Annotated in this window: 53 protein-coding genes (2 of these 53 only partly in view); 14 read left to right on the top strand and 39 right to left on the bottom strand. The window is 68.7% G+C overall.

Annotation, left to right across the window (positions count from 1 at the left end):
• A protein-coding gene (locus SK571_RS26655) for an MFS transporter (protein ID WP_319986816.1) crosses the window boundary here: on the top strand, positions 1 to 528 show its end. The gene continues 738 nt to the left of window position 1, outside the view; only the last 528 of its 1266 coding nucleotides appear in the window; its start codon lies beyond the left edge, outside the window; the stop codon is at positions 526 to 528.
• On the opposite strand, the gene SK571_RS26650 is transcribed toward SK571_RS26655, so the two are convergent.
• The 7 genes from SK571_RS26650 to SK571_RS26620 form a co-directional block, all read right to left on the bottom strand.
• On the bottom strand, positions 491 to 889 hold the full coding sequence (locus tag SK571_RS26650) for a VOC family protein (protein WP_266037680.1): 399 nt from the start codon (positions 887 to 889) through the stop codon (positions 491 to 493). The genes SK571_RS26655 and SK571_RS26650 overlap by 38 nt on opposite strands.
• A 10-nt stretch (positions 890 to 899) precedes the next feature.
• Positions 900 to 2027 (bottom strand): glutamate 5-kinase, encoded by a 1128-nt coding sequence (proB, locus tag SK571_RS26645; RefSeq protein WP_319986815.1) that lies wholly within the window; start codon positions 2025 to 2027, stop codon positions 900 to 902.
• A gap of 4 nt (positions 2028 to 2031) precedes the next feature.
• Positions 2032 to 3483, bottom strand: coding sequence for a GTPase ObgE (gene obgE / locus SK571_RS26640; RefSeq protein WP_266037682.1), 1452 nt, complete (start codon positions 3481 to 3483; stop codon positions 2032 to 2034).
• Between the two features lie 101 nt (positions 3484 to 3584).
• Positions 3585 to 3842 carry a 50S ribosomal protein L27 gene (gene rpmA, locus SK571_RS26635; RefSeq protein WP_266037684.1) on the bottom strand — a complete coding sequence of 86 codons (258 nt, stop codon included), beginning with the start codon at positions 3840 to 3842 and terminating at the stop codon, positions 3585 to 3587.
• A gap of 14 nt (positions 3843 to 3856) precedes the next feature.
• Complete coding sequence (rplU, locus tag SK571_RS26630) at positions 3857 to 4168, bottom strand: 50S ribosomal protein L21 (protein WP_030479431.1); 312 nt, start codon at positions 4166 to 4168, stop codon at positions 3857 to 3859.
• 265 nt (positions 4169 to 4433) lie between these two features.
• Positions 4434 to 7514, bottom strand: coding sequence for a translation initiation factor IF-2 N-terminal domain-containing protein (locus SK571_RS26625; RefSeq protein ID WP_319986814.1), 3081 nt, complete (start codon positions 7512 to 7514; stop codon positions 4434 to 4436).
• Between the two features lie 229 nt (positions 7515 to 7743).
• On the bottom strand, positions 7744 to 8469 hold the full coding sequence (locus SK571_RS26620; RefSeq protein WP_319986813.1) for a TIGR03936 family radical SAM-associated protein: 726 nt from the start codon (positions 8467 to 8469) through the stop codon (positions 7744 to 7746).
• Between the two features lie 205 nt (positions 8470 to 8674).
• On the opposite strand from SK571_RS26620, the gene SK571_RS26615 reads away from it, so the two are divergent.
• The gene (locus SK571_RS26615; protein ID WP_319986812.1) at positions 8675 to 10105 is read left to right on the top strand and encodes a S8 family peptidase; all 1431 of its coding nucleotides are present in this window, start codon (positions 8675 to 8677) and stop codon (positions 10103 to 10105) included.
• 86 nt (positions 10106 to 10191) lie between these two features.
• On the opposite strand, the gene SK571_RS26610 is transcribed toward SK571_RS26615, so the two are convergent.
• Genes SK571_RS26610 through SK571_RS26590 form a run of 5 tightly spaced genes read right to left on the bottom strand, consistent with a single transcriptional unit; the run spans position 10192 to position 15164 of the window.
• Entirely contained in the window at positions 10192 to 10635 is a 444-nt protein-coding gene (locus SK571_RS26610) for a hypothetical protein (protein WP_319986811.1), read from the bottom strand.
• Entirely contained in the window at positions 10632 to 12593 is a 1962-nt protein-coding gene (locus SK571_RS26605) for a TIGR03960 family B12-binding radical SAM protein (protein WP_319986810.1), read from the bottom strand. The genes SK571_RS26610 and SK571_RS26605 overlap by 4 nt, the downstream gene beginning before the upstream one ends.
• 44 nt (positions 12594 to 12637) lie before the next feature.
• A complete protein-coding gene (locus SK571_RS26600; RefSeq protein ID WP_319986809.1) occupies positions 12638 to 13480 on the bottom strand; it encodes an ABC transporter permease in 843 nt (280 codons plus the stop codon).
• A complete protein-coding gene (locus SK571_RS26595; RefSeq protein ID WP_319986808.1) occupies positions 13477 to 14250 on the bottom strand; it encodes an ABC transporter permease in 774 nt (257 codons plus the stop codon). Before SK571_RS26595 ends, SK571_RS26600 begins: the two co-directional genes overlap by 4 nt.
• Positions 14250 to 15164, bottom strand: coding sequence for an ABC transporter ATP-binding protein (locus SK571_RS26590; protein WP_319986807.1), 915 nt, complete (start codon positions 15162 to 15164; stop codon positions 14250 to 14252). Before SK571_RS26590 ends, SK571_RS26595 begins: the two co-directional genes overlap by 1 nt.
• Positions 15165 to 15220: 56 nt before the next feature.
• Here SK571_RS26590 and SK571_RS26585 point away from each other — a divergent pair, with 56 nt between their 5' ends.
• Positions 15221 to 15808, top strand: a complete 588-nt coding sequence (locus SK571_RS26585; RefSeq protein WP_319986806.1) for a GNAT family N-acetyltransferase — start codon at positions 15221 to 15223, stop codon at positions 15806 to 15808.
• A 336-nt stretch (positions 15809 to 16144) separates the two neighbouring features.
• On the opposite strand, the gene ndk is transcribed toward SK571_RS26585, so the two are convergent.
• Entirely contained in the window at positions 16145 to 16555 is a 411-nt protein-coding gene (ndk, locus tag SK571_RS26580; RefSeq protein WP_319986805.1) for a nucleoside-diphosphate kinase, read from the bottom strand.
• 97 nt (positions 16556 to 16652) lie between these two features.
• On the opposite strand from ndk, the gene SK571_RS26575 reads away from it, so the two are divergent.
• Positions 16653 to 17270 (top strand): hypothetical protein, encoded by a 618-nt coding sequence (locus tag SK571_RS26575; protein WP_319986804.1) that lies wholly within the window; start codon positions 16653 to 16655, stop codon positions 17268 to 17270.
• Between the two features lie 127 nt (positions 17271 to 17397).
• Positions 17398 to 17799, top strand: a complete 402-nt coding sequence (locus SK571_RS26570) for a hypothetical protein (RefSeq protein ID WP_319986803.1) — start codon at positions 17398 to 17400, stop codon at positions 17797 to 17799.
• Between the two features lie 48 nt (positions 17800 to 17847).
• Here the strand turns inward: SK571_RS26570 and SK571_RS26565 are convergent, their stop codons facing one another.
• The 13 genes from SK571_RS26565 to SK571_RS26505 all read right to left on the bottom strand — a co-directional run bounded on the left by SK571_RS26565 (position 17848) and on the right by SK571_RS26505 (position 36142).
• Positions 17848 to 19290 (bottom strand): DHA2 family efflux MFS transporter permease subunit, encoded by a 1443-nt coding sequence (locus SK571_RS26565; protein WP_319986802.1) that lies wholly within the window; start codon positions 19288 to 19290, stop codon positions 17848 to 17850.
• A 40-nt stretch (positions 19291 to 19330) separates the two neighbouring features.
• Positions 19331 to 19813, bottom strand: a complete 483-nt coding sequence (locus tag SK571_RS26560) for a MarR family winged helix-turn-helix transcriptional regulator (RefSeq protein WP_319986801.1) — start codon at positions 19811 to 19813, stop codon at positions 19331 to 19333.
• 50 nt (positions 19814 to 19863) lie between these two features.
• Positions 19864 to 25263, bottom strand: coding sequence for a pullulanase-type alpha-1,6-glucosidase (gene pulA, locus SK571_RS26555; protein WP_319986800.1), 5400 nt, complete (start codon positions 25261 to 25263; stop codon positions 19864 to 19866).
• Between the two features lie 94 nt (positions 25264 to 25357).
• Positions 25358 to 26602, bottom strand: a complete 1245-nt coding sequence (locus SK571_RS26550) for a hypothetical protein (protein WP_319986799.1) — start codon at positions 26600 to 26602, stop codon at positions 25358 to 25360.
• Between the two features lie 21 nt (positions 26603 to 26623).
• A complete protein-coding gene (locus SK571_RS26545) occupies positions 26624 to 28132 on the bottom strand; it encodes an alkaline phosphatase D family protein (RefSeq protein ID WP_319986798.1) in 1509 nt (502 codons plus the stop codon).
• Positions 28133 to 28183: 51 nt separating this feature from the next.
• Positions 28184 to 28606, bottom strand: a complete 423-nt coding sequence (locus SK571_RS26540; protein WP_319986797.1) for a hypothetical protein — start codon at positions 28604 to 28606, stop codon at positions 28184 to 28186.
• A gap of 43 nt (positions 28607 to 28649) precedes the next feature.
• A complete protein-coding gene (locus tag SK571_RS26535; RefSeq protein WP_319986796.1) occupies positions 28650 to 29348 on the bottom strand; it encodes an ESX secretion-associated protein EspG in 699 nt (232 codons plus the stop codon).
• A 1-nt stretch (position 29349) separates the two neighbouring features.
• Positions 29350 to 30669 carry a PPE domain-containing protein gene (locus SK571_RS26530; RefSeq protein ID WP_319986795.1) on the bottom strand — a complete coding sequence of 440 codons (1320 nt, stop codon included), beginning with the start codon at positions 30667 to 30669 and terminating at the stop codon, positions 29350 to 29352.
• Positions 30666 to 31271: a DUF3558 domain-containing protein gene (locus SK571_RS26525; protein ID WP_319986794.1), complete on the bottom strand. Its 606-nt coding sequence runs from the start codon at positions 31269 to 31271 to the stop codon at positions 30666 to 30668. Before SK571_RS26525 ends, SK571_RS26530 begins: the two co-directional genes overlap by 4 nt.
• Positions 31272 to 31284: 13 nt before the next feature.
• A complete protein-coding gene (locus SK571_RS26520) occupies positions 31285 to 31581 on the bottom strand; it encodes a PE domain-containing protein (protein WP_319986793.1) in 297 nt (98 codons plus the stop codon).
• A 186-nt stretch (positions 31582 to 31767) separates the two neighbouring features.
• The gene (locus SK571_RS26515; RefSeq protein ID WP_319986792.1) at positions 31768 to 32175 is read right to left on the bottom strand and encodes a DUF4233 domain-containing protein; all 408 of its coding nucleotides are present in this window, start codon (positions 32173 to 32175) and stop codon (positions 31768 to 31770) included.
• Complete coding sequence (folC, locus tag SK571_RS26510) at positions 32172 to 33509, bottom strand: bifunctional tetrahydrofolate synthase/dihydrofolate synthase (RefSeq protein ID WP_319986791.1); 1338 nt, start codon at positions 33507 to 33509, stop codon at positions 32172 to 32174. The genes SK571_RS26515 and folC overlap by 4 nt, the downstream gene beginning before the upstream one ends.
• A 5-nt stretch (positions 33510 to 33514) precedes the next feature.
• The gene (locus SK571_RS26505; protein WP_319986790.1) at positions 33515 to 36142 is read right to left on the bottom strand and encodes a valine--tRNA ligase; all 2628 of its coding nucleotides are present in this window, start codon (positions 36140 to 36142) and stop codon (positions 33515 to 33517) included.
• A 135-nt stretch (positions 36143 to 36277) separates the two neighbouring features.
• On the opposite strand from SK571_RS26505, the gene SK571_RS26500 reads away from it, so the two are divergent.
• Both SK571_RS26500 and SK571_RS26495 read left to right on the top strand, forming a co-directional pair.
• A complete protein-coding gene (locus SK571_RS26500) occupies positions 36278 to 37150 on the top strand; it encodes a hypothetical protein (protein WP_319986789.1) in 873 nt (290 codons plus the stop codon).
• Positions 37151 to 37299: 149 nt separating this feature from the next.
• Positions 37300 to 39588 (top strand): FdhF/YdeP family oxidoreductase, encoded by a 2289-nt coding sequence (locus tag SK571_RS26495; protein ID WP_319986788.1) that lies wholly within the window; start codon positions 37300 to 37302, stop codon positions 39586 to 39588.
• A gap of 1 nt (position 39589) precedes the next feature.
• On the opposite strand, the gene SK571_RS26490 is transcribed toward SK571_RS26495, so the two are convergent.
• From SK571_RS26490 to SK571_RS26475, 4 genes are all read right to left on the bottom strand, one after another.
• Entirely contained in the window at positions 39590 to 39748 is a 159-nt protein-coding gene (locus tag SK571_RS26490; protein ID WP_319986787.1) for a hypothetical protein, read from the bottom strand.
• A 23-nt stretch (positions 39749 to 39771) separates the two neighbouring features.
• The gene (locus SK571_RS26485; RefSeq protein WP_319986786.1) at positions 39772 to 40329 is read right to left on the bottom strand and encodes an ArsR/SmtB family transcription factor; all 558 of its coding nucleotides are present in this window, start codon (positions 40327 to 40329) and stop codon (positions 39772 to 39774) included.
• A gap of 66 nt (positions 40330 to 40395) precedes the next feature.
• Positions 40396 to 40887 carry a hypothetical protein gene (locus SK571_RS26480; protein ID WP_090071217.1) on the bottom strand — a complete coding sequence of 164 codons (492 nt, stop codon included), beginning with the start codon at positions 40885 to 40887 and terminating at the stop codon, positions 40396 to 40398.
• A gap of 46 nt (positions 40888 to 40933) precedes the next feature.
• Positions 40934 to 42448, bottom strand: coding sequence for a phytoene desaturase family protein (locus SK571_RS26475; RefSeq protein WP_319986785.1), 1515 nt, complete (start codon positions 42446 to 42448; stop codon positions 40934 to 40936).
• A 65-nt stretch (positions 42449 to 42513) separates the two neighbouring features.
• On the opposite strand from SK571_RS26475, the gene fdhD reads away from it, so the two are divergent.
• Genes fdhD through SK571_RS26460 form a run of 3 tightly spaced genes read left to right on the top strand, consistent with a single transcriptional unit; the run spans position 42514 to position 45376 of the window.
• Complete coding sequence (gene fdhD, locus SK571_RS26470) at positions 42514 to 43341, top strand: formate dehydrogenase accessory sulfurtransferase FdhD (RefSeq protein WP_319986784.1); 828 nt, start codon at positions 42514 to 42516, stop codon at positions 43339 to 43341.
• Positions 43328 to 44458: a CaiB/BaiF CoA transferase family protein gene (locus tag SK571_RS26465; protein ID WP_319986783.1), complete on the top strand. Its 1131-nt coding sequence runs from the start codon at positions 43328 to 43330 to the stop codon at positions 44456 to 44458. The genes fdhD and SK571_RS26465 overlap by 14 nt, the downstream gene beginning before the upstream one ends.
• A gap of 39 nt (positions 44459 to 44497) precedes the next feature.
• Positions 44498 to 45376 carry an alpha/beta hydrolase gene (locus SK571_RS26460; RefSeq protein WP_319986782.1) on the top strand — a complete coding sequence of 293 codons (879 nt, stop codon included), beginning with the start codon at positions 44498 to 44500 and terminating at the stop codon, positions 45374 to 45376.
• Here the strand turns inward: SK571_RS26460 and SK571_RS26455 are convergent.
• The 8 genes from SK571_RS26455 to tig all read right to left on the bottom strand — a co-directional run bounded on the left by SK571_RS26455 (position 45373) and on the right by tig (position 53284).
• On the bottom strand, positions 45373 to 46671 hold the full coding sequence (locus SK571_RS26455) for a serine hydrolase domain-containing protein (RefSeq protein ID WP_319986781.1): 1299 nt from the start codon (positions 46669 to 46671) through the stop codon (positions 45373 to 45375). The two genes, SK571_RS26460 and SK571_RS26455, sit on opposite strands and share 4 nt — an antisense overlap.
• Positions 46668 to 47942 carry a serine hydrolase domain-containing protein gene (locus SK571_RS26450; protein WP_319986780.1) on the bottom strand — a complete coding sequence of 425 codons (1275 nt, stop codon included), beginning with the start codon at positions 47940 to 47942 and terminating at the stop codon, positions 46668 to 46670. The genes SK571_RS26455 and SK571_RS26450 overlap by 4 nt, the downstream gene beginning before the upstream one ends.
• Positions 47906 to 48124, bottom strand: coding sequence for a hypothetical protein (locus SK571_RS26445; protein WP_319986779.1), 219 nt, complete (start codon positions 48122 to 48124; stop codon positions 47906 to 47908). Before SK571_RS26445 ends, SK571_RS26450 begins: the two co-directional genes overlap by 37 nt.
• Before the next feature lie 122 nt (positions 48125 to 48246).
• Complete coding sequence (locus tag SK571_RS26440) at positions 48247 to 48825, bottom strand: RBBP9/YdeN family alpha/beta hydrolase (RefSeq protein WP_319986778.1); 579 nt, start codon at positions 48823 to 48825, stop codon at positions 48247 to 48249.
• Positions 48826 to 48890: 65 nt separating this feature from the next.
• Positions 48891 to 50171: an ATP-dependent Clp protease ATP-binding subunit ClpX gene (gene clpX / locus SK571_RS26435; protein WP_266037726.1), complete on the bottom strand. Its 1281-nt coding sequence runs from the start codon at positions 50169 to 50171 to the stop codon at positions 48891 to 48893.
• Positions 50172 to 50500: 329 nt separating this feature from the next.
• Positions 50501 to 51115 (bottom strand): ATP-dependent Clp protease proteolytic subunit, encoded by a 615-nt coding sequence (locus SK571_RS26430; protein ID WP_188134676.1) that lies wholly within the window; start codon positions 51113 to 51115, stop codon positions 50501 to 50503.
• Positions 51116 to 51150: 35 nt separating this feature from the next.
• Positions 51151 to 51738, bottom strand: a complete 588-nt coding sequence (locus tag SK571_RS26425) for an ATP-dependent Clp protease proteolytic subunit (protein WP_090071481.1) — start codon at positions 51736 to 51738, stop codon at positions 51151 to 51153.
• 199 nt (positions 51739 to 51937) lie between these two features.
• Complete coding sequence (gene tig / locus SK571_RS26420; protein WP_319986777.1) at positions 51938 to 53284, bottom strand: trigger factor; 1347 nt, start codon at positions 53282 to 53284, stop codon at positions 51938 to 51940.
• A 216-nt stretch (positions 53285 to 53500) separates the two neighbouring features.
• On the opposite strand from tig, the gene SK571_RS26415 reads away from it, so the two are divergent.
• The 3 genes from SK571_RS26415 to SK571_RS26405 all read left to right on the top strand — a co-directional run bounded on the left by SK571_RS26415 (position 53501) and on the right by SK571_RS26405 (position 56328).
• Positions 53501 to 54205 (top strand): hypothetical protein, encoded by a 705-nt coding sequence (locus SK571_RS26415; RefSeq protein WP_319986776.1) that lies wholly within the window; start codon positions 53501 to 53503, stop codon positions 54203 to 54205.
• Between the two features lie 198 nt (positions 54206 to 54403).
• Complete coding sequence (locus SK571_RS26410) at positions 54404 to 55135, top strand: hypothetical protein (protein ID WP_319986775.1); 732 nt, start codon at positions 54404 to 54406, stop codon at positions 55133 to 55135.
• 293 nt (positions 55136 to 55428) lie between these two features.
• Complete coding sequence (locus SK571_RS26405; RefSeq protein WP_319986774.1) at positions 55429 to 56328, top strand: LysR family transcriptional regulator; 900 nt, start codon at positions 55429 to 55431, stop codon at positions 56326 to 56328.
• Positions 56329 to 56355: 27 nt separating this feature from the next.
• On the opposite strand, the gene SK571_RS26400 is transcribed toward SK571_RS26405, so the two are convergent.
• Entirely contained in the window at positions 56356 to 57345 is a 990-nt protein-coding gene (locus SK571_RS26400; protein ID WP_319986773.1) for a LacI family DNA-binding transcriptional regulator, read from the bottom strand.
• 112 nt (positions 57346 to 57457) lie between these two features.
• On the opposite strand from SK571_RS26400, the gene SK571_RS26395 reads away from it, so the two are divergent.
• Positions 57458 to 57671, top strand: partial view of an ABC transporter substrate-binding protein gene (locus SK571_RS26395; RefSeq protein WP_319986772.1) — the 5' end (the start) only. The gene runs 1040 nt beyond the window's last position; the window shows 214 of its 1254 coding nt (coding positions 1-214); it begins with the start codon at positions 57458 to 57460; its stop codon lies beyond the right edge, outside the window.

Genomic DNA, 57671 nt, shown 5'->3' with positions numbered 1-57671 from the left:
ACCCTGCTCTCGACGCTGAGCTTCTACACGTTCTTCAGCGCGCTGACGCCGTTCGCGGTGAAGACCAAGGGCACCAACGACATCGACGTGTTCCTGGCCCTGTCGATCGGCACCGTCGTGTTCATCGCGCTGCAGTACCCGATGGGGTGGATGGCCGACCGCTACGGCCGCAAACCGCAGATGCTCGTGTGGTCGGCGGCGATGGCGTTGCTGGTCGTGCCACTGTCGACACTGGTCAAGCCGGGGCTGGTGAACCTCGTGATCGTGTTCGCCGTGGGGCTCGGGCTGTACACGGCGATCACGTCGATCGCACCGGCGATCATGAGCGAGCTGTTCCCGACCGAACTGCGCGGGCTCGGCATCGGGGCTTGGTACAACCTGACCGTCGCGGTGTTCGGCGGTACCGCCCCGCTGGTCATCCAGGCCGTGGGCGGCACCGTCTTCTTCTGGTACGTGGCGGTCAGCGCGGTGATCACGTTCCTCGTGATCCTCACGCTTCCGGAGACAAAGGGTGTTCGGTTGAGCTGAGGCAGAACTCGTTGCCTTCGGGGTCGGCCAGCACGAACCAGACGCCGTCGCGGCTCACCACCGAGGCGCCGAGACCGACGAGCCGCGCCACCTCGGCCTCGACGTCGTCACACCACAGGTCGACGTGCACCCGGTTCTTCACCGTCTTGGGTTCGGGCACGCGGTTGAAGAAGAACCGCGGCGACCCGTCGAGCAGCACCGACGGGTCGTCCTCGGGGTCGTCGATGCCCATGGCGCTCAACCGCGTCAGCTCGGCGTCGTCGTACGGGGCGATCTCGTGGTCGTCGAGCGCCTGCGCCCAGAACCTGGCGAGAGACGCGGGATGAGCGCAGTCGATGACGACATCGTGCATCCGGGCCATGCACCCGAGACTAGCGATGCAACGGCACCAGATCATCGGCGTGCACGACCTCGCGGCGCTGTTCCTCAGGCAGGTCGTGGGTCTTGCGGCCGATCAACGACGGCAGCTCGGCCGAGTCGTAGCCGGCCACACCGCGGGCGACGACCTCGCCGGCCAGGCTGACCAGTTCCACGACGTCGCCTGCCTCGAAGTCGCCGTCCACGCCCGTGATTCCGGCGGCCAGCAACGAACGACGCCTGCCCACCACCGCGGCGACCGCGCCGTCGTCGAGGTGCAGCCGGCCGTTGGCGTCGGTGGCGTAGCCGAGCCAGAAGCGGCGGGCGGTGAGGCGCGAACCCGTCGCGGCGAAGGCGGTGCCCACGTCGGCGGCGGTCAGGGCGCGGCCCGCTTCGGTGGCGCTGGTGAGCAGCACCGGGATGCCCGCGGACGAGGCCAGGCGGGCGGCGGCGAGCTTGGAGGCCATGCCGCCGGTGCCGAGGCCGGACGCGCCGGCGGTACCCGCCTCCACACCGTCCACATCGGACGCTGACGCCACCTCGGCGATGCGGACGGCTCCCGGCTTGCGCGGATCACCCGAGTACAGGGCGTCCACGTCGGACAACAGGAACAGCGCGTCGGCACCCACGAGGTGGGCGACGAGGGCGGCGAGGCGGTCGTTGTCGCCGAAGCGGATCTCTTCGGTGGCAACGGTGTCGTTCTCGTTCACGACAGGTACGGCACCCAACGCCAGCAAACGCGAGAACGTGCGCTGGGCGTTGCGGTAGTGGGCGCGGCGCACCACGTCGTCGGCGGTCAGCAGCACCTGGCCGACCGTCAGCGAGTAGCGGCCGAACGAGTTCGCGTAGGCGTGCGCCAAGGTGAGCTGGCCGACGCTCGCCGCGGCCTGCTGGGTGGCGAGGTCGCGGGGGCGGCGGGAGAGCTTCAACGGCGCCAGGCCGGCGGCGATCGCACCCGACGACACGAGCACCACCTGGCTGCCCGCTGCGGCACGGGCGGCGAGGGCGTCGACCAGCGCGTCGAGACGCGCTGGGTCGAGGCCACCTTCCGCTGTGGTCAAAGAAGAAGAGCCGACCTTGACCACGATGCGGTTCGCCGAAGCGACCGCTTGCCGAGCTTGTGAGACCACGGGGGCCGTCACGGATTTACTCCTCGTCGAAGTCGTCGCCGTACTCACCGGGCGCGCGGCGGGCCTTCTTCAGGGCCTTGCGCTCGTGGGCGCCGATGCGGTCGTTGCGCTCGAGACGGATGTCCGTGCCACGTCCGGTCATCGTCATCGCGATGCCGGCCGGGGTGGTCGGTTCCCAGTCGAAGATCAGGTCGCCGATGGTGACCTGGCAACCGGGGACGGCGCCCATCTTCACGAGCTTTTCCTCGACGCCCAGCCTGTTGAGGCGGTCCGCGAGGTAACCGACGGCTTCGTCGTTGGAGAAGTCGGTCTGGCGGATCCAGCGCTCGGGGCGTTCGCCCTTCACGATGAAGCCACCCTCGACCGAGGGGTCCTCGGTCACGGTGAAGCCCTGGTCGTCCACGGCGGTCGGCCGCAGCACGATTCGGGTCGATTCCTTCTTCGGCTGGGCCTCGCGGTACTCGCGCACGACCTCGGCCAGCTTGAACGTCAGCTCGCGCAGGCCCTGGCGGGACACCGTCGACACCTCGAAGACCGGCAGGCCACGGGCCTCGATCTCCGGGCGGACGATGTCGGCGAGGTCCTGGGCGTCCGGGATGTCGACCTTGTTGAGGATCACCACGCGCGGACGGTCCTCGAAGTTGCCGCCGAGTGCCGGCGTGTACTCCGAGAGTTCCTTCTCCAGCGCGTCGATGTCCGCGATCGGGTCGCGGCCCGGCTCGTACGTCGCGCAGTCGACGACGTGCGCGAGCACGGCGGTGCGCTCGATGTGGCGCAGGAAGTCGAGGCCGAGGCCCTTGCCCTGCGACGCTCCGGGGATCAGGCCGGGGACGTCCGCCATCGTGAAGACGGTCTCGCCCGCGGTGATCACCCCGAGGTTCGGGACCAGGGTCGTGAACGGGTAGTCGGCGATCTTCGGCTTGGCCGCGGACAGCACCGAGATCAGCGACGACTTGCCCGCGGACGGGAAGCCGAGCAGGCCGACGTCCGCGACGGACTTGAGCTCCAGCACCAGGTCGCGCGTCTCGCCCGGCTCACCGAGCAACGCGAAACCAGGCGCCTTGCGGGCCTTGGACGCGAGCGAGGCGTTGCCCAGGCCGCCACGGCCACCGGCCGCCGCGATCAGCTGGGTGCCCTCGCCGACGAGGTCCGCGACGATCTCGCCCGACTCGGTCATCACGACCGTGCCGTCCGGGACGCGCAGGATCAGGTCCTCGCCGTTCGCGCCGTCGCGGTTCGCACCGGCACCGGCCTTGCCGCTGGTGGCGGAGGCGTGCGGGCGGAAGTGGAAGTCCAGCAGGGTGTGCACCTGGGAGTCGACGACGAGGATGACGTTGCCGCCACTGCCTCCGTTGCCGCCGTCCGGGCCGCCGAGCGGCTTGAACTTCTCGCGGTGCACTGAAGCACACCCGTTGCCCCCGTTGCCGGCGGCAGCGTGGATCACCACCCGGTCTACGAAGCGGGCCACGGAACTACTTCCCTTCAAAGGTCTGAACAAAGCAACGAGGGGCGAGCCGGATGACCGGGCCCGCCCCTCGCAGAGGTCTAACTACGTTGCGGAAACGGTCCTCAGACCGCGACCGGAACGATGTTGACGGTCTTGCGACCGCGCTTCGAACCGAACTCCACCGCACCGGGCAGCAGGGCGAACAGCGTGTCGTCCTTGCCGATGCCGACGCCGACGCCGGGGTGGAACTTGGTGCCGCGCTGGCGGATCAGGATCTCGCCGGCCTTGACGACCTGACCGCCGAACCGCTTCACACCCAGGTACTGGGGGTTGGAGTCACGGCCGTTGCGGGAACTGGATGCACCCTTTTTGTGTGCCATGAGAAGTCAGGTCCTCACTTACCGGTGATGCCGGTGACCTCGACACGGGTCAACTTCTGACGGTGACCCTGTCGCTTGTGGTAGCCGGTCTTGTTCTTGAACTTGTGGATGCGAATCTTCGGGCCCTTGGTGTGCTCGACCAGCTTGCCGGTAACCGAGAACTTCGCCAGGGCCGCCGCGTCTGCGGTGACGTCAGTGCCGTCGACCACGAGCAGCGCCTGGAGGGAGATTTCGGTGCCCGGCTCGCCCTCGAGCTTCTCGACCTCGACGATGTCGCCGACAGCGACCTTGTACTGCTTGCCGCCGGTCTTGACGATCGCGTACATCAGGACGGAAGTCTCCTGCTACTCGATGGTGACGGGCCGTGGGCCAACCAGTCTGGGACGGTGTTTCCACCATTAGGCACCAGAGGAGGCACACGACAGGACCCGTCGGATGGCGGGCCGTCCACAAGGTTACGGGAGTGGGTACTCCTGGAGCAAACCGGGGTGCCCCGAACACGTTCCCGCAGCCTGTGTGGTGCCCCACATCGTTGTCCCGCAACGCAAAACCGGGGCCGCCCGCAGGCGACCCCGGTCTCGCTTCCTCGCGTCAGTCCTCCTGGACCGGCGGTCCCGCGGGCCGCGACACGGCGCGGCGCCTGCGGGTGGTGGTGACCACCGGTGCGGGCATCTGGACCTCGGGCTGCTTGGGCACCTCGACGACGATCGGAGCGGGCACCTCGGCCGCCGGGGCACCGGCGGCGCGCTTGGCCGCGCGACGCCGCGGACGAGCCGCAGGGGGCTCCACCGCGGCCACAGGGGCCGCGGCGACGGGCTCGGGTGCGGAGACCGGCTGCGGGGCCTCGGTGGGCTCCTGCTCGGGCTCGGCGGCCGGAAGGGGCCGCTGGGCACCGATGCGGCCGGTCACCACGGGCTGCTGAGCTCCGATGCGACCCGTCGCGACGGGCTGCTCGGACTCGGCGGGCCGCTGGGCACCGATGCGCCCGGTGGCGACGGGCTGCTCGGCGACGGGCTCGACGAGCTCCTCGGCCGTCTCCTCGATCACCTCGGGCTCGGTGACCTCGGGCTCGGTGACCTCGGGCTCGGTGACCACGGGCTTGAGCTCGACGGGCGCCGGGTCCTCGGCGACCTCGTGCGGCACGTGACCGTTGAGCTCCTGCTCCTCGACCACGACCGCGTCGACCACGGCCTGCGGCTCCTTGTCTCGGCCACGCCGACGGCGGCGACGACGGCCGTGGGCCTCGTGCTCCTGGTCGGCGGCGACCACGTCCTCGGAGGTGTCCTCCGGCTCGCCGGGCTCGAAGACCTCGACGACCTCGGGCTCGGCCGGCGCCTCGACGGCTGCCTCGACGACCTCGGTCGTCTCGGCCGCCTGCTCGCCGCCGCCCTTGTTGCGGCGCGACTTGCGGCCACCGCTCTGCTGCGGCTGCTGCTGGCCGCCACCGTTGCCACCACCGTGCGAGTGCACGGGCTCGGTGGACACGACGACGCCGCGGCCGCGGCAGTGCTCACACGTCTGGCTGAACGCCTCGAGCAGGCCCGTGCCGACCCGCTTGCGGGTCATCTGGACGAGACCCAGCGAGGTGACCTCGGCGACCTGGTGACGCGTGCGGTCGCGGCCGAGGCACTCGGTCAGGCGGCGCAGGACCAGGTCGCGGTTCGACTCCAGGACCATGTCGATGAAGTCGATGACGATGATGCCGCCGATGTCGCGCAGCCGGAGCTGGCGGACGATCTCCTCCGCCGACTCCAGGTTGTTGCGCGTGACGGTCTCTTCGAGGTTGCCGCCCGACCCGGTGAACTTGCCGGTGTTGACGTCGATGACCGTCATCGCCTCGGTGCGGTCGATGATCAGGTAACCACCCGACGGCAGCCAGACCTTGCGGTCCAGCGCCTTCATCAGCTGCTCGTCGATGCGGTACTCGACGAACGCGTCGTTGTTGCCGACGTGCTTCTTCAGGCGGTCCTGCAGGTCCGGCGCCACGTGGCGGACGTAGGAGTCGATGACCTCCCACGCCTCGTCGCCCTGGACGACGAGCTGGGCGAAGTCCTCGGTGAACAGGTCGCGAACGACCTTCACCAGCAGGTCCGGCTCTTCGTAGAGCAGCGTCGGCGCCTTGGTGGAGGTGCTCTCGGACTTCTCCTTGATGACCTTCCACTGGGCCTGCAGACGCGTGACGTCGCGGCCGAGCTCCTCCTCGGAGATGCCCTCCGAGGCGGTGCGGATGATCACGCCGGCGTCCTCGGGGACGACGCGCTTGAGGATGTCCTTGAGGCGCTTGCGCTCGTTGTCCGGCAGCTTGCGGCTGATGCCCGTGGCACCGCCGCCCGGCACGTACACCAGGAAGCGGCCGGGGAGGCTGATCTGCGTGGTGAGGCGGGCGCCCTTGTGGCCGACCGGGTCCTTGGTGACCTGGACGAGCACGGAGTCGCCGCTGCTCAGCGCTTGTTCGATCTTGCGGGACTTGCCCTCGAGACCGGCGGCGTCCCAGTCGACCTCACCGGCGTAGAGCACGGCGTTGCGGCCGCGGCCGATGTCGATGAACGCGGCTTCCATGCTCGGCAGCACGTTCTGCACGCGGCCGAGGTAGACGTTGCCCACGATCGAGCCGCTGCCCGACGACGTGACGAAGTGCTCGACCAGCACGCCGTCTTCCAGCACGCCGATCTGGGTGCGGTCGCCGCGCTCGCGGACGACCATCGTGCGGGCCACAGCCTCGCGGCGGGCCAGGAACTCGGCCTCGGTCAGGACCGGGGCACGCCGGCGGCCGGCCTCGCGACCGTCGCGGCGGCGCTGGCGCTTGGCCTCCAGGCGCGTGGAGCCGCGGATGCTGCGCACCTCGCTCTGCGCGGCCTCGGAGTCGGCCTTGTCGTCGCGCGCGTCACGCGTCTCGCGGACGTGCACGACCGTGTTCGGCGGGTCGTCCTCGGACGTCACGTCGTCTTCCGCGCCGGTCTTGCGGCGACGGCGACGGCGGCGACGGCGGGTCGAGCTCTCGTCGCCCTCGTCCTCGGCCTCGGCGGCGTCGTCGCTCTCGGCGGTGTCGGAGGCGTCCTCGGCCGGAGCCTCGTCGGTCTCCTCGCCGCCCTCGGCGTCCGTGCCCTTGCCGCGGCCACGACCCCGGCGGCCACGGCGGCGGCGACGGCGGCTGTCCGCCTCGTCGTCACCGTCGACCTCGGCGTCGGTCTCCGCCTCGGCGGCCTCGGCGGCGTCGAGCTCGTCCGCGGCGATCTCGCCGACGGACTTCTCCTCGACGACCGGCTCCTCCTCGACCACGAACGGCGACGGCGGCGCCTTCGGGCGCTCGATCGGCGTCGGCGGCAGGAAGACCGCGCTCGGCGCGGCGAAGATCGGCGCGAGCGCCGGTGCCTCGAACGCCGGGATCGCGGGGGCCTCGTAGTCCTCGGTGACCTCACCGGTGACCACGTCGTCCCAGTCGACGAGTGTCTCGGCGACCTTCAGCGCGACGTCGCGGCTGACGCTCGACTGCGCGCTCTTGGGGACCTCACCGAGGTCCGCCAGCGCCGTCATCACGTCCTTGCTGCTGACGTCCAGCAGTTTCGCCAGTGCGTGAACCCGCAACTTGTCAGGCAGGTTCGCCAGTTCAGGGCGTGCGGCAACCACACCCTGCCCGCCGGTGCCACCGGCGGGCTGTTCCTTGTTCGACATGCAGCTCCTCCACCCCCGGGCGCGTCCCGTGAGGACGCGGCCGCGCAGGGGCCTCTCTTGGTCTCTCTCCGCCGCTGCTCGCGGCGGGAATCCTTGCCTCGCGCGCAGCGGCGTGGCGCCTCACTGGACGCACGCTTGCGCAGGTCCCACGACGACGCCGCTGTCAGCGCCGCTCCTCCTGTGTGCTTCGCGGGCGGGGGCCGGACCAATCAGACACCGTCTGCGCTCGTCAGGACTCTCTGTCCTGTTGGAGCGGGTCCACCAGCCTGCCCTCACCGTCGAGGCGTCCCTGCGCCATCCGGGTTGCTTTCGCAGGTACCGGCGGCACGAGATCGGCCACGACGCGAAGCGCATTCAGCACGTCGTCGGGTCGCACGGTAGGCGTTACCTGCCGTACAACCGTCATGAGTATCCCACACGGTCGTGACAAAGCGGTGTCATCGTGTCCGGCGTCGCTCGAACGTGGTTCGACCAGCGCCGACACGACGGCGGGCCGCACGTCGAGCATCTTCGTGCCGTTCTTGGTGAGCCGCTCGACCTCCACGGACTCGGCCGCGAGGAAGACGCTCACCGCCTTCGCCAGCTCATCGGGCTCGACCCCGTCGAGCTCGATCCTCCACTCGCTGGCGTCGATGCGCTCGGTGAGGTTGCCACCGCGCGCCTGGACGATGTCGACGACGTCGATGCCGGGCGGCAACGCCTCGTCGAGCGCGGCCTTGAGCGCCACCGGGTCGACCGCCTCGACCACCGAGACCTCGACGTACTCGGCCTCGCTGGCCACGCCGGTCGGCGCGGCGCCGACCCACGACACCTTCGGGTGAGGGCTGAACCCCTGGGAGTAGGCCATGGGTACGCCTGCCCTGCGCAGCGCACGTTCGAACGTGCGAGCGATGTCGCGGTGCGAAGTGAAACGCAACCTCCCCCGCTTGGTGTAGCGCAGGCGCAGTTTCTGCACCGCGGCAGCGGAGGGGTTGTTCGGCAGGTTGCGGCTCAGCGGTGCTCCCGAGTGGTGTTCCGACGGGTGAGCGGTCCCATCGGCGCAGGCTGTTCGTCCATGAGGACGGTACCGTGAACCTGATTCAGAACGTTCAGCTTGTCTAGATCGTTGCGCGTGGTTACGGTCCGGCTGACTGGACGCCCTGCCGACCTGGAGGTCCCTGGTGCCTCTGCCCCACCGCGCACGAGCGGCGGCGATGACCGCGTTGCTCGTGGCCGGGTGCTTGGCGGCGTCGTTGCCCGCGGGCGCGGAACCAGACCCGGCGCCCGCCGCGCCGTCGTGCATCCAGCCCGGTCCGCTGCTGCGCTACCTCGTGGTCTTTCCGCAGGCCACACCCGCCGAGACGGCGAATTCCGAGATCACCGAGGCGTGTGGCCTGACCACCGTCTACTACCCGCAGATCTCGGTCGCGGTGGCCACCTCACCGGACCCCCGTTTCCTCGACCGGATCGGCCCGCAGCGGGCCTACAGCGCCCAGGCCGAGGGCATCGCCAAGCGGTCGGTGAAGCGCAAGAAGGACGACACCGAGCTGTTCCGGCCCTCGGGCGTGCGCTCGGCCGAGCAGTGGGACATGAATCTCATCAACGCCCCGGCCGCGCACGAGATCACCACGGGCTCCAAGTCCGTCGTCGTGGGCGTGCTGGACTCGGGCATCGACGCCCGCCATCCCGATCTGGCCGCCGCACTGGCGCCCGAACTGTCCGCGGGGTGTCTGACCGGCAAGCCCGACACGGCACCTTCCGCGTGGACCCCGACGACCTCCCCGCACGGCACGCACGTCGCCGGCACCATCGCCGCCGCGGACGACGGCCGCGGCACCACGGGCGTCGCGCCGGGCGTGCGCATCGCGTCCGTGAAGGTCGTGGACGACGAGGGCTTCATCTACCCCGAGTACGCGGTGTGCGGCTTCATGTGGGCCGCCGCGCAGCAGATGACGATCACCAACAACAGCTACTTCATCGACCCGTACCTGTTCACGTGCCAGAGCGAGCCCGGTCAGCGCGTCGTCTACGAGGCCGTCCGCCGCGCCGTCGATTACGCGACCTCGCGCAACGTGCTGACGGTCGCCGCCGCCGGGAACGCCGCCGCCGACCTGTCCAGGCCGGGGCGCGACTCGATGTCGCCGACGAACGGCGACGCACAGACGCGGCCGGTCGACTCGACGTGCGTGGTGCTCCCGGCGCAGCTCAAGAACGTCGTGGCGGTGTCCGCGGTCGATTCGACCAAGACCAAGGCCGGGTACAGCTCGTACGGGCTGGGTGCGATCGACGTGACGGCGCCGGGTGGCGACTCGCGCACGCCGAACGGGTGCGTGCTGTCGACCGTGCCGTCCGGCTACGACTACTCGTGCGGCACGTCGATGGCGACGCCGCACGCGGCCGGGGTGGCGGCGCTGATCGCCTCGGTGCATCCCGAGACGGACGCGGTGTCGCTGGGGCGGAAGCTGAACGCGCAGGCGCAGACACTGGCCTGCCCCGCCGACTACGACCTGAACGGGACGGGTGTGCAGGACGCGTTCTGCACCGGGTACTCGGAGTACAACTCGTTCTACGGCCACGGACTCGTGGACGCGCGCGCCGCCGTCACGAAGTAGCCGACTGCCTGCGCGACGGCTCGGGTGGTGGTCCGGTCCTCGTGCTGGACGACGGGGACTTCAGCGACACCGGGTGCCGGCAGCCGTCACGCTGTGACGTCGTAGGCCCTGAGCTGGACCATCAGCGGCAACCCGTTGTCATGGACCGCGCACCCGATCTGCACCGACCGTGCCGCGGTGTGCCAGCCCGCGACGTAGCCGTACGGGTACCACTCGTCGAGTTCGGCGACGGAGATCGCGCCCGGCCGCCAGCCCTCCGCACGGTGCTCGAACAACTCGCGCAACGCGTCCATCCGCGGTCGGGCCAGCGCTTCCAGCTGCTCGTAGTCGCGGTGTTCCTCGTCGTCGAGGTCCAGCTCCCACAGCTCGAACGTGAGCTCCCGGACGATCGTGCCCTCGACCTCGTCGACGCTCGACGTGACGCCACCCAGGTCCAGGTCCTGCACGGCGCCGGCCAGGCCGGCCTTCGTCCAGTCCTCGTGGGACCGGACGAGGCCGAGCACCTGATCGACGACGTCAGCGTCGCTCAAGGCGTGAGCGTGGGGTTCTTCACCGGCGAGCCGACGCCGACCGGGGAGATCGGCAGCAGCTTGCGGCCCGTGGGACCGACCTCGATGTCCGTGCCCATCGCCGGGCAGACACCGCAGTCGAAGCACGGGGTCCAGCGGCAGTCGTCCTGCTCGCGCTCGTCGAGCGCGTCCTGCCAGTCGGCCCAGAGCCATTCCTTGTCGAGGCCCGAGTCGAGGTGGTCCCAGGGCAGGACCTCCAGCTCCTCGCGCTCGCGGGTGGTGTACCAGGCGAGGTTCACGCCGAGCGGCTCCAGCTCCCGCGCGGCCATGGTGGTCCAGCGGTCGTAGGAGAAGTGCTCGCTCCAGCCGTCGAACCGGCCACCGTCGCGCCACACGGCCTCGATGACCTTGCCGATGCGCCGGTCACCCCGGCTGAGCAGGCCTTCGATGAGACTCGGCTTGCCGTCGTGGTAGCGCATGCCGATATTGCGGCCGAGGCTGCGGTCGCTGTTGACGGCTTCGCGCAGCTTGCGCAGGCGGTCGTCGACCACGTCCGGGTCGCACTGCGGGGCCCACTGGAACGGCGTGTGCGGCTTGGGCACGAACCCGCCGATCGAGATGGTGCAGCGGACGTCGTTGCGGCCGCTCGCCTGCCGGCCGGCGCGGATGACGTTCTTCGCCATCTCCGCGATCTGCAGGACGTCCTCGTCCTCCTCGGTGGGCAGGCCGCACATGAAGTAGAGCTTCACCTGCCGCCAGCCGTTGGAGAACGCGGCCGACACCGTGCGGATGAGGTCCTCTTCGGACACCATCTTGTTGATGACGCGGCGCATCCGCTCGCTGCCGCCCTCGGGCGCGAAGGTCAGGCCCGAGCGCCTTCCGTTGCGGGACAACTCGTTCGCGAGATCGATGTTGAACGCGTCGACGCGGGTGCTCGGCAGGCTCAGACCCGTGTTCGTGCCCTCGTAGCGGTCCGCGAGGCCCTTGGTGATCTCGGCGATCTCGCTGTGGTCCGCACTGGACAGCGACAGCAGGCCGACCTCTTCGAAGCCGGTCGCCTCCAGGCCCTTCTGGACCATGGCGCCGATGCCCTCGATGGACCGCTCGCGCACAGGGCGGGTGATCATGCCCGCCTGGCAGAAGCGGCAGCCGCGCGTGCAGCCGCGGAAGATCTCGACGCTCATCCGCTCGTGGACGCTCTCGGCGAGCGGCACCAGCGGCTGCTTCGGGTACGGCCACGCGTCGAGGTCCATCGTGGTGCGCTTGAAGACGCGGTACGGGACCCGGTCGCGGTTCGGCACGACGCGCTGGATGCGGCCGTCCGGCAGGTACTCCACGTCGTAGAAGCGCGGAATGTACACGCCGCCGGTCTCGGCGAGCCTCGTCAGCACCTCGTCGCGGCCACCGGGAGAGCCTTCGGCCTTCCAGTTCTTCACGATCTCGGTGATCTCGAGGACGGCCTCTTCGCCGTCGCCCAGCACCGCCGCGTCCACGAAGTCCGCGATCGGCTCCGGGTTGAACGCCGCGTGCCCACCGGCGACCACGATCGGGTCGGCCTCGGTGCGGTCCGCCGCGTGCAGCGGGATGCCGGCGAGGTCCAGCGCCGTCAGCATGTTCGTGTAGCCCAGCTCCGTTGCGAAGCTGATGCCCATCAGGTCGAACGCCTTCAGCGGGCGGTGCCCGTCGACCGTGAACTGCGGGACGTCGTGCTCGCGCATGAGCGCCTCGAGGTCCGGCCACACGGCGTACGTGCGCTCGGCGAGCACGTCCGGCAGCTCGTTGAGGATCTCGTAGAGGATCATGACGCCCTGGTTGGGCAGGCCGACCTCGTAGGCGTCGGGATACATCAACGCCCAGCGCACGGACGCCTCGTCCCAGTCCTTGACGGTCGCGTTGAGCTCCCCGCCGACGTACTGCACCGGCTTGGAGATCCGCGGCAGCAGAGGCTCCAACCTGGGGAAAACAGACTCGACACTCACACGACCAGAGTAACGGCCCCCGCAGGCACCGGCCGAATCGCGGTTCAGTCCAGCAACAACTTCCCCAATCGCCGTGCCGCCACGACCGTTCCCACGGCCGCGAGGACCGCGAAGTACGCGACGTGGCCGAGCATGCCCCAGCCGACAACGCCCAGCGTGAGGCCCCTCATCAGCTCGATGGCGTGGTAGAGCGGCGTCCACGTCACCACCACCTGCAACCAGCCCGGGTAGACCGACAGCGGGTAGAACGTCGTCGAGAACAGGAACAGCGGCAGCACCGCGAGCTGCACGAGGTCGAAGTCCTGCCACGACCTCATGAACGTCGTCGCCGCCATGCCGACCGCCGCGAACGCGAACGCGACCAGCAGCGCCGCCGGCAAGGCGAGCAGCGCCCACGGCGAGAAGATCAGCCCCATCCCGAGCATGACCGCGAGGAACCCGGCCGAGTACAGCCCGCCTCTGATCAGCGCCCAGGCGATCTCGCCGATCGCGATGTCCATCGGCCCCATCGGCGTCGTGAGCATCGCGTCGTACAGCTTCACGTACTTGAACTTGAAGAACACGTTGAACGTCGCGTCGTACACGGCCCCGTTCATCGCGCTCGCCGCCAGCAGCGCGGGCGCCACGAACGCCGCGTAGCTGATGGGCCGTCCGTCCGGCCCGGCCACCGCCGACACCATCTGCCCGAACCCGAGCCCGAGCGACCACAGGAACAGGACGGGCTCGAACGCCCCGCCGACCAGCACGAACCACGCGCGCCGGTTCACGACCGCAGCGCGTTCGACGAGCATGCTCGCCTTGCCGCCGTACAACCCCGGCGGAATCACGCGCCACAACAGCCCCACGCTGGCGGGCACGGCCTTCTCGCGATCGAGGGTCTGCGTCATACCGCCAGCCTCCGGTGGAAGTACTTCACGCCGAGCGCGATGCCGGCGGCCGTCAGCGCCACGAGGTACGCGAAGTGCCCCAACGCCGGTAAGAGGTCGACAGTGCCGAACGCCGCGCCGCGGGTGAGCTCGATGCCGTGCCACGCGGGCGTCAGCCACACCACCGGCAACAACCAGTCCGGCAGCTGGCTGACCGGGAAGAACGCGCCGGTGAACAGCGTCATCGGCATCATCACGAACCGGAAGATGGTCGTGAACCCGTCCGGCTTGTCCAACGTCGCGCTGTACGCGACCAACGGCGCGCTGAACGCCAGCGCCGCCACCGTCGCGACCGGGATCGCCACGAGGATGCCGGGCCCCGCCGCCGCACCGAGCACGACCGCGATGCCCACGAACACAGCGGACCGCACGAACATCTGCGAGCCGATCCACAACATCTGCCCGTAGAGCACCTGCGCCGGTGTGATCGGCGTGGCCACCATCCCGACGTACGTCTTCTGCCACAGGAACGCCGACATGATCGCGTAGGTCGACTCGAACGTCGCACCCTGCAACGCCGTGACGACGACCAGCGCGGGTGCGAGGTACTGCAGGTACGGCACCCCGCCGATCAGCGCCGTCGACTGCACCTGCGACCCGAACCCGAGCCCGAGCGCCAGCAGGAACAACACGGGCGTCAGGAAGCTCGACACGACCGTGGCCCGCCAGTTGCGCCGGTACCACGTCCAGTGCTTCTCGAAGCCGAACCAGGAAGCCCTCAGCGTCTGCATCAGTCCACCAACGTCCGGCCGGTGAGCCGCAGGAACACGTCCTCCAGCGAACTGCGCCGCACCAGGCTCTGCACCGGCTGAACCCCTTGCTCGTGGACTCTCTGGAGGGTCGCCTCCCCGTCCTGCGTGTAGAGCAGCAACCGGTCCGGCAACACCTCGACCCGCTCGGCGAACCTCTCCAGGTCGGGCTTCTGCGCGCCGGGCTGGAACCGCAGCTCCAGCACCTCCCGAGTGGAGTACCGGCTGATCAGCTCACTGGGCGACCCCTCGGCCGCGATCCGCCCGCCGTCCATCACCACGAGCCGGTCGCACAGCTGCTCGGCCTCGTCCATGTAGTGGGTGGTGATGATGAGCGTGACGCCGTCCTGCTTGAGCCGGAACAGCCTGTCCCACAACAGATGCCGCGCCTGCGGGTCCAACCCGGTGGTCGGCTCGTCGAGCAGGAGCAACTCCGGGTCGTTCACCAGGGACCGGGCGATGGTGAGCCGCCGCTTCATGCCTCCGCTGAGCGGCTCGACCTCGTGGTCGGCCCGATCCACGAGCTGCGCGAACTCCAGCAGCTCCTCGGCCTTCTCCCGGCACTTCTGCCGAGACATCCCGAAGTACCGCCCGTAGGTCTGCAGGTTCTGCCGGACCGTCAGCTCGGTGTCCAGGTTGTCGAGCTGCGGCACCACCCCGAGCCGGGCCCGGATCTTGGGCCCCTCGGTCCCCGGATCCATGCCGAGAACCTTCAGCTCGCCACCGGTCCGCCCCGACACGCACGAGATCATCCGCATGGTCGACGACTTCCCGGCCCCGTTGGGCCCGAGGAACCCGAACGCCTCCCCCCGCCGCACCTCGACGTCGATGCCGCGCACGGCCTCGAACGACCCGAAGTGCTTGGTCAGAGCCTTGGCCTCAACAAGGTTGTCCACAAGACCCGACGTTAACGAACAGGTCTGACAATTCTCGACGCAATTACGATCGCCCCATGCCCACGACGAACCTGCTCTGGCTCTCGGAAGCCGACGACGACCTCCGCGCCGAGATCCACGCAGTCGTGCACGACGTGGTGGCGGCAGGCGGCGCAGTCGGCTACCACGAGCCCCCGACCTACGACCGCATCTCGACGTGGCTGGACACCGTCCTCAAACAGGTCCGCGACGGCGACGCCGCCTTCACCGCCGCCACAGTGGACGGCGTGGTGCGAGCAGTGGGCCTCTGGCGCCGCGGCTCGACCGCCGTCTTCCAGCACCGGGCCGAAGTCCAGCAGATCATGGCCCACCCCTCGGCCCGCGGCCTGGGCCTGGGCAAGCGGGTGGTGGAGGGCCTCATCACGAACGCCCGCGAACAGGGCATTGAAATCGTCATGCTCGGCGTACGAGGCAACAACCACGGCGCAATCGAGCTGTACGAGAGCCTGGGCTTCCAAGAGTGCGGCCGCATGCCGAACGCAATCGCCGTAGGCACCGAACGCTGGGACGACGTGTGGATGTACCTACCGCTCGGCTACCCGGAGGGCACCACCCTGAACGGCGACAAGCCAGGCGGCCTGGGCAGCAGCCCCAGAAGAACCTGACCCCACACACAAGCACCACCCACGCGATGCCGAAGGCGAGCCGTACTTACCAAACGGTCAGGGTGGGGTGGCTTCGTCACGAGTCGTGCCACAGCACTCGCTGCATGCAAGAAGGGGTGTCAACTCGACACGCTTTTCGTCGAGTTGACACCCCTTCTTGCATGTGGCCCGCTCTTGGTACGGCTCGTGACGAAGCCACCCCACCAACGCAAGCCAACTACGCAACGCGCCTCCGCCCAAAGCAACAGGCGTGCCATCTACCCACTCGTGGCGTAGACCCCGGCTTTGGATCAGATTGGCGGGGTCTGGGGCGGAGCCCCAGGAAGTCCCAAGCGATCAGAGGTTCGGGAACCAGATCTTGATCTCGCGCTCAGCCGACTCGACCGAGTCGGACCCGTGCACCAGGTTGAACTGGACCTCGGTCCCGAAGTCCCCGCGGATCGTGCCAGGCGTGGCCTTTTCGACGGGGTCGGTCCCACCGGCGAGCTGACGGAACGCGGGCACCGCCCGAACACCCTCAACGACGAGAGCGACCAGCGGCCCACCGGTGATGAAGTCGACGAGGTCGTTGTAGAACGACTTGCCGTCGTGCTCCGCGTAGTGCTGCTCGGCGGTGGCGCGGTCGGCGGTGCGCAGCTCCAGAGCGGCGAGCTTGAGGCCCTTGCGCTCGATGCGGGCGATCACCTCGCCAACGAGACCACGGGCAACGCCATCGGGCTTAACGAGAACCAGGGTGCGCTCGGACACGACGGTGTGACTCCTCGAAAACAGGTACGGGATGTGCGAACAGGGTAGCCGCGCACGTCGGGAGGGCTGTGACCCGGGATACGTCATAGTTCTGCGCGTGAGTTCAAAGCACACCGGATCAGCTCTGACCGGCGCCGCCGTCCTGTTCGTTCTGCTCAGGCTCCTCGCGGTGTCCCACTACGACTGGCACACCGCGTTCGCCCTGCTCCACACGCTGGAACTGGACGACGCGCCTGGTCTGTTCCTCGGCACGTTCATGGCCGACGACCGCATCAGCACGGTGCTGCTGATGATCGTCACCCCGGCGACGTTCTTCTTCTACCTCCGGACCCGCACGGATCCGGAACGCGCGAGCACGACGGCACTTCTCACGCTGATCGTGCTCATCGCGCTGATGGTGTCCCACACGCTGACGTACCACCGTTGGTGGATCTCCGCCGGTGCCGTCGCGATCGGTGCGGCCATGGTGCTGGCCATTCGCAACGCGCGCTGGCTGCTCAAGTGGTTCGCCTGGCTGCTGGCCGGTTCCGCGCTCGCGGTGGCCGCCGTCGTCAGCACACCGTGGGTGCCCAAGGAAAAGATCAACAACGTCGAGGAGGTCTACGTGTTCGAGACGAGCCCCGGCTTCCTCAAGGTGCTCAAGGCGAAGGACCGCGAGTTCACGATCCTTCGCACCGAGGACGTCCTGAAGCGTGAAGAGCTAACTGACCACTAACGACGGAACTGACAGGGAATTCCGCGCCTACTGGACAAAAACCACCGACCCGTAACAGCCGCGAACAGGCCTGCGAACTACCCCGTTGTACGCAACCGCCAGCGTCAACGAAAGTGGAGGACTGGACGTGGTCAGCGATTTCCCCGCCGGACTCGACAGGTCCGGACTCGATTACATCATGCGGCACAACAATGACGTGGTCGAGCTCGAACGCATCGAAGGTCCGGCCGCGCTTTGGAAGGTCACAGTCTCCGTCGAGGGTGGCGCGCCGGTCCAGTTGCTGGCCGACAACGGAATCAACGACATCTACTTCCAGGTCTTCGTGCAGATCGACACGGACCACCTGGCCGAGGCGTTGCGGGCGGTCCAGCCCTACGCGACGGTCGGAGTCGTGGTCATGAACGACTCCCTGTTCCTGCGCAGCTCGTTCTACATGGACTTCTCCAACGTCCACGCCGTGTCGAACACCCTGCGGGCCGTGGCTCTGGCTTGGACGGCGTACCAGCAGGTCGTCGCCGAGGCCGCGTGACAGGCCCCGGGTCGGTGGGCAACGCGTCACCCACCGACCCGCGTTTCGTCAGTGCACCAGCACGGGCTGGGCCTCGCGGTCGACGGTGACCTGCCGCAGCACGAACACCGCCAGCCCGAGAGCCACCGTCACGAGCGCCGCCGAGATCCAGAACGCCAGGTGGAAGCCCGAGGTCAGGGCTTCCAGGCGACCGACGCCCGAGGCGAGCAGCGACGACGTGTAGGTGGTCGAGGTCGTGGCCAGCACGGCCAGTCCCAGGGCGCCACCGACCTGCGCGGTCGTGTTCACGAGACCGGACGCCAGGCCCGCCTCGTCGTGCGCGGCGCCGGACATCGCCAGCGTCATCAACGCGGGGAACGACAGCCCCAGCCCGATGCCCAGCGGTGCCACGGCGGGCAGGATGTGCGCGACGTACGAGCCGTCGACCGGCACCTGCGTGAACACCACCATGCCGGCCAGCATGAACAGCAGGCCCACGATCAGCATGTTGCGTTCGCCGAAGCGGGTGTTCAGGCGTGCCGAGAGCGACACCGAGAACACCGCGATCGCGCCGGCAACGGGCATGAACGCCAGGCCGATCTGCAACGGCGTGTACTGCAGCACGAGCTGCATGTACAGCGTGCCGAGGAAGAACAGGCCGAACATGCCGGCGACCATGGAGATCTGCACCAGGTTCGCGCCGGTCACGTTGCGGGACTTGAACACCCGCAACGGCAGCAACGGCTTCGCGGCGGTCCGCTGGCGCTGCACGAATCCCGCCAGCAACGCCAGCGCGACGGCGCCCAGCCCCAGCGTGTGCGCGGAGTTGAAGCCGTAGTGCTCCGCCTTGACGATCGTGTAGACGCCGAGCATCACCGCGGCCACGATCAGCAGCGCGCCGAGGACGTCCGCGCCCTCACGCAAGCCGAGACCGACCGAGTCGGGCACCAGACGCACGGCCGCCACGGCGGCCACGATGCCGATCGGGATGTTCACGAAGAAGATCCAGTGCCACGACATGGCGTCGGTCAGCACACCGCCGAGCAGCAGGCCCAGGGACGCGCCCGCCGCCGCGACGAAGCTGAACACGCCAATGGCGCGCCTCTGCTCGTTGGGCTCGGGGAACATCGTCACGACCATGCCCAGCGTCACGGACGTGGCGAGCGCACCGCCCGCACCCTGCACGAACCTCGAAATGATCAGCATCTCGGCGCTGAACGAGAGCCCGCACAGCAGCGACGCCACCGTGAAGACGCCCAGGCCGATCAGGAACACCTTCTTGTGCCCGATCAGGTCGCCCAGACGACCCGCGAGCAGGAGCAGACCGCCGTAGGCGATCAGGTACGCGTTCACGACCCAGGCGAGTCCCGCCTGGCCGAACTTGAGGTCTTCCGCGATCGCGGGCAGCGCGACGTTCACGATCGTCTGGTCCAGCACGATCATCAACATCCCTGCGCACAGCACGATCAGCGCGAGCCAGCGCGAATCAGTTCTCGATCCCCCTGAAGTCATAAGAGGAACCGTAACAGATAGTTTTATACGGGACTATCTTCTACCCAACGGCATGACGCAGCGCACGTTTGCGCGGCGGCTTCTCACAGGCCACGGGAGTACCCAGACGGCCCTCGACCAGCCTCGTCAGGCCGTTGACCAGGCCCGCACGCTCGTCGTCGGGCAACGAGCCGAGCACGCTGCCAACAACATCCGCGTACAGGTCGTCGGCCTTCGCCACGATCTCGCGGCCTCGCTCGGTCACGACCACCACGCGGGCACGGCGGTCTGTCGGCGACGGCTTTCGCTCCGCGTAACCGGCGGATTCAAGGGCGTCCATCGTCACGACCATGGTCGTCTTGTCGATGTTGACCATGTCGGCGATCTCGGTCTGCGTGAGTCCCGCGTCCACCGCGCTGGACAGAACGCAGCGGGCTCGCGGAGTCAGTCCGATCTCCGCGAGCCTCGCCGTCAGCTCCGTCTCCAGCGCGTGGCCCGTCCGATGCAGCAGCATCATCAGGTCAGTACACCCCGTCGTGCCCATGGACACGACGGTACCAAACTAATCTGGAACGAAACTATTTCTCAGCGGGACTATCGCTCCAGCACCACGACCGAACGCGCGGCTCCCACCTTCTTCTCCCTGGTCAGCGGCTTCCAGTCGCCGGCGGGCAACGAGACGAGACGGTCCGTCTCGTAGGGGTTGATCACCACGAGCACTCCCTTGCGGGCGCCGTCCACGTCGGGGCCGGCCATGTCGTCGACGTGCATGACGATCACACCGGACTCCGCGGCGGGGAAGGACACCTTCTGCTGCACCAGGTCGGCCGACCCCAGCGAGAACAGGGGCGACGACTGGCGGATGCGCAGCAGTTCCAGGGTGGCGTCGAGCGAGGCCCTCATGTCCGCGGACGAAGGCTTGGCCATGCTCAGCAACGGCTTCGCGTACGGCCACTTCGACTCGTTGTCGGCCTTCGGAGGCAAGCCCCGGCCGAAACCGTTGTCGCGCAACGACGGGTCGTACGGGTTGAACCAGTCACCCGAGTCGTAGCTGTTGCGGTCCAAGGACTTCGAGCGCAGGAACTCGGTGCCCGCGTGCACGAACGGCCGCCCCTGCCCCAGCAACGCCGGAGCCAGCGAGACCGTCTGCATCTTCACGCGATCGGCCATCGAGGTCTCGGGCTTGAGCTTGTAGGCCAACGCGTCGAACAACGTCTCGTTGTCGTGCGCGTCGACGTATGTGATCGCCTCGAGCGGCTGCCCGGTGTACCCGGCGGGCGAACCGTTGTACTGCACGTCCCGCCCGGACACCACCGGCCCTGCCGTCGACTGGAACCGGTACGACGCCATGTTGCCGGCCATGCCCAGCTTCACCAGGTCGCTGTAGTTCTCCAGCCGCGCGGCCACGTTCCCGTTGGCGGGCGAGGAGTTCACGCCGCCTGCCAGTCCGGAGCCGATGCCCTGCACGCGCGGGTCGTCGTCGAACGGGCCGCCACCGCGCACGGCGTCGCGCAACCGGTCGCTGAACGTGCCGATGCCCGTCCCGGCCATGTTCGCCTGGGTGGCCTGCTCGAACCGGGCGTTGCCGGCGACCTCGCCGAAGTCCCAGCCCTCGCCGTAGACGCCGATCTTGCGCCCGTCCACGCCGTCACGTTCGACGGTCAGCGCGTCCAGAGCCGCCCGCACCGCGAGGATGTTCGCCTTCGGGTGGTGGCCCATCAGGTCGAACCGGAACCCGTCGACCTTGTAGTTGCGCGCCCAGCGCACCACGGAGTCCACGACGAGCTTGCCCATCATGGCGTTCTCGGTCGCCGTGTTCGCGCAGCACGTGGAGTTCGCCACCGAACCGTCGAGGTTGAGCCGCTGGTAGTAGCCGGGCACGACCTTGTCCAGCACGGACGTCGGTGCGTCGCCGAACGCGGCCGTGTGGTTGTAGACGACGTCCACCACCACGCGGTTGCCGTTGTCGTGCAACGACTTCACCATCTCGCGGTACTGCTTCGAGCGGGCCTGGCCGTTCTGCGCGTCCGCCGTGGCGTACGAGCCCTCGGGCACGTCGTAGTGGAACGGGTCGTAGCCCCAGTTGAAGCCGTCCTTCGCCGCGACGGCACCGACGCAGGCCTGCTGCTGCTCGGAGTCAGCCGGCAGCGAGGGCAGGTCGCAGGCCGGGGTGGCCTGGTCGGAGCGCTTCTCGGGAATCGTCGCGATGTCGAACGTCGGCAGCAGGTGCACGGTGTCCATGCCCGCCGCCGCCAGCGCCTTGAGGTGCTTCATGCCCGTCGAGTCACGGTGCGTGAACGCCTTGTAGGTGCCGCGGTCCGCCGCCGGGACGGACTGGTCGTTGATCGAGAAGTCCCGCACGTGCAACTCGGTGATCGCGCCGCCCATGCCCTTGGCGACGTCCTTCGACCACCCGGCAGGCATGGACCTGCTGTCCTTGAGGTCGGCGAACTGCGAGTGCGTCGAGTTCACCGACAGCGCGACGGAGTACGGGTCGGTGACGACGACCGTGCGCTGCCAGTCGGTGACCTCGAACTGGTAGTACTTGTTCTTCCAGTCGCCCGTGCCGGTCCACGAACCCGAAGCGTCGTCGCGCTTGAGCTGCACGACCTTCCTCGGTTCGCCGGAGGGCTGGTCGAACAGCCGCAGCTTCACGTTCCGGGCGGTGGGCGCCCACAACCTGACCGACGCGCGGCCGTGGTCGAACGTCGGCCCGAACGTCAGTTTCGTCGCGGCAGCGGCATAATGGTCGTCGAGCACGCCCGCGATCTGCACGCTCGTGCGGTGCCTGATCGCGCCACCCGCGTCGACGTGCACGGCGGAGAGCTTGTCCCGCAACGCCTCGTCGACGAACCCGCGGACGGCGAACACCGGCTTGCCCTTGAGGTGCGGGAACTGCGCGGGCACCTCCTCGGTCGTCGGAGACAACCGCAGCACCCGTGAGCCGTACTCCAGCCGGTAGCCGTCGGACTGCACCGACGGCACGTCCCAGACGACCTTGTCCTTCGAGATCCAGATCGCCTTGGCCTTGGTCAGGTCGTCATCGGCGGCCGGACCGGCGTTGGGCGGCAGCAGGTAGGTCTCGTTGCCCTGCAACTGCCACACCTCGTTGCCCTTCTGCCCCAGGTCGAGGAACTGGTCGGGGCCGGGATCCTTGGCGTCGCCGCGGTGGACGATGTAGCTCAGCCCCGCGGCTCCGGCGGCGAGCGGCACCGACCAGTAGACGCCGAACTGGTCACGCCCGTCCGGCACCCGCGACTGGTTCCAGCCCGGTGACGGCTCCGCGGACCCCGTCCAGTGGTACATCGTCCAGTCCGCGTAGTCGCCGTCCGGGCGGTTGTAGTGGATGACCGCCCGGTTCTCGGCCGCCGCCTTCGTGGCGTGCACCTTCCCACCGGCCACCCACGCGTGACCGCTCGCGAACTTGCCCGAAGCCTCCACGGTCGTGCCGCGCACGACCGAGAAGTCAGTGGTGGGCGGGAGTTCCGCGACACCGTTGGTGAACGGCACGTCACCCCGTCCGGAGACGCGGACCACAGCTCCGGTCGCGTCGCCGACGTAGTGCACGACCGCCTTGCCCGTGGCCGCCTGCTCGGACGCGTGCACCGCGGGGTCGCCCTGCTTCAGCCAGATTTCCGGCGTCACGCTCGGGTCGACGAACCGGTCGACCGACGTGTCCTTCTCGTCGCCCTTGTGCGCGATGAGACCGACCGACTTGGCGCCCGGCTTCAGCTTGACCCACGCGAAGCGCCCGTAGGCGTCCTCCCCCGCGAACGGCAGCGGCGCGTTCCACTCGGTCGGCGCCTCGACGTCGCCCCAGGCGTGCAGGCCCCAGCCGTCGTAGTTGTCCCGTGCGTAGTGCACGACCAGCCAGTCCGGGTTCTTCGTGCCGGGATCCGGGAGCGGCGGCGCGGCCACGAGCGACACGAACGCACCGTCCGCGCCGATCTCGCCGGACTTCGCCACCACGCGCAGCTCGACGCGCTTGCCCACGGCCGCGCCCGGAAGTGCCGACAGGTCAGCGAAAACGCGGTACGGAGCGGCGTCGTCGGTGCCGAGCACGGTCCAGTCGCGGGTGCCCTCGACCCGAGCGGCGAACGTGGCCGCCGCGTTGGGCGCGCTGATGCCGTCGGCCCTGAGCTCGACGCGCTCGTCCAGCACCGTTCCGGCCGCCGGGGTGACCAGGACGGGCGCCGGCTTCGACTTCACGACGTCGCTGGTGCCCTTGAGCACCACCGAGGACAGCGCGGGCACGGTCACCGTGACGCGGCCGTTCTGGACCTGCGCGTTCTCGAAGCCCGGCGAGGACACCGGCACGGTCACGGTGGCGGGCGAGGTGCCCGCGTTCGCGACGACGAGGTGCTCGCGGCCGAGGATGCGGCTGAACGCGAACACGTCGCCGTCGGCGTAGCGGAGCACCTGGTTGCCGTCACGCCACACGGGGTCGCGGTCGACCTGCTCGGCCAGCGCCTTGAGCTGCTGGTAGAGCGGGTGCGAGGTGGTGAAGTTGTCCTGGGCGCCGGTGCGATCGGACCCGATCAGCTTCTCCGCCACGTACTCCGGCGTCTTCGAGGCGAACATGTCCTGGCGCGCCAGCTTGTCGCCGCCCGTGCCCGCGAAGCCCTGCTCGTCGCCGTAGTAGACGACCGGGTTGCCGCGCCACAGGTACATCAGCTGGTTGCCGAGCTTGAGCCGCTCCAGCAGTTCGGCGTCCGAGATGCCGGGACGGTCGTTGCGGATCATCCACGCGATGCGGCCCATGTCGTGGTTGCCGAGGAACGTGGGCAGCGAGGACGCGTTGGAGTCGGCGTCGGTGTAGCGGTCGTCGTCGAGCAGGACCTCGCCGAGACGCTGGGAGCCCTTGCCGGACAGGAAGGTCAGCGCGCTGCTCTGGAACGGGAAGTCCAGCGTGGCCTGCATCCTGCCGTCGGTCGTGTACTTGGAGGTGTTCTCGGGCGAGGAGTCGAAGACCTCGCCGAACACGAAGAAGTCCTTCTTGCCCTTGCGGTTCGCGTACTGCTTCACGTGCGGCGCGAGGGCCTGCCAGAACTCCAGGTTGACGTGCTTGACGGTGTCGACGCGGTAGCCGTCGATGTCGAGCGTGTCGATCCAGCTGGTGAAGATGTCCTTCATGCCGTTGACCACGCGCGGGTGCTCGGTCATCAGGTCGTCGAGGCCGGAGAAGTCGCCCTGTTCGCTCGACTCGCCGGAGAACGTCGAGTCACCGCGGTTGTGGTAGAGCGTGGAGTCGTTGAGCCACAACGGGTACTTGGTCTGGCCGTCCCTGACCGGGGTGTACGGGAAGGACTTCTGGGCGTCGAGCTTCGGGAAGTCCTTGCGGCCCGCGTAGTCCGCGATGTCGAACGGCTTGCCGTCCGCGTCCAGGTACGGCTGCGCACCGGTCGAGACGTACTGGGTCTTGTTCTCCTCGTACTTGATCACGTCGGCGGTGTGGTTCGCGACGATGTCGAAGAAGACCTTGATGCCACGCCGGTGCGCGTCACGGATCAGGTCGCGCATCTCCTGCGTGGTGCCGAAGTGCGGGTCCAGCTTGGTGAAGTCGAGCGTCCAGTAGCCGTGGTAGCCGGCGGAGTCGCCCTGCACCCAGCGGTTCAGGAACATCGGCGTCATCCAGATCGCCGTGATGCCCATGCCGTCGAGGTAGTCGAGCTTCTGGTGCAGGCCCTTGAGATCGCCACCGTGGTAGAAGCCCTTGTCAGCGGGGTCGAACCCGTGCTCGGCGGCCTTCGAACGGCCCCGGTCGTTGCCCGTGTCCCCGTTCGCGAACCGGTCGGGCATCACGAAGTAGAAGCGTTCGCCCCGCAGGTCGTCCCGCTTGGGCGGCAACGCGAGTCTCGCATCCCCGTCGCGCACACCGGGCGCTATGTCCACCACCTCCCCCACGGCCAGACGTTGCGGTGGAGCGGCAACGGCCTGAACGGGTGTGAGGGGAAGCAGAACCAGTGCAGCGAGCGCGGCGACGACCCGACGCATCGCGACCTCCTTGTCGCAAACTCTTGCAGGGTTGCTGCACGAAACCACGACAAACAGCAGGAAACAATACGTCGGGCGTTGCAAATGTTTGCGATCAGCCTGCCGGACGTCGGTAGGTGATCGCCATCCGCAGCGGATGCGAGCGCCACTCGTTGACCGCGAGCCCGGCGATCACGCCGATGCCCTCGACGGACTCCGGCGTCGCGGGCGCGCTGCGGCTCGGCGAGCCCGCCAGCGGCCCCTCGGTCGGCGGCGGCGAGAACTGGGCGATGACCATCTGCTGGCCCTCGTGCGGCTGCACGGCCAGGAGGATGTGCGGATCGGCCTGCTCGCCCTGGTTCTCGATCGGTTCCAGGGACAGGAACTCACCGCGTTCCGCCGCCACCCCCGCCATCCGGCCGGCCCACTTGAAGGCGTCCATGACGTCGTCGTCGGAGAGCGCCGCGTCGGCCTCGGGCAGCGTGACCTGCTGCAGGCGCGTGCCGTGCGCAGTCATCTGGCCGTTGGTGGTGAAGCGGTCGGGAATCATCGCTTCGCCGGTCTCGACGTCGATGAGGAGCATGTCGCGGAACCGGGTCTCGGCGAGCGGCGACCGGCCCATGAGCCCGCGGCCGAGCATCTCCACGAGCTTCGGATCGGTCGTTCGCCAGTACGTCGTCCGCTCGCCGATCTGCAGGCCGACGAAGCCCTTGACCGGCAGGCTCGGCAGCGCCGTGATGAGGCTCTGACCAGGTGCTACCGGCGGTGGCGGCGCCTGCACCCGGAACGGCGGCAGCGAGGCGAATCCCGGATCCACCCGTGCCGTGCGGACGACGTGATGTGCCCACGCCCGCACACGAGTCAACGGGTGGTCGGGGAACCGTGCGTCGTGGCGGGGATCGTCGCCCGCGTGGAACGGCAGCACGCCCTCCAGTTCGGGCGCGTACGGGTGCGGCTTGACCCAGTTCTGGAAGCCGATCTCGGCCGCGAGGATCGCCTCCCGCGCGCCCGTCATGCCGCGTTCCACCGCGCCGAGCTGCAGCACGGCGCTGCTGTGCTCCTTGGGGATGGTGAAGGAGGCGACGAACGCCTGCCCGTTCGGCTGGTTCGGCAGCGGCATCTTGACGATCCGCAGCAGTGCCGGCGCCCCTCCGAGCTGGACGACGTGCGCCTCGATCAGGCAGCCGGTCTCGCCGTGGATCAGGGCGAGGTCGTGCCTGAGCCTCGGCAGGTCGTCCAGCCCGGCGGGCAGATCGGGGACCAGGCCGTAGTAGGCCAGTTCGGCCTGGTCACCGCTGGGGTGCTGCCAGGTGTTCTGGTCGAGCTGACGGAAGCCGGTGGTGTCGAACGAGATGGGCACCCACCGACCCTACGACTCCCGTCAGGCGGCCCTGAGCGTTTTGGACCAGAGGGAGGCGCCGGTCGCGTCGCGCAGCCACACCGTGAGCTCGTGCTGCGACGCCTTGACCTCGCCGAAGTGCTGGAACCCGTCCAGCGGCGTGGTGTTGGCGGCGGGCGGGGCGTGCACGAACACGGCCTGCGGTCCGAAGGTCGGGTCGAGCGTGTTCGGGCCGAACGCACCGGCGTGCAGCGGTCCGGACACGAACTCCCAGAACGGGTCGAAGTCGCCCACGGCCGCGCGGTCGGGCGAATAGTGGTGCGCGGCCGTGTAGTGGACGTCCGCCGTGAGCCACACGGTGTTCTTGACGCGACGACGCTTGAGTTCCCTGAGCACCCACGCGATCTCGTGCTCGCGGCCGTTGGGCGCGCCCGGCAGGCCGTTCGCGACGCCCTCGACGTCGGTGCCGTCCGGCACGGTCAGGCCGATCGGGAGGTCCGCCGCGATGATCTTCCACGTGGCGGTGCTGCGGCTGAGCCCGTCGACGAGCCACTTCGCCTGCTGGGCGCCGAGGATCACGCCCGGCTTGTCCTTGGGCGAGGTGTTCCTGTCCTTGTAGGTGCGCATGTCGAGCACGAAGATCTCGACGTTGCGGCCGTAGGAGAACTTCCGGTGGACGCGGCCGTCCACCGCACGCGTCCGGTCGATCGGCATCCACTCGTGGAACGCCTGGAAAGCCCGCTGTGCCAACACGTCCACGCGCTTCTCGGTGTAGAGCGGGCTGGTGAGGATCTCGCCCGGATACCAGTTGTTCGTGACCTCGTGGTCGTCCCACTGCGCGAAGACGGGGACCTGGGAGGCGAAGTGCTTCACGTTGTCGTCGAGGAAGTTGTAGGCGAACTGGCCGCGGTACTCGTCGAGGGTCTCGGCCACCTTGGACTTCTCCGGCGTGACGACGTTGCGCCAGATCCGGCCGTCCGGGAGCGTCACGCTCGCCTGCATCGGACCGTCGGAGTAGACGCTGTCGCCGCTGTGGATGAAGAAGTCCGGCCTGCGGTCGGCCATCGCCTTGAAGATCGGCATGCCACCGATGTCCGGGTTGATGCCCCAGCCCTGGCCCGCGACGTCGCCGGACCACACGAACCGCACGTCGTCGCGACCGAGCGGGGCGGTGGTGAAGCTGCCGGTGACCGGTTCGCTGCACGTGCGTCCGTCCAGGTCCTCGGCCGTCACGCGGTAGTGGGCGGTGCGGCCGGGCAGCAGGCTCGACACCCTGACCTGCCCGGTGCCCCCTGTCTCGGGTGTGAGCAACGGACCGCGGAGGCGGCGGGAGTGCCGGAACTTCGGGTCGTGGGACACCTCGACGAACATCCGCGAGGGACGGTCGGCGCGCGTCCACACGATGCCGCCGTCCCAGGTGACGTCGCCGGACTGCACGCCGTGGGTGAGGATCGGACGGTCGGACTTCGCGAGGCTGATGCCCGAGGGCACCAGCGCCGCGGCCGTCCCGAGTGCGCCTGCCTTGAACAACGTACGACGGTCGAAGGTCATGCGCGGTTTCTAGTCGCCGGTTCTGGCCGGCTCTGAAACCCGGGGTGAACTTCAGCAGCGCAGGTCGGTCCAGCCCGAGACGTAGCCGCCGCCCGGCACCGTCACGCTGGAGACCGCGCGGGTGCACTTGTCGAGCGTGGTCGCGCCGGCACCCCACAGCTCCTGCCTGGTGCCGCTGCGGATGTCGCCACCGGGGTACTCCTCTCCGCCGTCGATCACCGCGATCCAGTTCGAGACGCGGTAGGAGTGGTTCCTGGCGTAGGAGTCCCAGACCCAGGTGTAGGCGAAGTTCTTGCCGCACCCGGCGAACTGCTTGACCGACGCGATGGTCGCGCCCTGGTACTTCACGTACCCCGTGCTGCCGATCTGCTTGGCAGAGGCACAACCGGGGACGGTCTCGGCGTTGGCGGTGCCGGCACCGACGGACAGCAGCGTCGCGGCCAGTGCGGCGGCGATGGCGAATGGCTTTCTCACAGCCACGACGCTGGTGCAGTCCGGTTATGGGACGGTAAATCCGTTATGCGAGGCGCTTGAGCCAGTCGGTGATGATCTGGCGCGACGCCGGGGTGGCGTGCACCCACGTCTGCTGGTTCTGGTCGGTGTACTTGACCACGAGCCAGCGGCCGTCCTCGAAGTCGATCGTGGTGAGGAAGGTCTTGGCGCGCTGCCTGCCCTCGCCGTCGTGCTTCGCCGCGTAGAGCTTCGCCGTGCCGTTGCGGGGCTGGGCGAGCAGCTGGCGCAGCGAGATCGACGGCGACGCCTTGCCCGGCTGGTGCAGGTTGATCTCGGTCTCGTGCACGTTGATCGACGCGCCGCGGCCCGCCGGAACGTCCGGCAGCTGCATCGCGAGGACCTCCGGCGCGTTCTCCGGCCGGATCGGGTGCAGCTGCACGAACCCGTTGTCGTGCAGGGCGAGCACACCGTGCTGCGAGTTCGCCGCGACCACCACGGGCCTGGTCTCGTTCGGCGTGACCGCGATCCAGGCCGAGTAGTCGTGCTCCGCCTTGGCGATCAGGTGCAGCGTGCCCCGGACGTCCGGGTGGTCGAGCCCGACCCGGCGCAGCTCACCGATGACGTCGCGCTCGATGAGCACGCGTTCGTCCTCGGTCTCGCCGGGCGAGTCGACGGAGAGCGCGGGGTGGTACTGCCCCAGCTTCTCCTGCTTCCACAACACGTCGAAGGCGAGGTCGGACAGTTGGATCGACGACCGAAGCACGTCAGCCCCCGATCGTCGGCGGTGCGACCATCGGCATGTCGCCGATGATCTCGTTCGTGTTCTCCTCGGTGACGAGGTAGTCGGCGGACTTGTGCTCCAGGTCGTCTTCTCCCTGGCCCTTCTGCCCTTGACCACCCATGCCGCCCATGCCGGCCGCGCCGCCTCGTCCCGCCGCGCCTGCCGCTGTGCCGCGGGCCGCGTTCTGGCCGGTCTCGCCGATGCCGCCGAACACCCCGGCCTTGCCTCCGGGCTGCTGGGCCGCCGTGCCACCGGCCGTCGCGCTGCCGCCACCGACTCCGCCGAGGCCGCCGCCACCGACCTTGCCTCCGGCACCTCCGGCACCGCTGCCACCGCCGAACTTGCCGCCCGCACCGGGGCCGCCGCCGACGCCGCCGCGGCCACTGCCGCCAGGACCTCCCGGGCCGCCGGGGCCGTTCGGACCGCCGATGTTCGGGCGGACGGGCACGCCGATGGGCGGGAGGCCGGTGTTGGCCGGCCGGTCGATCACGCTGCCGACCGGGGGCTTGCCGGTGAGGTTGTCGACACCGGGCCTGCTGGTGTTGCTGGTGTTGCTGGTGTTCGTGGTGTCCGACGAGCTGGTGGTGGTCTGGTCGCCGTTGGTGGTCGGCACGGTCCAGGGGGTGCCGGTCGTGCTCTGCTGCGTGCTGGTCGAGGAACTGCTCGAGGTGCTCGACGTCCGCGTGTTCGTCGTGCTGCTCGTCGTGGTCTTCTCTTCGCCGTTGTGGCCGCCGGTTTCGGCGATCTCGACCACGAGGCTGTCGGTCGTGACGCCGGGGAACTCCTTGGGCAGCTCACCGCGGTTGGTGTTGCTGGCGCTCTGGAACTCCTTGTAGACCGCGCGGTTGTGGGCCTCTTCGGCGTTGTAGCTGTTGACCTTGTCCTCGGTGTCGGTGTCCCAGGGGGTCGCGTCGTCCCAGAAGCTCGTGTCCGGCTTGCTCGCCGGCATGTCCTTGAGCTGGTTCTTGTTGAAGTTGAACTGGTAGACCTGGTTCGAGATGGAGTGGTCGGCCTGCCGCAGGGCGTCCTGCATCTGGACCATGGCCTGGTTGATCGGGTTGGCGGCGGCCTGAGCGGCGTCCGCGCTCGAACCGGTCCACGCCTCACCCAGCGTCTCGCCGACCCGCTTCAGCCTGGCCTCGATGCCGGCGTAGCTGCGCTCCAGGTCCTTCGCGGTGGTGGCCGCGATCTGCGCCGACCCGGTGCCGGGGCCGCCGTGCATCTGGGAGTAGATCTGCGCTCCCGAAAGCCCCTCGGCTCTGGTGTTGTCCTCGGTGAAACAGCTGGGCGCGGGCCGTGTCATTTCGCACCTGCCTTGATCGTGGTGATGGCGAGATCGGCGAACTCGGTGACCGCGGCACACGGGTCCGCGAACTTGGGGCTGCCTTCTTCGCTCTGGAACGAGAAGAGGATCGCTTTCACGTCGGAAACCCCGACCAGGACGGAACAGTCCCCGCTCTTGCGGAGATCCGCGACCAGCGCCATGTAGGCCGGGTAGCCCTGGATCGCGGGCAACTGCTCGAACGCCTCGTAGGTCGTGTCCTTGTTGGGGAGGATGGTGGAGAGGTTCGTGCCGTCCGGCAGGAACGCGAGCCCGGGCGACATCTTCGCCGGGGTGTTCACCCCCACCCAGACGCATCCCCCGCCGGCCGCGGTGTTGTTCACCCTGCCGGTGACTCCGGGAAGTCCGAAGGCCTGCACCTGAGCCGGGGTGAGCGTGCCGCACGCGGCGGATTCGGCGGCCTTCACGTCGAGCGGGTTCTCGATCTTGGGAGCTCCGCCGCCGTTGCCGGTGCCGCTCGGCTGGGTGGCGGTGGTCGGCGTGCCGGTCGTGCCACCGCTGTCGCCGCAGCCGGTCAGCAGTGCGAGTGCTGCGGCTCCTGCGGCGATGGTTCGGATGCGCAACAGCTCAGTCCTTCTACTTGAGGTTGTCCCGGTTGCCCTGCTCGGTCTGCTCGTACTGGCGCAGCGTCGCCTTCAGGTTCTCGATCCGGGTGGTCAGGGTCTTCTGCAACTGGTCGTTGGACAGCTGGTGCCCCTTGCCCGCGGCATTCGCCCAGTTCGCGTAGACCTGGCTCGGGGTGTCCCGGCCGGCGCCCTTGATGGTCGTCAGGACCTCGCCGTTGAGTTGAGCGACCACGAGGTCTTCCTTGATCGACTCGTACTCCTTGATAGCCGCGCGCAGCGTCTCCAGATCGACCTTGGTCCCACTCATCCCCAGTGCCCTCCCCGCAGATTCGTGCGCCCAGCAGCATAGCGCCAGGTCGGGGGGCCAGTCCTGGTTTCGAAGCACGAACGGGTGAATACGAAGAACCCTCGCCGTCGCATTGCGACGAGCGAGGGTACGAATGTGGAATTCGTTCGAAGGCGTTGTTGTCGAATTGCGCGGAAATGCGCTCCGTCAGGACTGCTGTTCGGACTGCTGCTGTTGTTGCTGCGCCGGAAGCCGGCCCTCGGCCATGCGCTTGAGCAGGTCCTTGCGCAGCCACAGCAGGTACGCCCAGACGAGCCCGAAGATCACGCCGATCACGCCCATCGCCGGCAGCAGCAGCCAGGTGGCGATCAGCAGCACGTGCAGCCCCACGACGGCGCCGATCGCCCACGGCTTGCGGACGAAGGCGCACATCGCGATGAACACCGCGATGAAGCCGAACGCGACCCAGCCCACCAGGGACGTGACGCCGCCGTGCAGCTTGGCGATCACGGGCAGGGCCAGGGCCACGACGATGACCTCGAGGATCAGCGTGCCGGCCATGATGCCCCGGAACGCCTTCATCGGGTCTTTCTTCAGAGGGGCCGGGGTGGTCATGCCGGCTCCTTTCCGAACAGGGCGCGGGCCTCACCGGCGGTGACGACGGAACCGGTGACGATGATGCCGCCGCCGGACTGTTCGTCCTCGATGAGGTGGATGGCTTCCTCGATGGCGTCGACCAGGCGGGGACGCACCTCGAAGCGGTCCTCGCCGAAGATCGGCACGGCCAGGCCGGCCAGCACGTCCGGGTCCATGGCGCGGGGCGAGGAGTTGGTGGTGATCACCAGTTCCTGCACGACCGGCTCCAGCGCGGCGAGGATGCCCTCGGCGTCCTTGTCGGACATGACGGCCACCACGGCCACGAGCTTGCGGAAGCCGAACTCCGACTCCAGTGCGCGGGCCAGAGCGGCGGCGCCGTGCGGGTTGTGCGCGGCGTCCACGAAGACGTTGGGCGCGGAACGGACGCGCTCCAGGCGGCCCGGCGTGACGACCGAGGCGAAGCCCTCGCGGACCATCTCGATGTCGATCTTGCGCTCGGGGCCCGCGCCGAAGAACGCCTCGACGGCGGCCAGCGCCAGCGCGGCGTTCGCTGCCTGGTGCTGGCCGTGCAGCGGCAGGAAGATGTCCTCGTAGACGCCGCCCAGGCCCTGCAGCGTGATCATCTGGCCGCCGACGGCCACCGACCTCGACAGGACGCCGAACTCGCTGCCGAAACGGGCCACCATCGCGTCCACCTCGGCGACGCGTTCGAGGATCACCCTCATGACCTCGGGCGTCTGCTCGCCGACGATCGCGACGGAGCCCGGCTTGATGATGCCGGACTTCTCCACCGCGATGTCCTCGGGACGGTTGCCCAGGTACTCGGTGTGGTCGACACCGATCGGGGTGAGCACGGCGACTCGGGTGTCCACGATGGACGTCGCGTCCCACGTGCCGCCCATGCCGACCTCGACCACGGCGACGTCCGCCGGCGCTTCCGCGAAGGCCGCGTAGGCCATGCCGGTGAGCACCTCGAACTTGCTCAGCCGGATCTCGGACTGGGAGTCCACCATCGCGAGGTACGGCTCGATGTCGCGGTAGACCTCGACGTAGCGCTCAGGCGAGATCGGCTGGTTGTCGATGCTGATCCGCTCGGTCGCGAGCTGCAGGTGCGGGCTCGTGAACCGACCGGTGCGCAGGCCGATGCGCGTGAAGAGCGCATCGACCATGCGCGACGTCGACGTCTTGCCGTTCGTGCCCGTCAGCTGCACGACCGGGTAGGACGTCTGCGGGTCGCCCAGCACGTGGGCGAGTGCGGAGATGCGGTCCAGCGACGGCTCGAGCTTGGTCTCGGGCCAGCGCTGGTTGAGCTCGTTCTCGACGTCGAGGAACTCGTCGAGGTTGGTTTCCACGGTTCTTACGCCTCCGGCAGCGCGGCCAGGCGCTCGTTGATGCGGGCGATCTCGGACTCGGCGACGGCCTTGCGGTCCTCGATCTTGGCCTTGACGTCGGCGGGCGCCTTGGCGAGGAACGCCTCGTTGCCCAGCTTCTTCGTCGTGCCCTCGAGTTCCTTCTGCGCCGCGGCCAGGTCCTTGGCGAGGCGCTTGCGCTCGGCCGCGACGTCGATCGTGCCGGACAGGTCCAGCTCGACCTTCACCGCGCCCTTGGGCAGGCCGACCTCCAGCGTCGCGGAGACGGTGAACTCCTCGCCCGGCTCGGTCAGCCGCGTCATCGCGCGGACCGACGGGACCTGGTCGGTCAGGCCGACGCAGCACGCACCGCGGACCTTGCCCGCGACCTTCTGGCCGGGCTTGAGGCCCTGCTCGGAACGGAACCGGCGGATCTCGGTCGCGAGCTTCTTCAGGCCCTCGATCTCGGCCAGCGCGTCGAGGTCGCGCTCGGCGCCGGACGCCTTCGGCCAGTCGGCGACCACCAGCGACTCACCGCCGGTCAGCGACGTCCACAGCGTCTCGGTGATGAACGGGATCGCCGGGTGCAGCAGACGCAGGACGACGTCGAGGACATGACCCAGGACGGACTGCGTGGCCTCGGCGCGGCCCTCCGCGATCTGGACCTTCGCGATCTCCAGGTACCAGTCGCAGAACTCGTCCCACGTGAAGCTGTACAGCGCCTCGCAGGCACGGGAGAACTGGAACGCCTCGAAGTTGGAGTCCACAGTGGACACCAGCGCGTCGAGCTCGTCGAGGATCCAGCGGTCGGCCGCCGTCAGCTCCTCGCGGGCGGGCAGCGGACGGGCCACCGTCGCACCGTTGGCCAGCGCGAACCGCGTGGCGTTCCACAGCTTCGTGGTGAAGTTGCGGGACCCCGCCGCCCACTCCTCGGCGACGGCCATGTCCGAACCGGGGTTCGTGCCGCGCAGCAGCGTGAAGCGGGTGGCGTCGGCGCCGTAGCGCTCCATCCAGTCCAGCGGGTCGATGCCGTTGCCCTTGGACTTCGACATCTTCTTGCCGTACTGGTCGCGGATCAGACCGTGCAGGAAGACGTGGTCGAACGGCTGGACCTCGTCCATCGCGTACAGGCCGAACATCATCATCCGGACGACCCAGAAGAACAGGATGTCGTAGCCGGTCGAGAGGACCGAGGTCGGGTAGAACTTCTTGAGGTCCTCGGTGGACTCCGGCCAGCCCAGGGTCGAGAACGGCCACAGGCCCGAGGAGAACCACGTGTCGAGGACGTCCTCGTCCTGACGCCAGCCCTCACCGGTGGGCACCTCGTCGTCCGGTCCGACGCAGACGACCTCGCCGTCGGGGCCGTAGAAGACCGGGATCCGGTGGCCCCACCACAGCTGACGCGAGATGCACCAGTCGTGCAGGTTGTCGGTCCAGTCGAAGTACCGCTTGTTCAGCTCGGCCGGGTGGATCTTGGTGCGGCCGTCGCGGACGGCGGCGGACGCGGCCTCGGCGATGGTCTCGACCTTGACCCACCACTGCAGCGACAGGCGCGGCTCGACGACCGTGTTGCACCGCGAGCAGTGCCCGACGGAGTGGACGTACGGCCGCTTCTCCGCGACGATCCGGCCCTCGGCGCGCAGCGCGGCGACGATCGCCGGACGCGCCTCGAAGCGGTCGAGGCCGAGGAACGGGCCGTTCGCGGTGATCGTGGCGCGGCCGTCCATGATCGTGAGGTTCGGCAGGCCGTGGCGCTGGCCGATCTCGAAGTCGTTCGGGTCGTGGGCGGGCGTGACCTTGACGGCGCCCGTGCCGAACTTCGGGTCGACGTGCGCGTCGGCGACGATCGGGATGCGACGACCGGTCAGCGGCAGCTCGACCTCGGTGCCGATGAGGTGCTGGTAGCGCTCGTCGTCCGGGTGGACGGCGACCGCGGTGTCACCCAGCATCGTCTCGGCGCGCGTGGTCGCGACGACGATCGAGTTCTCCCCGTCGCCGTACCGGATCGAGACGAGCTCGCCCTCGTCCTCGCTGTGGTCGACCTCGATGTCCGACAGGGCGGTCTGGCAGCGCGGGCACCAGTTGATGATCCGCTCGGCCTGGTAGATCAGGCCGTCGTCGTACATCTTCTTGAAGATCGTCTGGACGGCGCGCGACAGCCCCTCGTCCATGGTGAAGCGCTCACGCGACCAGTCGATGCCGTCGCCGAGCCGCTTCATCTGGTCGAGGATCTTGCCGCCGTACTCCTCTTTCCACTCCCAGACGCGCTCGACGAACTTCTCGCGCCCGAGGTCCTGCCGCGACAGGCCCTGCTTCGCGAGGTCGCGCTCGACGGCGTTCTGCGTCGCGATGCCGGCGTGGTCCATGCCCGGCAGCCACAGCACCTCGTAGCCCTGCATGCGGCGGCGCCTCGACAGCGCGTCCATCACGCTGTGGTTCATGGCGTGGCCCATGTGCAGGCTGCCGGTGACGTTCGGCGGGGGCAGCACGATCGTGAACGGCGGCTTGTCGCTCTTGACGTCCGCCTCGAAGTACCGCCGGTCGACCCACCGCTGGTACAGCTCCGCCTCTACCTCCGCCGGAGTCCACGCGGCGGGGAGGTCAGGACGCTGGGTTGCGGTGTCGAGTTCAGTCACAGCGCAGAAGTCTACGGAGCCCGGGGTCTCGACTTGAAACGAGATACCTGATAACGGCACGGCGGCAACCGGGACCCCGTCGACGACGTGATCTCCCGTGACCGATGATGTGCGCCGATCATCCTGGGGGAACACATGAGTCACGATCTCGAAGACCATCCTGACCTGAAGGACGCGGCCTGGATCCGCGCCGCGAACAGACGGGCCAGACGGGACGTCCGCAAACAGCGCCGCCAGGCACGGATGCGCAGGCACGGCGGCAAGATCGTCTCCGCCGTCGCCCTCGTCGTCATCGGCGCGGTGCTGTTCGGGCTGTACCAGACGGGCAGGTTCGGCGACGTCCGCGACATCTCGCTGCCGGACGTGGACCTGCCCCACGTCGGCGCGAACGTGCAGATCCCGTTCGCGAACACGCCCGCCGAGCAGTGGGCCGACGGCGAGAAGGGCATCGTCGCACCGGACGCCAACCCCGTGTTCGAGCAGGTCAAGCAGGCCATCATCGCGTCACGACTGGACCCGGCCACGCTCAGCGAGCACAAGCCGGACAGGTTCGTCGCGATGCTCTCACCGCAGATGCGCGAGCACGTGGCGAAAGACGGCCTCGCGAGCTGGGTGACGAGGCTGAAGCCGGGCACGAAGCTGCTGCCCAACGGCATCAAGGTGTCCGGGAAGATGTCGCTCGGCGAGAAGGACGGCTATCCGGCCGTGATGACGGACTACGTGTTCGCGTACGCGTTCGAGCCGCCGGACCCCAAGAAGCTGTTGAGCCAGCTGGACATGGTCGCGGCCACCCGCGAGCAGGCCACGTACCTGGTGATGCCGGACGGCCTGTGGCTGTCCTCGCTGGACAACTACTACTACTCGATGGGGTGCAAGGCGGCCAAGGAGGGCTTTCTCGCTCCGCAGTTCACCGAACCCATCCCGGCCTCCTCCACGGGCGCACCCGGCGACGAGAAGAAGTACTTCTCCGTCGACACCGCGATCCCGGCCGAGATGTCCTGCGATTGATCACTCTTTCAGAGGTGCCGGGACGCAGTGACGGCGATCACAATTGACCGTCACGGACCGTTCAACCCCTTGGGGCCCGTGACGGGCGACGCCGCCGCGTTCTTCGGGGGCGCTGGCGGCGCCGACGTCGATCAGCGAACAATGGACGCATGAGCAGCAAGCCCCCGCAGCACGACGTCGACGAGTCCGCGCTCGAAGTCAGCACCCCAAAGACCTGGGCAGCGGGTATTCCCGGTGTGCTCGTGTCGCTCGACCGCGCGGTCGAGCAGATGGGTGTCGGGCGCACGGTCAAGACGTTGCGACTGCTCAACCAGCGTGAAGGTTTCGACTGTCCTGGTTGCGCGTGGCCCGAACCGCAGGGCCACCGCAAGATGGCGGAGTTCTGCGAGAACGGCGCGAAGGCCGTCGCGGAGGAAGCCACCAAGCGCCGGATCGGTCCCGAGTTCTTCGCCGAGCACTCCCTGGAGAGCCTGCGGACGAAGACGGACTACTGGCTCGGCCAGCAGGGCCGGCTCACCGAACCGATGGTCCTGCGGCCCGGTGCGACGCATTACACACCGATCGGCTGGGACGCCGCGTTCACGCTCATCGCCGACGAGCTGACAGCGTTGTCATCCCCGGACGAGGCGATCTTCTACACCTCCGGCCGCACCAGCAACGAGGCCGCGTTCCTCTACCAGCTGCTGGTCCGCTCGTTCGGCACCAACAACCTCCCGGACTGCTCGAACATGTGCCACGAGTCGTCCGGCTCCGCGCTCAACGAGACGATCGGCATCGGCAAGGGCTCGGTGTCCATCAAGGACTTCGACCTCGCCGACCTGATCGTGGTCATCGGCCAGAACCCCGGCACGAACCACCCGCGCATGCTCAGCGCCCTGGAAGACGCCAAGAAGAACGGCGCGAAGATCATCGCGATCAACCCGCTGCCGGAAGCGGGCCTGATGCGGTTCAAGAACCCGCAGAACGTCGCGGGCATCGTCGGCAGGGGCACCGCGCTGTGCGACGAGTTCGTGCAGATCAGGGTCGGCGGCGACCAGGCGCTGTTCCAGGCGATCGGTCACCTGCTGCTGCAGTGGGACAAGCTCGACAAGAAGTTCATCGAGGCGAAGACCCACGGGTTCGAGGAGTACGCAGCGAGCCTGCGCGAGCTCGACTGGGACCGCGTGATCGCCGCGACCGGCCTGACCCGCGAGCAGATCACGCGCGTGGCCGGCATGTTCGTCGACTCCCAGCGCACGATCGCTTGCTGGGCCATGGGTCTCACGCAGCACAAGCACAGCGTGCCGACGATCCGCGAGATCACGAACGTCATGTTCCTGCGCGGCATGATCGGCAAGCCGGGCGCGGGCCTGTGCCCGGTGCGCGGCCACTCGAACGTGCAGGGCGACCGCACGATGGGCATCTACGAGAAGATGCCGGAGAAGTTCCTGCAGGCCCTGGAGAGCGAGTTCAGCATCTCCGTGCCGCGCAAGCACGGGTTCGACACCGTCGACGCGATCAACGCGATGCGCCACGGCCGCGGCAAGGTGTTCATCGCGATGGGCGGCAACTTCGTCAGCGCCACCCCGGACACCCCGGTGACCGAGAAGGCGCTGGAGCAGTGCTCCCTGACGGTGCACGTCTCCACGAAGCTCAACCGCTCGCACGTGGTGCACGGGAAGACGGCGTTGATCCTGCCCGCACTGGGCCGCACCGAGAGCGACGTGCAGCACACGGGCGAGCAGTTCGTGACGGTCGAGGACTCGATGTCGGTCGTGCACCGCTCACGGGGCCGCCTCAAGCCCGCGTCGGACCAGCTCCTGTCCGAGGTGTCGATCGTCTGCCGGCTCGCGCGCAAGACGCTCGGCGCCTCGCACCCCGTGGCGTGGGAGGAGTTCGAGAAGGACTACGACGTCATCCGCGAGCACATCTCCCGCGTGGTGCCGGGCTGCACCGACTACAACACGCGCGTGCGTCAGCCCGACGGTTTCGTGCTGCCGCACCCGCCGCGTGACTCGCAGGAGTTCGCGACGGCGACCGGCAAGGCGAACTTCACGGCGAACGAGATGACGGTCATCGAGGTGCCGCAGGGCCGGCTGCTGATGCAGACCCTGCGCAGCCACGACCAGTACAACACCACGATCTACGGCCTGGACGACCGCTACCGCGGCGTGAAGGACGGCCGTCGCGTCGTGTTCGTGAACCCGGACGACATCGCCGAGCTGGGCTTCCAGGACGGTCAGATGGTCAACATCGTCTCGGAGTGGAAGGACGACCCGACGGGCGTCGTCGAACGCCGCGCCGAGTCGTTCCGGATCGTCTCCTACTCGACCGCGCGCGGGTGCGTGGCGACGTACTTCCCGGAGGCGAACCCGTTGGTGCCACTGGACTCCAAGGCGGACATCTCGGGCACGCCGACCTCCAAGTCGGTGATCGTGCGGCTCGAAGCCGCAGCCTGATCTACGCGTGCCGGACCCGGACGAAGAGCCATAACCGGCGTCGTTCGGGTTCGGTCTCGACCTTCTCGGCCTTCTTGACGAGCCGGCGCGCGGCCGCGTCGGCCTCGAACTCCTGCTGACGGTACTTCGCGATAGCAAACGCTTCGTGGTGCGGGATCATGTCAGTTCTCCTTCAGCGGGCTGTTATTCGGTGGCGACGGTGAGACTCAGGAACACCCTGACGGGCTTGGCGCCTTCCGGACGCAGCGACTCGTCGGTCCTGCGCTCGTCGTACTTGTTCAGCACCGCCTGCAGCTCCGCGAGGTATCCGGCGGTCTCCTCGGCAGTGAGGAACTTGATGCGCCCTTCCGTGCCGACGGACCTGCGCCAGTCCTCCGGCAGGTGCTCGCGCTGACGAAGGCGCTCACGCGTGCGCTCGAACTCCTGGTCCAGGTAGGCCATCGCCGCGGCCTCGGCCGCCATCGCCGCCTCGCCTTCCAGCCCTTCCGGCGAAATGGACTGGCGGCCCCGCACGATCTGCCACGGCTTCTGCCTGCCAGGACCTTCGACCTCCGTGACGAAGCCGTACTTGGCCAGCATGTTCAGGTGGTAGGAGCAGCTCGCGACGCTCTCACCCAGCTTCTCGGAGCATTGCGTGGCGGTGCGCGGCCCCTGCTCGGTGAGCAGCTGGATCAGCTTCCACCGGAACGGGTGCGACAGCGCACGGAGCGCTTTGGGGTCACTGAGCGGAGCTTCCGTCATGACCCCAAGGTACGGGTATCAGGAAGTCTTTAGCAAGGTTTCTTGATATAGAAGTCCTGATGTAGATCACCAGTCGGGCGAGTTGCGCGCTACGGCGGTCACGAGTGGCAACGACTCGATGACCGGCACCCGCAACAACTCCGCGGGCACGTCCGGGTCGCGCACGGGCTCGATGAGCTCACGCAGCAGCGCGCCGACGACGTCGTCCGCGGACTGGTCGACCTCGTGGATCAGGTCGCGCAACTGGTCCGCGGCCTCGTTGAGCACGCGCGGCCGTTGCGGATCCTCCAGCATCAACGCCGCCAGCCGCAGCACGCGGCGGCAGGTGCGCAGCCGAAGGCTCCTGCTCGCGGACTCCCGCGTGCCCGCGAGGCCCAGGCGGCCGCGCGTGCGTTCGATCCACGGCTCGACCGTCTCGCGCCGCCAGATCGGGCCGGACGCGAGTTCCGCATCCGGCTCGGGAATGCCGTGCGAGCGTCGCTTGCGCCACACAGCCACCAACTGCCGACTGAGCCCCATGGCGTCGGCGATCTCCGCGATCCCGTAGAAGTCCCCCACGCCGCAACTGTAACCAGAGATGACGCGGAGTGTCATCAAAAATGTCTCAAATGCGTTCGAGCACCGCCTGCGCCGCGTTGTGGCCGCCGATGCCGCTGACCCCGCCGCCGCGCCGGGAGCCCGCACCGCAGACGAGAACGTTGTCCACGTCGGTCTCGACGCCCCACTTGCCGACCTGGTCGTCGGTCTCGGCGAACGGCCAGTCGAGCTCGCCGTGGAAGATGTTGCCACCCGGCAGGCCGAGCTCGGACTCCAGGTCGAGCGGAGTGCGCGCCTCGATGCACGGGTCGCCGTGGGCGTCGACGGCCAGGCAGTCCTGGATCGGCTCCACGAGGTGGGCGTTGAGCTGGTCGAGGTAGCGCTGCACCAGTTCGTCGCGCAGCTCGGTGTTGCGGCCCTCGAACAACGACGCCGGCAGGTGCAGGCCGAACAACGTCAACGTCTCGTGACCCTGAAGCGACGGCCCGAGGATCGACGGGTCCGTCAGCGAGTGGCAGTACATCTCACCCGGCAGCACCGACGGCACCTGACCGGCGGCGCTCTCCAGGTACGCGATCTCCAGCTGGTCGTAGGACTCGTCGAGGTGGAACGTGCCGGCGAACGCCAGCCGCGCGTCGACACCGGACCTCAGCTCGGGCAGCTTCCGCAACAACATGTTGATCTTCAGCTGGCAGCCGGGAGCGTCGTGGACCTCCCTGCCCCGCAAGCGTCCCAGCACCGACGGCGCCACGTTCGAGAGCACGAACCTGGCCTCGACCGTCTCGTCCCCGTACGCCACCGAGGCGGTCCTGCCGTCCGACTCGACGGACGTGACCTCGGCGCCGGTGACGATCCGCGCACCGGCCTCGCGCGCGACCCGTTCCAGCTCGGCGGTGACCGCGCCCATGCCGCCGACCGGGACCTTCCACTCCCCTGTCCCGTTGCCGATCACGTGGTAGAGGAAGCACTTGTTGGCGCGCAACGAATGCAGCGACGAGTGCGTGCCGATCAACGCGTCCGTGGCGACGACGCCGCGCACCAGGTTGTCCTCGAACAGTTCCTGCAGGGTCGCGCCGATCGGCCGTTCGAAGACCTGCTCCCACAACCGGCCGCGCGCCACCGCGTCGACGTGCACGCGCAGGTGTTCGCGGGACACCAGCGGTTCCAGCAGAGTCGGCGCCAGGGCCTGCGCCAGCAGCTCCAGGTCCGCGTACCAGCGCTGCCACCGCTCCCAGTCGTCGAGCGACCCGCACACGGCCTCGAACGACTTCACGGTCGCCTCGCCCGGTGAGCGTTCGACCAGCAGCCCGCCCTTGCCGTTCGGCGTGTAGGACGAGGCCGCACGGGACTTCAACGCCAGCTTCAGCCCCAGGTCCGACACGATCTGGTCGGGCAGCAGCGAGACGAGGTACGAGAAGCGCGAGAGCCGGGCGTCGACGCCCTCCCACGGTGAGGCGCTCACCGCCGCCCCGCCTACGTGCGGCAGCTTCTCCAGCACCCTGACCGACTTCCCCGCCCTGGCGAGGTACGCGGCCGCCACCAGCCCGTTGTGGCCGCCCCCCACGATCACGACGTCGTCCATGCCCCGGAATCCCTCCCACGTAGCCTGGTCGGTGGGGAACATAGCGGTCCGAAGGAGATGTGCACATGGGCCGAGTGACGGTGCGCCGAGCGGTCGAGCGGGTGTCGCCGAGCGGGCGTCGCCGCAGAGTCGACGCGCTCGCCGCCGAGGAACCCCTGGAGCTGCGGGTCAACGGCAAGGCTCTGGCCGTCACGATGCGCACGCCGGGTCAGGACGTGGAGCTCGCGCACGGCTTCCTGCTCAGCGAGGGCGTCATCGGGTCGTCGGAGGACATCTCGATCGCCCGGTTCTGCGAGGGCACCGGGCCGGACGGCATGAACACCTACAACGTGCTGGACATCGCGCTGGCCGAGGGCGTGCCGCCGCCGGACACCGGGGTGGAGCGGAACTTCTACACCACGTCGTCGTGCGGGGTGTGCGGCAAGGGCGCGCTGGACGCGGTCAAGCTCAAGACCCGCTACACCCCCGCGCTGGACGAGGTCACGGTCACACCCGAGGCGCTGACGGGCTTCCCGGACGCGTTGCGGGAACGGCAGAAGGTCTTCGAGAGCACCGGCGGGCTGCACGCGGCCGGGCTGTTCGTGGACGGTGAGCTGCTGGTCGTACGCGAGGACGTGGGCCGGCACAACGCCGTCGACAAGGTGCTGGGCTGGGCGGTGCTGCAGAACCTCGTGCCGTTGCGCGGCGCGGTGCTGATGGTGTCCGGGCGGGCGTCGTTCGAGCTGGTGCAGAAGGCCGCGATGTCCGGGATTCCGATGCTGGCCGCGGTGTCGGCGCCGTCGTCGCTCGCGGTCGAGCTCGCCGAGGAGCAGGGCATGACGCTCATCGGCTTCCTGCGCGGCGACTCGATGAACGTCTACACCGGTGGGGAGCGCGTGGTTGAGACCGCTTGACGGCGTCGTGGTGGTGAGCCTGGAGCAGGCCGTCGCCGTGCCGTACGCGACGCGGTTGCTGGCCGATCTGGGCGCACGGGTCATCAAGATCGAGCGGCCCGGGGCAGGCGATTTCGCGCGCCACTACGACTCGTCGTGCGGCGAGGTGTCGTCGTACTTCGCGTGGACGAACGTCGGCAAGGAGTCGGTGTCGCTGGACATCACCCACCCCGACGGCCGTGAGGTGCTGGACCGGCTCGTGGCGCGGGCGGACGTGCTGCTGTGCAACCTGTCGCCGCGGGTGTGGCAGCGGCTGGCCCTGGAGCTGCCGCCGGAGTTGATCGTCGGTGAGCTGTCCGGTTACGGCTGGGACGGCCCGTACGCGGACCGCAAGGCGTTCGACGCGCTGGTGCAGTCCGAGGCCGGGCTGGTGTCGCTGACCGGCGAGGGCGACGTGATGGCCCGGGCCGGCATCTCGGTCGCGGACATCGCGGCGGGCGTCCAGTTGCACGCGGCGGTGCTGGCGGCGTTGCTGCAACGCGGCCGGACGGGTGAAGGCGCGCGGCTGCGGTTGTCGCTCTTCGAAGCGATGGCCGAGTGGATGCACCAGCCGATGCTCTACGCCGCCGGCACGGGCGCCGCGGCCCCGCGCTCGGGTGCGCACCACCCGAGCATCGCGCCGTACGGGCCGGTGGCCTGCGCGGACGGTGCCGTGCACCTGGCCGTGCAGAACGACGGGCAGTGGCAGCGCCTCTGCGAGCTGATCGGGCTCGCGCCGCAGGAGAGGTTCGCCACAGTGGCGTCCCGCGTGGAGCACCGGGCAGAGCTGCAGAAGCTGCTCGAACGGGCGTTCTCGGACGTCACCACAGCCGAGTTGCTGACCACTTTGGACGCCGCCGACGTGCCTGCCGCGCTGACCCGCCCGATCACTGACCTGCCCACCCACCCGCAGCTCGGCACGTGGGTTGACGTGCGGGTTCCCGGCGGAACGGCGCGGATGCTGCCGCCGCCGGTGGCCGGTTTCGAGTGGTCGCCGGGTGCGGTCCCGGCCCTCGGCGAGCACAATGACGCCGTGCTGAGCTGGCTGGGCTATTCGGGTGAGGAACGAACTTCCTTACGCGTGCGTTCCGTCCTCTGAGAAGGAAACGAGGAACGGTGCCCACGCGATGAGGTGAGCATGGGGGAACCGAGGTACAGCCGCCGCACCCTCCTCGCGGCTATCGGCGTGGTCATCGCGACAGCCACCGGCGTCGCGACGTACGTGTCGTCGCCCACCGCCGTCGAGCGGCATGTCGCGACGGCCGACAAGGTGCGGGCCACGTCCGCCGCGAAGCCCGCGATCCGCTTCGAGCGCGCGTACTCGGCCGCCCGGCATCGCGAGGTCACCCTCGCCTTCTACCTGCCGGCCGGCGCGAACGCCCGCGGCCTGCCGATGTCGATCCTCCTGCACGGCCTGCACGGCGACGCCAGGCACGCCGCCGTGGGCAACCTGCCCGAGGTCCTGGCCACCGCCGTCGCGAAGGGCTCGGTGCCCGCGTTCGGCTTCGTCGCGGTCGACGGCGGGGACAACTACTGGCACGAGAACGTCCCCGGCGACGACCCGATGGCCATGCTGCTCGACGAGGTGCCGCGCTGGCTCAAGGAACGCGGCTACGGCGAACCGTTCGCGGTGACGGGCGTGTCGATGGGCGGCTTCGGTTCGCTGCTCTACGCGAGGCGCAGGGCCGAACGCGGCGACCCGGTCGCGGCGGCCGCGGCCATCTCCCCCGGCCTGATCACGACGTGGCCGGAGATGGCCAGGCGGCGTGCGTTCAAGAACGAGGGCGAGTGGGCGTCGCTCGACCCGCTGCGCCACCTGAAGTCCACCGGATCGACCGCGCTGGGCGTGTGGATCGGCGACCGCGACAGGTTCATCGAGGGCACCCGCCGGTTCATCCGCGAGGCGCGGCCCGAGGTGGGCACGGTGAAGGCCGGCGGGCACGACGACGGGCTGTACCGCAAGGTGACGCCCGACGTCGTGCAGTTCCTCGCCAAGTACGCGAAGCGCGCCGTCTAGACGCGGACGGCTGCCCTGCCCCAGTGCAGCCACTTCACGCGGTTCTGCTCGTCGCGTCCGCACAGGACGACCACCGAGTGGTACCCGCCCTCCTCCTCGACGGCGATCAGCGCGTCGTCACGCAGCCCGGTGAACTCGTGCTCGTCTTCGTCGACGAAGGACTTCCAGGTGGGGTCGAGGGCCACGTACCGCAGCTTCACCCGGCCCCCGTCGCCTTCGGTGATGTGCGCCTCCAGCCCGGTGGACCGGTAGACGCCGACGACTTTCTCGACGTCGACCGGCACCGGCATCAGCGGCGGCGTGGGAAGATCGGGCACGGTGACGCCCGCCAGGTCGCCCAGCACCTTCTCGTAGACCGCGCGCACCAGCGGCACGGCCTCTCCGCCGTTGGTGAGGACCGCGATCGCGAGTCCGGCTTCTGGAACCACCCGCAGGAAGGCCCGGAAGCCCAGGGTCGATCCGGTGTGGCCTATTCCGGAAACGCCGCCGGCGTAGTCGTGCAGCGCCCAGCCGAGCCCCTGCTTGGCGCCGTACCCGAAGTCGGGCGGCACGACCTGAGGGTCGCGCATCGCGTCGAACTCGCTGGTGCCGAGGTGCATCCGCACGAACTCCAGCAGGTCGCGCGCGCTCATCGCGAGCACCGTCCCGGCAGGAGCGTCGCCCTCGGCCATCAGCTTGTCGGCGGGCTTGGGCTCCTTGCCCGGATGTCCCGTGGCGCACTGCTGGGTGGCGTACTCGGCGTGGCTCGCGGCGGCGGTGCGCAGGCCGAGCCGCTCGATGAGGCGTTCCCTGAGCACGACGCGGAACGGCTTGCCGCGCAACACTTCCACGATCCGGCCGAGCAACGTGAACCCGCTGTTGCAGTACGTGTAGAGCTCACCGGGCGGCACCTGCTGCCGCGCGTCCGCCATGCGCTCGACGTACTTCTCCAGCATGTCGTCACCGTTGCCGGTGTCGTGGAAGAGATCGCCCTCGAAGCCCGCGGTGTGCGTGAGGAGGTGCCGTGGCGTGATGATCCGCGCGGCCTGCTCGTCGGCGAGCGCGAACTCCGGCAGCACATCGCGCACCGGGCGGTCGAGGTCCAGCAGGCCCTCGTTCACCAGTTCCTGGACGAGCGTCGCCGTCCAGATCTTGGTGATCGACCCGATCTGGAAGATGGAGTCGGTCGTCACCTTCTCGCCGGTGACGTTGTTCAGCACACCTGCTGCCATGTCGACGATTTCGCCGTTGTGCAGCACGGCGACTTGGGCGCCTACGACGCCGTGTTCCTCGACCAGCTCGTCCAGCTTGATCATGTTTCTCCCCCAGGAGGTTCCCAGATCCGGGCGGCAGCCCGCCCGAAGTGCACCAGATCGCCCATCAAGACCAGCACGGTGTGCGGTCTCTCCAGGGCGATCACCGCGTCGTCGCGCAGAGCCACGAACTCGCGCTCCTCGCCGTCGAGATCAACCCGCACGCGGCCGTGATCTGCCTGCGTGACAACCACTTCGTGGCCAGCGCAACGGTAGGAGCCGAGGAAGCGCTCGTTCACCGGCTCGGGCGCGTCGGGCGGCGTCGGTGGCTCCGGCCTGCGCACGCCGGCGAGTTCGCTGAAGACGTTCTCGATGACGTGGTCGAACACTTCGCGTGCCGCGCCGCCGTTGGTCAGCAGGGCGACCGCGATCCCGCGCTCCGGAGCGACCCGCAGGAACGAGGCCAGGCCCCTGTTGGCGCCGTGGTGGCCGATCACCGGGCCGCCGGAGTAGTCCGGCAGCTCCCAGCCCAGGCCCCAGGAGGCGCGATTCCCGAAGTCCGGCAGCAAAACCTGCGGCTCGCGCATCACCGCGAACGTCGGCGTCGCCAGGTGCATGCGCGCGAATGCGAGCAGATCCCGTGCGCTCATCGCGAGCGCGGACCCTGCGGGCCAGTCGGATTCCGGGCCTGGATCGGTCACCGGCCGTCCGTCCTCGTGCCCGACAGCGTGCGATGCGGTGCGTTCCGCGTAGGTCGTCGCGACGGTGAGCCGCAGCGGCGCTGCCAGCCGTTCTTCGAGGACAGCGTTGAAAGGCTTGCCCCGCAGCACTTCCACGATCCGGCCCAGCACCGTGAAGCCGCTGTTGCAGTACGACCACAGCTCGCCCGGCGGCGCGATCTGCGCGGCGTCGGCCAGCCGTGCCACGAACTTCTCGACCGCGTCGTCGCCCGAGCCGGTGTCGTGGAAGAGGTCGCCGTCGAGGCCCGACGTGTGGGTCAGCAGCTGTCGCGGTGTGATGACCGGCCGGAAGCCGGGCAGAACGTCGCGCACCGGAGCGTCGAGGTCGAGCCTGCCCTCGTTCACCAGTTCCTGGACGAGCGTCGCCGTCCAGACCTTGGTGATGGAGGCGATCTGGAAGAGCGACTCCGTCGTCACCGGCGCACGCGTGCCGGCGTCCAGCACTCCTGCGGCCGCGTCGATGATCTCGCCGTCGGCCAGCACGGCGAGCTGCGCGCCGACGACGCCGTGTTCCTCCAGCAGTTCGGGCAGCCTGCTGGCGATCCACTCGGCGGCGTTCACCGCCGCACCGCCGCCCTGCCGAAGCGCACCCATCCGACCTGGTCACCGCGGCGGACCAGGCGGAGCACGGTGTCCGGCTCGTACCGGACCCGCACCCGGCCGGCCGCGGCGGCGGCGCCTCCGTTGGTGAGGACCGCGATCCGCTGCGTCCCCGCGACGGGCAGGTGGCCGTCCGCGATCTGGTGGCCTGGGTGCTCGTCGTAGTGCGTGGCCACGTTCGTCAGGCCTGGCACGACGTAGCCGGCGTTGCGGCGCAGGCTGCCCGAACTCGTCGCGGAACACGGCGTTGATGCTGCGAGTCGCTTGCTCTGTTCACGTTCCCCCCAGAAAGTGATCGCTAGCGCGGTGAGAGCGGCACCGTCTTCGACCGCACCCACTTGAGCGCCGCGGGCCACTCCCCGTAGCCGGCGTCGATGTTGATGTGCCCGGCACCGGGCAGGACGTCGATCTCGATCCGCAACGCCTCGGCCAGCTCCTTCGCGGCCTGCATCGAGCAGTGCGGGTCGCCCTCGCCCGCGACGAGGCGGGTCTCGGTGGCGGCGCGGCGCAGGTTCGCCGGGTCGAGCGGGGCCGGGAAGAACGACTTGATGGCCGGCTCCGGGTGGTCCAGCGCCGGTGGGGCTACCAGCAGCACGCGGTCCACGTGGGCGATGGACTCGCGGGCCGCGTGGTGCAGCCAGAGGTAGCAGCCGAGAGAGTGCGCCACGACGACGCGTTCGCGGTCGGCGGGCAGCGCTTCGAGGTGGGTGTCGAGTTCGCGCAGCCACGTGTCGCGGTCGGGTGCCTCCGGGCTGCTGAAGTGCGGCAGGTCGGCGAGGCCACCGTGCTCGGACACCGTCTGGGCCAGCCAGCGCTGCCAGTGGCCAGGGCCGGAACCGGTGTAGCCGTGGAGCAGGAGCACGTGAGGCAGCGACATGGCTCCACCTTAGAACGAAGAACGGCCCCGGCAACGAGTTGCCGGAGCCGTTCCAAGAAGATCACTTACGCGGACTTCTCCCGGCGTTCCCGGCGCGAGGGCTGCCGAGCCACGATGGTCGGGTTCACGTTCTCCTTCACCGTCTGCTCGGTGATGACGACCTTGGCGACGTCCGTGCGGCTCGGGATGTCGTACATCACCGGGAGCAGGACCTCTTCCATGATCGCCCGGAGGCCACGAGCACCGGTACCGCGCAGGATCGCCTGGTCGGCGACCGCTTCGAGCGCGGTCTTGGTGAACTCGAGCTCCACGCCGTCCATCTCGAACAGCTTCTGGTACTGCTTCACCAGGGCGTTCTTCGGCTCGGTGAGGATCATCACCAGGGACGGCTTGTCGAGGTTCGTGACGGAGGCGACCATCGGCAGACGCCCGATGAACTCGGGAATCAGACCGAACTTGATCAGGTCCTCCGGCATGGAGTCGGCGAAGAAGTCCGACGACTCCACCTCGGCCTTGGAGCGGACCTCGGCACCGAAGCCCAGACCCCGCTTGCCGACGCGGTCCTGGATGATCTTCTCCAGACCCGCGAAGGCACCGGCCACGATGAACAGCACGTTCGTCGTGTCGATCTGGATGAACTCCTGGTGCGGGTGCTTGCGGCCGCCCTGCGGGGGCACCGAGGCGGTGGTGCCTTCCAGGATCTTCAGCAGTGCCTGCTGCACGCCCTCGCCGGACACATCGCGCGTGATCGACGGGTTTTCACTCTTTCGAGCGATCTTGTCGACCTCGTCGATGTAGATGATGCCCGTCTCGGCGCGCTTCACGTCGTAATCGGCGGCCTGGATGAGCTTCAGGAGGATGTTCTCGACGTCCTCACCGACGTACCCGGCCTCCGTCAGCGCTGTCGCGTCGGCGATGGCGAACGGCACGTTCAACATCTTCGCGAGCGTCTGCGCGAGGTAGGTCTTGCCGCACCCCGTCGGGCCGAGCATCAGGATGTTCGACTTCGCCAGCTCGACGCCGTCGTCACGACCCTCGCGCCCGCGGTCGCCCGCCTGGATGCGCTTGTAGTGGTTGTAGACGGCGACGGAGAGGGTGCGCTTGGCGTCACTCTGTCCGATGACGTACTGGTCGAGGAACTCGTGGATCTCGGCGGGCTTCGGCAGCTCGTCGAGCTTCACGTCGCCGGCTTCGGCCAGCTCCTCCTCGATGATCTCGTTGCAGAGATCGATGCACTCATCGCAGATGTAGACGCCGGGGCCGGCGATGAGTTTCTTCACCTGCTTCTGGCTCTTTCCGCAGAAAGAGCACTTCAGCAAGTCGCCGCCGTCACCGATACGCGCCATGACCGCTGACCTATGTCCCCTCCGGCGCACACCTGCTGTAGTGCGCCTGCTGACTTGCTGTGGCAGTCCCACTGGCTGTGGGTGCTGAGCCCGTTCTCCTGACGGTACCTGGCCGACCCCGTTTCAGGGGAGGACCCGCGTCCCCCGACGCGCCGATCAGGCCGGACAACCGGTCACATCGGCGTGTCGGGCGGGTGCACGATGCCCTGGGGCTGGGGATTTTCCCAGCCACCAAGACAAGGTCCGGCGTCTGGGACGTCCCCAGACGAACACCGGGCGGCGGGCGAGGCGAGCGTTCTTCGCGAACGCACCTCACCCACCGTCGCCCGTCAGGACTTGGCGGAAAGCTTGCGGTAGGGCAGCACCGTGTCGACGATGCCGTATTCCTTGGCCTCTTCGGCCGTCAGGATGCGGTCGCGCTCGATGCTCTCGCGAACCTCCTCTGCCGTCCGGTTGGTGTGCCGCGCGAGGGTGGACTCCATCAGGCGGCGCACGCGCTGGATCTCGTTCGACTGGATCTCCAGGTCGGACACCTGACCGTACGCGCCTTCCATCGAAGGCTGGTGGATCAGGATTCGCGCGTTGGGCAGCGCGTGGCGCTTACCAGGCGTTCCAGCCGCAAGCAGCACGGCCGCGGCGGAGGCCGCCTGGCCGAGGCAGTACGTCTGGATGTCCGGGCGGACGAACTGCATGGTGTCGTAGATGGCCATCAGCGAGGTGAACGAGCCACCCGGCGAGTTGATGTACATCAGGATGTCGCGGTCCGGGTCCTCGGACTCGAGCACGAGCAGCTGCGCCATGACGTCGTTCGCCGAAGCGTCGTCAACCTGCACGCCGAGGAAGATGATGCGCTCCTCGAAGAGCTTGTTGTACGGGTTCGACTCCTTCATGCCGTAGCTGGTGCGCTCCACGAACGACGGCAGCACGTACCGCGACTGAGGCATGTGGAACTGGCTCACTTGAGGTCTCCTAGCTGACGTCAGTTGTTCGAGTCGCCGACGGGCTGGGCCCTGGTGACGACCTTGTCGACGAAGCCGTACTCCAGCGCTTCCTGCGCCGTGAACCAGCGGTCGCGGTCGGAGTCGCGGGTGATGGTCTCGAGGCTCTGCCCGGTGTGCTCGGCGATGAGCTCGGCCATCTCGCGCTTGGTGCGCGTCAGCATGTCCGCCTGGATCGCGATGTCCGCGGCCGTACCACCGACACCGGCCGACGGCTGGTGCATGAGGATGCGGGCGTGCGGGAGCGCGTGGCGCTTGCCGGGCGTGCCAGCGGAGAGCAGGAACTGCCCCATGGAGGCCGCGAGGCCCATCGCGTACGTGGCCACGTCCGGCTGGATCAGCTGCATCGTGTCGAAGATGGCCATGCCCGCCGTGACGGAACCACCCGGCGAGTTGATGTAGAGCGTGATGTCCTTGTCGGGGTCCTCAGCGGCGAGGAGCAGCAGCTGAGCGGTGATCTGGTTGGCGATGCCCTCTTCGACCTGTGATCCCAGGACGATGATTCGCTCGCGGAGCAGCCGCTCGTACACCGAGTCGTTGAGGTTCATCCCGGCGGTCACCGACCGCATCTCGGGGGTCGGGAAGGAGTGCTGCGTCACGTCTGCCTGCCTAACTCCAGGTGGAACGAATCTGGAAGCGAAAAACTCTCTGCGATCGACCTTAACGAAGGCGGGCGGCGTCAGATGCCCGACACCGCCCGCGTTCGCTATCAGCTGTATTTCCGGAGCTCGCCCACTCGCGGGGGAAGGGCGAACAACTCGGTCGTCGCTACTCCTGGCCGTCCTCATCGGACTTCGTCTCGCCGAAGAGCTCCTCGAGGTCCAGCTTCTGGCCGGACGAGTCGCTGACCTCGGCCTGGCGCACGACGCTCGCGAGCGCCTTGCCGCGGCGGACGTCGGCGAAGATCGCGCCGAGCTGACCGGACTGCTGCGCGCGCTTGACGTACTCGTCCGGGCTGATGCCGAAGCGCTGGGCCTGGTAGATGATCCGCTCGGTCAGCTCGCCGTCGGACACCGTGACCTGCTCGGCGTCGGCGATCGAGTCGAGCACCAGCTGCGTCTTGACGGCCTGCTCGGCGGCCTTGCGCAGCTCGGCGTCGAACTCCTCCTCCGACTGACCCTGCTCGGTCAGCCAGGCGGCGAACTTCGCGTCGTCGTGGTCGAAGGCGTGCACGGCGTCGTGCTTGCGCGCGTCGATCTCGCCCTGGACGATGCCCTCGGGCAGCGGGACCTCGGTGGTCTCCAGCAGCGCCTCGAGGACCTTGTCGCGCGCCTGCACGCCCTGCTGCATCTTCTTGACGCGGGCCAGGCGGGTCTGCAGGTCGCCCTTGAGCTCGTCGAGCGTGTCGAACTCGCTGGCGAGCTGCGCGAACTCGTCGTCGAGCTCGGGGAGCTGACGCTCCTTGACGCTGCTGAGCACGACGGTGACCTCGGCCTCGCGGCCCTCGTGCTCACCGGCGACGAGCGTCGTGGTGAAGGTCTTGGTCTCACCCTCGGTCGCGCCGACGAGCGCCTCGTCGATGCCCTCGACGAGCTGGCCGGAGCCGACCTCGTAGGACAGGCCGCTGGTGCGGGCCTCCTCGACCTCTTCGCCGTCGACGGTCGCGGACAGGTCGACGATGACGAAGTCACCGGTCTCGACCGGGCGGCTGACACCGGTCAGCGTGCCGAAGCGGGCGCGGAGCTCGTCGAGCTGGGTGGTCACGTCCTCGTCGGTGACCTCCTGCTCGTCGACGGTCACGGCGAGCTCGCCGAAGGCGGGCACGGTGATCTCGGGACGGACGTCGACCTCGGCGGTGAACTCGAGGGTCTGCCCGTCCTCGATCTTGGTGACCTCGAAGTCGGGACGGCCGAGCGTGCGCACCTCACCCGCGTTGACGGCCTCCAGGTACTTGGCCGGGATCGCCTCCTGGATGACCTCGTCCAGCACCGGAGCGCGGCCGATTCGGTTCTCCAGGACCTTGGCGGGGGCCTTGCCCGGACGGAAGCCGGGGATGCGGACCTGCTTCGCGAGCTTCCGGTACGCCTGGTCGAAGTTCGACTTGAGCTCGTCGAACGGCACCTCGACGTTGATCCGGACCCTCGTCGGGCTCAGGTGCTCGACGGTGCTCTTCAACGTGGACTCCTCGATACGAACAAGAACGTGCAAGACAGCCGGTACCGCCACTTCGGGACGCCCGGATTCCCAGCGAGTCTAGGCGAGACCCGCGCTGTGACCGCCGCCACCCCGCTTTGGGCCGGTGACAGGCTCTTGCCCCTGCCGATAGCGTGGCCCTCAGCGGCCCATCGGTCCGCTCTGGGGGCTTCGAACACACCGTCCTGGGGGACACGCATGTCCAAAACTTCTTTCGGCCTGCTCGCCGCCGCTCTGCTCGGCGTCGTCACCGCACCGACCGCCGCCGCGGCGACGCCCGAGGCGACCGTCGCCGCCTACGTCTTCACCGACGGCACCTCCACCGAGAGCCTGACGGCGGAGAACGCCGATCTCACCGCCCCGCTGCTCGCCTCCGGCTACACCGCCGCCCACCCCGGCTGGGACCTCCGGCTGTCCGACGAGGCCTACGCCCCCGCGACCATGCCCGTGCTGGACTACCGCGCCAGGGCTTCCCACACCGCGACCAGTGCCGGCGCCGGCACGAGTGGCTACATCTCACTGGTCGACGGCGGCAGCGTTCCGTTCGCCGTGGTGAGGCCCCACAGCCGCAGCGTGTCCTGCACCGTGGACGGCCCGCTCTTCACGGGCGGTGGCGGCGGCTACGGCGTGTGGGTGCGCGGGACCTCGGGCGCGCTGGAACTCGTCGACGTCGACGCCACCGGCTCGACCACCGCCGCTCCCGCAGGGCAGGCGGGCGGTGCCCACGTCCCGACCACGGTGAAGGTCAACAGGTACTCGGCGGTCGGCCAGCTCTCCGGCTACTCCGCGTTCGCGAAGTACGAGGGCCGCCCCAAGGCCGGCACCCTGGGCTGGGAACTGGAGATCACCCAGGGTGCTCAGACCTACCGCGTCCTCGTCGGCGCCGTGGCCGCCTCCTGCTAGTTCCGCACCACGACGGCCGCCACCCGCAGCGGGCCGGCGGCCGTCGTTCGCACTCCCGTCGTCCACGACCTGCTCGTCGGCGGCGGTGCCCGCGCGGCCTGACATCCGCCCGAGAGCGGACTGCGAGGCGTGGGCGATCGGCTTTCCGGTAGCGGTCGGGGTGACCGCCACCGCCAACCACATCACTGGGGGATCACCATGGCGCACAACCGTTCCAGACTTCTCGCGGCAACGGCCGCCGGCGCGATGCTGCTCGGCCTCACGACTTCGGCGGCCCAGGCGGCCGAACCTCGTGAGGCCACCGCTGTGCTGTACGCGTACATCGGCAGCACCGGCCAGGAATCCCTGGCGATCGAGAACCAGCGCTGGAGCCAGCCGCAGCACGTGGCGGACCGCACTCCCGCGCACCCAGGCTGGTCGATCCACCTCTCCGACGAGACGGTGGGCGCCGGCCTGCCGAGGCAGGACATCCGGGCCAACGCGGGCCAGGGCGAGACCTACCGGACCTTCGCCTGGACGCAGGGCTTCCTCTCGATCGTCGACGGGAACAGGGCCGGCACGCCCTTCCTGGTCTTCAGGTTCGGCGGGGAGAACGTCATCTGCGAGGGCTTCGTCGGCTACGAGCTGCCTCGGCTGTTCGTCCGCAAGCTCAACGGCGAGCTGTACGAAGCGACCGACCTGACCAAGCCCGCGGTCGCCGAGAACGTCACCCCCGCCGACTCCACCTCCCGGAACTCGTCCGCCACCGTCGAGGTCAAGCGAGTGACCTCGGCGGCGCAGATCGCCCCGTACGGTCCGCTCGCGAAGTACGCGTCCCGCGATCGCGTCCGCACGGACGGTTACGAGCTCGTCCTGACCGTCAGCGACGCCGTCACGGGCGGGCCCAGGACCTACCGCCTGCTGGCGGGCGCTCAGGCCGTCTCCTGCTAGATCCGCACCCCCCGAACGACGCCGTCACCCACCCGGGTGGCGGCGTTGTTTTGTTCGCCTGGCGAAAGGCTTAACTGAAAAGAGTCGCCCAGCTACGGCCCGTAAAAGCGCTCCGCGCAATTTCACTCTTTCGGCCGCAGCCACCTTTCGCGACCGATCAAGATGACTCCATAAGCACCAATCTCGCCTGCGCGGCGGACAGGTAGCGTTACTGCTCCCGCACCATCCGTAACAGGACCACGGGAACGAACGAGAAAAAGTCGTCGCACCGTTTTACCCCGAGGATCCGCCTGATGGAGACACGCCAGCTTCTCGCGTTCACGACCGTGGTTCAGACAGGGAGCTTCACCAAGGCCGCTGCCACGCTCAACTGCTCGCAGCCGACCATCACCACCCGCATCAAGGCGCTGGAGGAGGCCCTCGGCGTCGTCCTTTTCCGACGCCTCCCCAGAGGTATCCAGATGACGTCCGCAGGCGTGGAACTCCTCCCGTTCGCGCGAAACATCATCAACCTCACCGAAAAGGCCCGAAAAGCCATCACGATGAACGGCGAGCCGCACGGCAAACTCGTCATCGGTTCCGCACAGAGTTTGACCGACTACCGTCTGCTACCGCTCATCGAATACATGTGCTGGCGCTACCCGTCGGTCCAACTCTCGTTGCACTCGCGCAACGCGCTGAACAACCTGAACTCGGTGCGCGACGGCCAACTCGACTGCGCCTTCTTCATCGGCGCCATCGAACCGCGTGAGGGCCTGGAGACCACGGTCCTCTGCCCCGAGCCGTTGGTCATGGTCGCGGGCCCGAACCACATGCTCACCCAGCGCCAGTCGCTGGCCGAGGACGACATCACCAGCAGCACCCTGATCCGGGCCGAGAACGGCGCCTCGTACCACGAGCTGTTCGAACACTCCCTCGGCTACGACGACACCCGCGCGCCGGTCCTGGAACTGGACTCGGTGGACGCCGCCAAGCGGGCGGTCGCGTCCGGCCTGGGCATCGCCCTGATGCCGGAGGTCACGGTGTCCTCGGAACTGGCCGACGGCAGGTTGGTCCGCTTGCCCTGGTCCCCGACGTTCCGCGTCTACACGCAGTTCGGCTGGCGCCAGGACAACTCGACGAACCCCGCGGTGACGGCCCTGGTCTCGGCGGCGGCGCAAGTGGTGAGCGACCAGGTCGCCTCCCTGACCTGAGGTGTGGGTGGGGTGCCGCCACCCCACCTACCCCACCGGCGCCGGCCCGGAACTCCCCCGCACCACCAGTTCGGGCAGCACGTCCTCGACATCGGTCGGCGAAGCCCCGCCGATCACGGCCACCAGCGCCCGAGCCGCCCGAGCCCCGAACGCGAACGTGTCCCGGGACAACGCGGTCAACCGCCCGTGCTGGCACAGCACCGAGTCGTCCCAGGCCACGATCGACAGCTCGGACGGCACGGAGACTCCCAGGTCGGCAGCCACCTCCGCCCCCGCCACAGCCATCACGTCGTTGTCGTAGACGATCGCCGTGGGCGGCTCGGCCATCCCCAGCAGCTCCCGCGTCGCGCGAGCCCCGGACTCCGCCGTGTAGTCGCCGGCCACCACGACACCGTCCACAACGGACGACGCGAACGCCGAGTCCCGCCGGACCGTGTGCAACAACGAGGCCAGCCCGGCCACTCGGGCGATCCGCCGATGCCCCAATGCTTTCAGGTGCTCCACAACGGAGGTCATGGCCGCGTAGTCGTCGGCCCAGACCGAGGCGAGCTCCCCGTGGTGCCCGGCACCGCCGACGACGACAGCCGGCATCCCTAGCGAGGGCATCAGCTCGACCCGGGGATCCGACACCAGCAGATCCACCAGGAACACCCCGTCGACCCGGTGCTCGGCCCACCACCGCTGGTACAGCTCGATCTCCTCCTCACGGGAGGAGACCACCTGCAGCAGGAGGGCGCAGGACATCTCGGACTGCATCCCGGCGATCAGCTGGAAGAAGAACGCCTCGTCCCCCAGGGCACGGGGCGGCCGCACCAGCACCAGCCCCACCGCGTCGGCGGACGCGGACGACAGCGCCCGAGCGGTGACCGACGGCCGGTACCCCAGCGACGAGGCGACCCCCAGCACGCGGGACCGCGTCGACTCGGACACGCCGGAGCGTCCGTTCAACGCTAACGACACAGCTCCTTTGGACACCCCTGCCGCCGCCGCGATGTCCTTGATCGTTGGCCTCTTCACCCAGTGCCCTTCGAGCGCCGCACCCTGTCCGGAACAAGACAACAAGACGTTCGGAGGCTAGCCGGAGATAAACCGGTTTAGCTAGGGTCCGCCACCAAGGAGGTGGCTTTCAATGAAGAGGCGCACGTTCCTCGCGGGCCTGGCGGCGGTGCCCGTCGCAGGATGCGGACTGTCCGGCACGTCCAGCACGTCCGCAGGCGGAACCGGCCAGGTCACGGGTGAGATCACCTTCCAGACCTGGTCCCTCAAGCCCAAGTACACCGACTACGTCAACGGCGTCGTCGACGCTTTCCAGAAGCAGCACCAGGGCACCTCGGTGAAGTGGG

The sequence above is a fragment of the Lentzea kristufekii genome (assembly GCF_033949925.1).
Taxonomy (GTDB): Bacteria; Actinomycetota; Actinomycetes; order Mycobacteriales; family Pseudonocardiaceae; genus Lentzea; species Lentzea kristufekii.
This window is presented reverse-complemented; position numbering and strand designations above follow the sequence as displayed.

Bases quoted from the DNA above. Each gene is read 5' to 3' on its own strand.
- SK571_RS26520 (WP_319986793.1), bottom strand. From the start codon at position 31,581: ATGAGTGGGACCAAGGTCGATCTGGAGACGCTGCGCGCGGCTATCAAG.
- SK571_RS26415 (WP_319986776.1), top strand. From the start codon at position 53,501: ATGTCCAAAACTTCTTTCGGCCTGCTCGCCGCCGCTCTGCTCGGCGTC.
- SK571_RS26490 (WP_319986787.1), bottom strand. From the start codon at position 39,748: ATGATCCCGCACCACGAAGCGTTTGCTATCGCGAAGTACCGTCAGCAG.
- SK571_RS26545 (WP_319986798.1), bottom strand. From the start codon at position 28,132: ATGACCTTCGACCGTCGTACGTTGTTCAAGGCAGGCGCACTCGGGACG.
- SK571_RS26495 (WP_319986788.1), top strand. From the start codon at position 37,300: ATGAGCAGCAAGCCCCCGCAGCACGACGTCGACGAGTCCGCGCTCGAA.
- SK571_RS26600 (WP_319986809.1), bottom strand. From the start codon at position 13,480: ATGACGCAGACCCTCGATCGCGAGAAGGCCGTGCCCGCCAGCGTGGGG.
- SK571_RS26485 (WP_319986786.1), bottom strand. From the start codon at position 40,329: ATGACGGAAGCTCCGCTCAGTGACCCCAAAGCGCTCCGTGCGCTGTCG.
- SK571_RS26515 (WP_319986792.1), bottom strand. From the start codon at position 32,175: ATGACCACCCCGGCCCCTCTGAAGAAAGACCCGATGAAGGCGTTCCGG.
- fdhD (WP_319986784.1), top strand. From the start codon at position 42,514: ATGGGCCGAGTGACGGTGCGCCGAGCGGTCGAGCGGGTGTCGCCGAGC.
- SK571_RS26440 (WP_319986778.1), bottom strand. From the start codon at position 48,825: ATGTCGCTGCCTCACGTGCTCCTGCTCCACGGCTACACCGGTTCCGGC.
- SK571_RS26450 (WP_319986780.1), bottom strand. From the start codon at position 47,942: ATGGGTGCGCTTCGGCAGGGCGGCGGTGCGGCGGTGAACGCCGCCGAG.
- SK571_RS26585 (WP_319986806.1), top strand. From the start codon at position 15,221: ATGCCCACGACGAACCTGCTCTGGCTCTCGGAAGCCGACGACGACCTC.
- SK571_RS26530 (WP_319986795.1), bottom strand. From the start codon at position 30,669: ATGACACGGCCCGCGCCCAGCTGTTTCACCGAGGACAACACCAGAGCC.
- SK571_RS26500 (WP_319986789.1), top strand. From the start codon at position 36,278: ATGAGTCACGATCTCGAAGACCATCCTGACCTGAAGGACGCGGCCTGG.
- rplU (WP_030479431.1), bottom strand. From the start codon at position 4,168: ATGTACGCGATCGTCAAGACCGGCGGCAAGCAGTACAAGGTCGCTGTC.
- clpX (WP_266037726.1), bottom strand. From the start codon at position 50,171: ATGGCGCGTATCGGTGACGGCGGCGACTTGCTGAAGTGCTCTTTCTGC.
- SK571_RS26425 (WP_090071481.1), bottom strand. From the start codon at position 51,738: ATGCGGTCGGTGACCGCCGGGATGAACCTCAACGACTCGGTGTACGAG.
- SK571_RS26595 (WP_319986808.1), bottom strand. From the start codon at position 14,250: ATGCAGACGCTGAGGGCTTCCTGGTTCGGCTTCGAGAAGCACTGGACG.
- SK571_RS26455 (WP_319986781.1), bottom strand. From the start codon at position 46,671: ATGATCAAGCTGGACGAGCTGGTCGAGGAACACGGCGTCGTAGGCGCC.
- SK571_RS26560 (WP_319986801.1), bottom strand. From the start codon at position 19,813: ATGGGCACGACGGGGTGTACTGACCTGATGATGCTGCTGCATCGGACG.
- SK571_RS26650 (WP_266037680.1), bottom strand. From the start codon at position 889: ATGGCCCGGATGCACGATGTCGTCATCGACTGCGCTCATCCCGCGTCT.
- SK571_RS26405 (WP_319986774.1), top strand. From the start codon at position 55,429: ATGGAGACACGCCAGCTTCTCGCGTTCACGACCGTGGTTCAGACAGGG.
- SK571_RS26475 (WP_319986785.1), bottom strand. From the start codon at position 42,448: ATGGACGACGTCGTGATCGTGGGGGGCGGCCACAACGGGCTGGTGGCG.
- SK571_RS26410 (WP_319986775.1), top strand. From the start codon at position 54,404: ATGGCGCACAACCGTTCCAGACTTCTCGCGGCAACGGCCGCCGGCGCG.
- SK571_RS26430 (WP_188134676.1), bottom strand. From the start codon at position 51,115: ATGCCTCAGTCGCGGTACGTGCTGCCGTCGTTCGTGGAGCGCACCAGC.
- SK571_RS26625 (WP_319986814.1), bottom strand. From the start codon at position 7,514: ATGTCGAACAAGGAACAGCCCGCCGGTGGCACCGGCGGGCAGGGTGTG.
- rpmA (WP_266037684.1), bottom strand. From the start codon at position 3,842: ATGGCACACAAAAAGGGTGCATCCAGTTCCCGCAACGGCCGTGACTCC.
- SK571_RS26565 (WP_319986802.1), bottom strand. From the start codon at position 19,290: ATGACTTCAGGGGGATCGAGAACTGATTCGCGCTGGCTCGCGCTGATC.
- SK571_RS26460 (WP_319986782.1), top strand. From the start codon at position 44,498: ATGGGGGAACCGAGGTACAGCCGCCGCACCCTCCTCGCGGCTATCGGC.
- pulA (WP_319986800.1), bottom strand. From the start codon at position 25,263: ATGCGTCGGGTCGTCGCCGCGCTCGCTGCACTGGTTCTGCTTCCCCTC.